The sequence below is a fragment of the Actinomycetospora straminea genome (assembly GCF_028737255.1).
Lineage (GTDB): Bacteria > Actinomycetota > Actinomycetes > Mycobacteriales > Pseudonocardiaceae > Actinomycetospora > Actinomycetospora straminea.
In genome coordinates this window covers 169,544-227,214 of record NZ_JAQZAN010000005.1, presented here as the reverse complement: position 1 = coordinate 227,214, position 57,671 = coordinate 169,544, and the positions used below count along the sequence as shown (strand labels likewise).

At 72.3% G+C, this 57,671-nt stretch carries 46 protein-coding genes (1 of these 46 cut by a window edge); 23 read left to right on the top strand and 23 right to left on the bottom strand.

All coding sequences use genetic code 11. The features are described from left to right. Positions 1–39 precede the first annotated feature (39 nt). The 4 genes from PH190_RS10030 to PH190_RS10015 all read right to left on the bottom strand — a co-directional run bounded on the left by PH190_RS10030 (position 40) and on the right by PH190_RS10015 (position 3,692). Entirely contained in the window at positions 40–912 is an 873-nt protein-coding gene (locus tag PH190_RS10030; protein WP_274231360.1) for an alpha/beta fold hydrolase, read from the bottom strand. Further along, the gene (locus tag PH190_RS10025) at positions 909–1,523 is read right to left on the bottom strand and encodes a cysteine hydrolase family protein (protein WP_274231359.1); all 615 of its coding nucleotides are present in this window, start codon (positions 1,521–1,523) and stop codon (positions 909–911) included. The genes PH190_RS10030 and PH190_RS10025 overlap by 4 nt, the downstream gene beginning before the upstream one ends. A 37-nt stretch (positions 1,524–1,560) precedes the next feature. Next, positions 1,561–2,634 carry an LLM class flavin-dependent oxidoreductase gene (locus PH190_RS10020; protein WP_274231358.1) on the bottom strand — a complete coding sequence of 358 codons (1,074 nt, stop codon included), beginning with the start codon at positions 2,632–2,634 and terminating at the stop codon, positions 1,561–1,563. Positions 2,635–2,696: 62 nt separating this feature from the next. Continuing rightward, the gene (locus tag PH190_RS10015) at positions 2,697–3,692 is read right to left on the bottom strand and encodes a 3-carboxyethylcatechol 2,3-dioxygenase (protein WP_274231357.1); all 996 of its coding nucleotides are present in this window, start codon (positions 3,690–3,692) and stop codon (positions 2,697–2,699) included. 278 nt (positions 3,693–3,970) lie between these two features. On the opposite strand from PH190_RS10015, the gene PH190_RS10010 reads away from it, so the two are divergent. Next, positions 3,971–4,615, top strand: coding sequence for a GntR family transcriptional regulator (locus tag PH190_RS10010; protein ID WP_274231356.1), 645 nt, complete (start codon positions 3,971–3,973; stop codon positions 4,613–4,615). 480 nt (positions 4,616–5,095) lie between these two features. On the opposite strand, the gene PH190_RS10005 is transcribed toward PH190_RS10010, so the two are convergent. The 3 genes from PH190_RS10005 to PH190_RS09995 are packed head-to-tail and all read right to left on the bottom strand — an operon-like array spanning position 5,096 to position 7,430. After that, positions 5,096–5,527, bottom strand: a complete 432-nt coding sequence (locus PH190_RS10005) for an MGMT family protein (protein WP_274231393.1) — start codon at positions 5,525–5,527, stop codon at positions 5,096–5,098. A 5-nt stretch (positions 5,528–5,532) separates the two neighbouring features. Then, positions 5,533–6,624 (bottom strand): DNA alkylation repair protein, encoded by a 1,092-nt coding sequence (locus PH190_RS10000; protein ID WP_274231355.1) that lies wholly within the window; start codon positions 6,622–6,624, stop codon positions 5,533–5,535. A gap of 14 nt (positions 6,625–6,638) precedes the next feature. After that, complete coding sequence (locus PH190_RS09995) at positions 6,639–7,430, bottom strand: MerR family transcriptional regulator (protein ID WP_274231354.1); 792 nt, start codon at positions 7,428–7,430, stop codon at positions 6,639–6,641. A gap of 78 nt (positions 7,431–7,508) precedes the next feature. Between PH190_RS09995 and PH190_RS09990 the strand changes: the two genes are divergently transcribed. Then, positions 7,509–7,871, top strand: a complete 363-nt coding sequence (locus PH190_RS09990) for a nuclear transport factor 2 family protein (protein ID WP_274231353.1) — start codon at positions 7,509–7,511, stop codon at positions 7,869–7,871. A gap of 6 nt (positions 7,872–7,877) precedes the next feature. Beyond that, positions 7,878–8,663: an SDR family oxidoreductase gene (locus PH190_RS09985; RefSeq protein WP_274231352.1), complete on the top strand. Its 786-nt coding sequence runs from the start codon at positions 7,878–7,880 to the stop codon at positions 8,661–8,663. 900 nt (positions 8,664–9,563) lie between these two features. On the opposite strand, the gene PH190_RS09980 is transcribed toward PH190_RS09985, so the two are convergent. The 11 genes from PH190_RS09980 to PH190_RS09930 are packed head-to-tail and all read right to left on the bottom strand — an operon-like array spanning position 9,564 to position 21,208. Beyond that, entirely contained in the window at positions 9,564–9,980 is a 417-nt protein-coding gene (locus tag PH190_RS09980; protein ID WP_274231351.1) for a PaaI family thioesterase, read from the bottom strand. Further along, on the bottom strand, positions 9,977–11,335 hold the full coding sequence (locus PH190_RS09975) for an NAD(P)/FAD-dependent oxidoreductase (protein WP_274231392.1): 1,359 nt from the start codon (positions 11,333–11,335) through the stop codon (positions 9,977–9,979). Before PH190_RS09975 ends, PH190_RS09980 begins: the two co-directional genes overlap by 4 nt. Positions 11,336–11,386: 51 nt before the next feature. Further along, the gene (locus PH190_RS09970; protein ID WP_274231350.1) at positions 11,387–12,598 is read right to left on the bottom strand and encodes an acetyl-CoA C-acetyltransferase; all 1,212 of its coding nucleotides are present in this window, start codon (positions 12,596–12,598) and stop codon (positions 11,387–11,389) included. Then, positions 12,595–13,416, bottom strand: a complete 822-nt coding sequence (locus PH190_RS09965; protein ID WP_274231349.1) for an enoyl-CoA hydratase/isomerase family protein — start codon at positions 13,414–13,416, stop codon at positions 12,595–12,597. The genes PH190_RS09970 and PH190_RS09965 overlap by 4 nt, the downstream gene beginning before the upstream one ends. Positions 13,417–13,446: 30 nt before the next feature. Further along, on the bottom strand, positions 13,447–15,081 hold the full coding sequence (locus PH190_RS09960) for a class I adenylate-forming enzyme family protein (RefSeq protein ID WP_274231348.1): 1,635 nt from the start codon (positions 15,079–15,081) through the stop codon (positions 13,447–13,449). A gap of 44 nt (positions 15,082–15,125) precedes the next feature. Then, on the bottom strand, positions 15,126–16,334 hold the full coding sequence (locus PH190_RS09955) for an acyl-CoA dehydrogenase family protein (RefSeq protein ID WP_274231347.1): 1,209 nt from the start codon (positions 16,332–16,334) through the stop codon (positions 15,126–15,128). Continuing rightward, positions 16,331–17,251: a 3-hydroxyacyl-CoA dehydrogenase family protein gene (locus tag PH190_RS09950; RefSeq protein ID WP_274231346.1), complete on the bottom strand. Its 921-nt coding sequence runs from the start codon at positions 17,249–17,251 to the stop codon at positions 16,331–16,333. Before PH190_RS09950 ends, PH190_RS09955 begins: the two co-directional genes overlap by 4 nt. A 5-nt stretch (positions 17,252–17,256) precedes the next feature. Next, the gene (locus PH190_RS09945) at positions 17,257–18,033 is read right to left on the bottom strand and encodes an enoyl-CoA hydratase-related protein (protein ID WP_274231345.1); all 777 of its coding nucleotides are present in this window, start codon (positions 18,031–18,033) and stop codon (positions 17,257–17,259) included. Continuing rightward, positions 18,030–19,235 carry an acyl-CoA dehydrogenase family protein gene (locus tag PH190_RS09940; protein ID WP_274231344.1) on the bottom strand — a complete coding sequence of 402 codons (1,206 nt, stop codon included), beginning with the start codon at positions 19,233–19,235 and terminating at the stop codon, positions 18,030–18,032. The genes PH190_RS09945 and PH190_RS09940 overlap by 4 nt, the downstream gene beginning before the upstream one ends. A gap of 30 nt (positions 19,236–19,265) precedes the next feature. Then, positions 19,266–20,012, bottom strand: a complete 747-nt coding sequence (locus PH190_RS09935; RefSeq protein ID WP_274231343.1) for an SDR family NAD(P)-dependent oxidoreductase — start codon at positions 20,010–20,012, stop codon at positions 19,266–19,268. A 35-nt stretch (positions 20,013–20,047) separates the two neighbouring features. Continuing rightward, on the bottom strand, positions 20,048–21,208 hold the full coding sequence (locus PH190_RS09930) for an acyl-CoA dehydrogenase family protein (RefSeq protein WP_274231342.1): 1,161 nt from the start codon (positions 21,206–21,208) through the stop codon (positions 20,048–20,050). A gap of 127 nt (positions 21,209–21,335) precedes the next feature. On the opposite strand from PH190_RS09930, the gene PH190_RS09925 reads away from it, so the two are divergent. Further along, the gene (locus PH190_RS09925; RefSeq protein ID WP_274231341.1) at positions 21,336–21,965 is read left to right on the top strand and encodes a TetR/AcrR family transcriptional regulator; all 630 of its coding nucleotides are present in this window, start codon (positions 21,336–21,338) and stop codon (positions 21,963–21,965) included. A 183-nt stretch (positions 21,966–22,148) separates the two neighbouring features. Here PH190_RS09925 and PH190_RS09920 read toward each other — a convergent pair whose 3' ends face one another. Together PH190_RS09920 and PH190_RS09915 are read right to left on the bottom strand one after the other, a co-directional pair. After that, the gene (locus PH190_RS09920) at positions 22,149–24,200 is read right to left on the bottom strand and encodes a SpoIIE family protein phosphatase (RefSeq protein ID WP_274231340.1); all 2,052 of its coding nucleotides are present in this window, start codon (positions 24,198–24,200) and stop codon (positions 22,149–22,151) included. A 583-nt stretch (positions 24,201–24,783) separates the two neighbouring features. After that, positions 24,784–25,134, bottom strand: a complete 351-nt coding sequence (locus PH190_RS09915) for a DUF6223 family protein (protein ID WP_274231339.1) — start codon at positions 25,132–25,134, stop codon at positions 24,784–24,786. A gap of 241 nt (positions 25,135–25,375) precedes the next feature. On the opposite strand from PH190_RS09915, the gene PH190_RS09910 reads away from it, so the two are divergent. The 5 genes from PH190_RS09910 to PH190_RS09890 all read left to right on the top strand — a co-directional run bounded on the left by PH190_RS09910 (position 25,376) and on the right by PH190_RS09890 (position 35,100). Further along, positions 25,376–26,551, top strand: coding sequence for a sensor histidine kinase (locus tag PH190_RS09910; RefSeq protein ID WP_274231338.1), 1,176 nt, complete (start codon positions 25,376–25,378; stop codon positions 26,549–26,551). Beyond that, the gene (locus tag PH190_RS09905) at positions 26,548–27,234 is read left to right on the top strand and encodes a response regulator (RefSeq protein WP_274231337.1); all 687 of its coding nucleotides are present in this window, start codon (positions 26,548–26,550) and stop codon (positions 27,232–27,234) included. Before PH190_RS09910 ends, PH190_RS09905 begins: the two co-directional genes overlap by 4 nt. A gap of 174 nt (positions 27,235–27,408) precedes the next feature. Then, positions 27,409–28,632 (top strand): PP2C family protein-serine/threonine phosphatase, encoded by a 1,224-nt coding sequence (locus PH190_RS09900; protein ID WP_274231336.1) that lies wholly within the window; start codon positions 27,409–27,411, stop codon positions 28,630–28,632. 192 nt (positions 28,633–28,824) lie between these two features. Continuing rightward, positions 28,825–32,238: a bifunctional lysylphosphatidylglycerol synthetase/lysine--tRNA ligase LysX gene (gene lysX / locus PH190_RS09895; RefSeq protein WP_274231335.1), complete on the top strand. Its 3,414-nt coding sequence runs from the start codon at positions 28,825–28,827 to the stop codon at positions 32,236–32,238. A gap of 144 nt (positions 32,239–32,382) precedes the next feature. Further along, positions 32,383–35,100 (top strand): winged helix-turn-helix domain-containing protein, encoded by a 2,718-nt coding sequence (locus tag PH190_RS09890; RefSeq protein WP_274231334.1) that lies wholly within the window; start codon positions 32,383–32,385, stop codon positions 35,098–35,100. Between the two features lie 49 nt (positions 35,101–35,149). Here PH190_RS09890 and PH190_RS09885 read toward each other — a convergent pair whose 3' ends face one another. Further along, positions 35,150–36,787 carry a flavin-containing monooxygenase gene (locus tag PH190_RS09885; protein WP_274231333.1) on the bottom strand — a complete coding sequence of 546 codons (1,638 nt, stop codon included), beginning with the start codon at positions 36,785–36,787 and terminating at the stop codon, positions 35,150–35,152. A 143-nt stretch (positions 36,788–36,930) separates the two neighbouring features. Between PH190_RS09885 and PH190_RS09880 the strand changes: the two genes are divergently transcribed. Together PH190_RS09880 and PH190_RS09875 are read left to right on the top strand one after the other, a co-directional pair. Next, a complete protein-coding gene (locus PH190_RS09880; RefSeq protein WP_274231332.1) occupies positions 36,931–38,103 on the top strand; it encodes a serine hydrolase domain-containing protein in 1,173 nt (390 codons plus the stop codon). Positions 38,104–38,113: 10 nt separating this feature from the next. Further along, positions 38,114–39,175 carry an alcohol dehydrogenase catalytic domain-containing protein gene (locus PH190_RS09875; protein WP_274231331.1) on the top strand — a complete coding sequence of 354 codons (1,062 nt, stop codon included), beginning with the start codon at positions 38,114–38,116 and terminating at the stop codon, positions 39,173–39,175. On the opposite strand, the gene PH190_RS09870 is transcribed toward PH190_RS09875, so the two are convergent. After that, positions 39,165–39,524, bottom strand: a complete 360-nt coding sequence (locus PH190_RS09870) for a GAP family protein (protein WP_274231330.1) — start codon at positions 39,522–39,524, stop codon at positions 39,165–39,167. The two genes, PH190_RS09875 and PH190_RS09870, sit on opposite strands and share 11 nt — an antisense overlap. 24 nt (positions 39,525–39,548) lie before the next feature. Next, positions 39,549–41,444, bottom strand: coding sequence for an alkyl/aryl-sulfatase (locus tag PH190_RS09865; RefSeq protein ID WP_274231329.1), 1,896 nt, complete (start codon positions 41,442–41,444; stop codon positions 39,549–39,551). Between the two features lie 810 nt (positions 41,445–42,254). Here PH190_RS09865 and PH190_RS09860 point away from each other — a divergent pair. The 12 genes from PH190_RS09860 to PH190_RS09805 form a co-directional block, all read left to right on the top strand. Further along, positions 42,255–43,715: a DUF2252 domain-containing protein gene (locus PH190_RS09860; RefSeq protein WP_274231328.1), complete on the top strand. Its 1,461-nt coding sequence runs from the start codon at positions 42,255–42,257 to the stop codon at positions 43,713–43,715. 20 nt (positions 43,716–43,735) lie between these two features. After that, a complete protein-coding gene (locus tag PH190_RS09855) occupies positions 43,736–45,094 on the top strand; it encodes a diacylglycerol/lipid kinase family protein (RefSeq protein ID WP_274231327.1) in 1,359 nt (452 codons plus the stop codon). Between the two features lie 328 nt (positions 45,095–45,422). Beyond that, a complete protein-coding gene (locus tag PH190_RS09850) occupies positions 45,423–46,136 on the top strand; it encodes a DUF998 domain-containing protein (RefSeq protein ID WP_274231326.1) in 714 nt (237 codons plus the stop codon). Between the two features lie 77 nt (positions 46,137–46,213). Beyond that, positions 46,214–47,956 carry a SulP family inorganic anion transporter gene (locus tag PH190_RS09845; protein ID WP_274231325.1) on the top strand — a complete coding sequence of 581 codons (1,743 nt, stop codon included), beginning with the start codon at positions 46,214–46,216 and terminating at the stop codon, positions 47,954–47,956. A 225-nt stretch (positions 47,957–48,181) separates the two neighbouring features. Continuing rightward, positions 48,182–49,720, top strand: a complete 1,539-nt coding sequence (locus tag PH190_RS09840; RefSeq protein WP_274231324.1) for an FAD-dependent monooxygenase — start codon at positions 48,182–48,184, stop codon at positions 49,718–49,720. A gap of 8 nt (positions 49,721–49,728) precedes the next feature. Next, on the top strand, positions 49,729–50,286 hold the full coding sequence (locus PH190_RS09835) for a TetR/AcrR family transcriptional regulator (protein ID WP_274231323.1): 558 nt from the start codon (positions 49,729–49,731) through the stop codon (positions 50,284–50,286). 74 nt (positions 50,287–50,360) lie between these two features. Beyond that, positions 50,361–51,920: a class I adenylate-forming enzyme family protein gene (locus PH190_RS09830; RefSeq protein WP_274231322.1), complete on the top strand. Its 1,560-nt coding sequence runs from the start codon at positions 50,361–50,363 to the stop codon at positions 51,918–51,920. Positions 51,921–51,930: 10 nt separating this feature from the next. Then, positions 51,931–52,362, top strand: coding sequence for a DUF805 domain-containing protein (locus PH190_RS09825; protein WP_274231321.1), 432 nt, complete (start codon positions 51,931–51,933; stop codon positions 52,360–52,362). Positions 52,363–52,468: 106 nt separating this feature from the next. Next, entirely contained in the window at positions 52,469–54,655 is a 2,187-nt protein-coding gene (locus tag PH190_RS09820) for a phosphatase domain-containing protein (protein ID WP_274231320.1), read from the top strand. Positions 54,656–54,800: 145 nt separating this feature from the next. After that, positions 54,801–55,079, top strand: a complete 279-nt coding sequence (locus tag PH190_RS09815; RefSeq protein WP_274231319.1) for a hypothetical protein — start codon at positions 54,801–54,803, stop codon at positions 55,077–55,079. An 84-nt stretch (positions 55,080–55,163) separates the two neighbouring features. Beyond that, positions 55,164–56,852 carry an alpha/beta hydrolase gene (locus PH190_RS09810; protein WP_274231318.1) on the top strand — a complete coding sequence of 563 codons (1,689 nt, stop codon included), beginning with the start codon at positions 55,164–55,166 and terminating at the stop codon, positions 56,850–56,852. 224 nt (positions 56,853–57,076) lie between these two features. Next, a protein-coding gene (locus PH190_RS09805) for an MFS transporter (protein WP_274231317.1) crosses the window boundary here: on the top strand, positions 57,077–57,671 show its beginning. The gene runs 1,022 nt beyond the window's last position; the window shows 595 of its 1,617 coding nt (coding positions 1–595); the start codon lies at positions 57,077–57,079; its stop codon lies off the right edge, out of view.

The window sequence follows — 57,671 nt, the reverse complement described above, 5'->3', positions numbered from 1 at the left end:
GTCCCCGGTGTGGAGCGACCGGGGACGGGCGGGTCCTGGTCAGTCCTCGAGGAACGCCAGGACGAGGTCGGTGAAGTGCTCGGACTGCTCCCACTGGGGCCAGTGGCCGGCCCCGGTGATGACCTCGAACCGTGCGTCAGGGATCTTCTCGGCCATGTCCATGCCGGTCTTGGCCGGTCCGGACGGGTCGTCGCTGGTCCAGACCACGAGGGTCGGTCCGGGCACGGCGGCGAGGTCCTCGTCGGTGACCATGTTGCGGCGGCGAATGTCGGGGTCCTGGAGGCACAGGATGTGCCGGGCGGACTCGGCGTAGCCGGGGCGGGCGTAGAGGGTGCGTCGGACGTCGACGAGCTCGTCGGTGACGGTGGCGTTGTCGGCCATCAGCCACTCGAGCCGGGCCCGCACCTGCTCAGGGGTCGGGTCGTCGGCCGCGGCCTGGGACAGGCTGCGGATGCGCTCCATGACCTCGGGGGTGGCCATGGTGCCGCCCGGGGTGTTGAGCACGCTCTTGGCCACCCGCTGCGGGTGGGCGGCGGCGAACTTGATCGCCACCCAGCCGCCGAGGGACTCCCCATTCAGGTGGGCCTTCTCGACACCCAGCTCGTCGAGTAGTCCGGCGAGGTGCTCGACGTAGGTGTCGAGCTCGAGGTCGACCTTGGCGTGAGTCGTGCCGCCGTGACCGGGGAAGTCGTAGGCGATGACGTGGTAGCGCTCGGCGAAGCGGGCGATGTTGTGGGTGTAGGCCTCGAGGTGCCCACCGGTGCCGTGCATGAGCACGAGCGCTTCCGGGTTGCCCTGACCGGCTTCGAGGACACGGGTGTCCCAGTCGCCGACCTGGACCCACCGCACCGTGTGCGGGACGAGCTTGAGGGTGTTCCAGATGGAGAGCTTCTCGGTGTCCGCTGCGGTCACGCCGGCACCGCCGCCCTCTCCAGCGCCGCCTCGACCTCGTTGACCGTGACGACCTCGCCCAGCAGGCCGAAGGTGTCGAGGGTGGCCTGGTGGGCCTCATCGGAGGCCGCGGAGCAGGCGTCGGAGACGACGATGGTGCGGTAGCCGAGGTTGACTGCCTCGCGGGCGGTGCCCTCGACCGAGACGTTGGTGGCGACACCGGCGAGCACGACGGTCGTGATGCCCTTGCCGCGCAGCAGGACGTCGAGCTCGGTGCCGTGGAAGCCGGTGAGGCGCTGGTGGTCGACGACGTGCTCGCCGGCCTGCGGAGTGAGCTCGGGGACGATCTCGGCTCCGGGCTTGCCGTCCTCGACCGCGCCGGTCTGGGCGACGACGCCGAGCAGCGGGCAGTTGACGACGAGGTCGGGGTGACCAGGCTTGAACACCACGCGGGTGTAGACCGGGGTGGCGCCGGCGCCGCGTGCGGCGTCGAGCAGCCGGCCGACCTGGCGGATGATCTGCCCGCGCTCCACGCCCTCGCCGAAGAACTGCCCGAAGGCGCCCTCGTGGGTGACGACGTCGTTGATCATGTGCACGGCCACCACGGCGGTCGTGCGGGGGTCGAGTTCCATCGTCGGACCTCTTTCTGCTGGTGGTGGGTCGGCCGGCTCAGAGGCGAGCGATGATCGAGTTGCCGATGTTGTCGATGTCGGTGGTGGCCCGGAACGGGTTGGAGATGAACACCGAGACGATGTCGACGCCGTTCTCGTACATCAGCTGAGTCTTCTCCAGCAGCTGGTCGGGGGTGCCGTAGAGGCACCAGTAGTCGACGAGCTCCTTGGTGATCAGCGGCCGGTGCGAGGGGTCGAGGCCGCGCAGGTACTTCGACCACACGTCGAGGTGGTGCGGCGGGTTCGGGTCGTTCGGGTCACCGAGGTAAGCCATCGCGGCCTTGGTGGAGGCATCGACGATGGGCTGGCCGAGCTCCTCGACGTGCTGGGCCATCAGCCCGGAGTTGGTGATGCAGGAGCTGATCGGGCCCGAGCCGAAGCCGTTGTCGACCGCGTCCTGCCAGTCCTCTCCGTTCTCGAGCTGGTAGAACCACGCCAGCCCGGCCAGCTTCACCGAGCCCGGGGGGCGGCCGGCGTCGGCGACGCCCTTGTCGATCTCGCGGCGGATCAGCTGGATCATCTCGGGCTGCGGACCCAGGCAGTAGCAGATGACGTCCGCGGTCTGGGCGGCCAGCCGCAGGCCGCGCGGCCCGCCGGCGGCGATCCAGGTCTTGATCGGGTCGGAGTCGTTGTACCAATAGCCGTTGTGGTCGAGGAACTCCACCTCGCGGGTCTCGCCGCGCCAGGTGAACTCGGTCCGCTCGCCGGCCATGAGCTTCTGACCGACCCGGATCGCCTGGTCGAGGTCCTTGATCGTCGCCGGCTTCGAGCCCATCGAGCGCAGCGCGTTGTTCGCGGTACCGATGCCCATGAACGTCCGGCCCGGGGCCAACGCGTTGAGGGTGGCGTGGGAGTTGGCGGTGACCGGGGCGATGCGGGTCAGCGGGTTGGTCACCCACGTCCCCAGGTTGATCGTCGAGGTCTGCTGGGAGGCCAGGGCCAGGTACTGGTAAGGGTCGGAGAACAGCAGCGGGCCGTCTCCGACGCCGAAGTGGGTGGCGCCGGCGTCTTCGGCCTGCTTCACGAGCCCGACCGAGTCGATCTTCGCGCAGGTTCCTACGCAGAACTCCATGACTGCTCCTTCGCCGGTCCGCTCGTGGTGAGTGGCCCGTCCTGAGATGGGAGATCGGCGCGTCAGGCGCCGGTGGTGGTGCTGTGGGCCCTGGCCATGGCTAGGTGGGCCTGGCCGGCGGTCGGGGTGGCGGTGGTGACCGCGAACCCGGCGATCCACTCGCGGATCGGTTCGTAGAAGCGGGTGCCGACCTCGTAGGGGCCGGCGGCGGCGAGCGCGGCGTAGGCCGCGATCCAGGTGCGGACCTCGTGCGAGGAGTTGCCGGCCTGCTCCTGGAACCAGGCGTTGGTCCAGCGGTCCACGTCGGCGAGGCGGCCCGAGACCAGGGTGTCGAGGACGAGCTGGTCCCACTCCGGGTTGAGGTCCTGCAGCGTCGTGGGGTCCTCGGCGAAGCGCTGACCCGCGACGATCACGCGCTCCTGCCGAGCGGCACGCGCTTCCGGGGTCGGGTTGCGGCCGTCGATCAGGCCCTCGGCCACCTCGGGGGTGGCCGAGGCGAGCTGGGGGACCGGCGGGTCGTGCGACAGGCCGCCGGAGGCGAGCAGCAGCACGCGGCGGTCCAGACCGGCGGCGAAACCGCCTATCGCGTCGCCCAACAGGCGGGCACGGCGCGCCGGTCCCAGCGGTACTGCCACCCCGTTGATGAACACCGGGATCACCGGCGGGCAGCGGTGGAAGCTACCGAAGAGGAACTCCAGGGGCTGGACCAGCCCGTGGTCGACCTTCATCCGCTCGGAGACCGCGACGTCGACCTCGGCGTCGAGCACCGCGCCGGCCATCGCCAGGGCGGTGTCGTGCTCGACCGGCAGCGGGCCGGCGACGGTGTCGTAGTCGCCGATCGAGGTCGCCGCGGTGCCGATGCAGAACGGCGGCATCAGGTCGTAGAAGAAGCCGTTGTAGTGGTCCGGGCCGATCACGACCACCAGGTCCGGCTCGTAGGCGGTGACGAACGCCCGGGCCTCTTCGCGGGCCACGTCCACCCGCGCCCGCACCTCGCTGCGAGGCTCGTTGAGGCTCAGCAACGGCGAGTGGGACATCGCGCACAGCGCCAATGCCATGGCGGCCACCTCCACAAACGGGAGCCGAACGCTCCCCGTCGAGCAGCTGAAATGCTAGCGTGCCAATGCAAGGTAGCGCGGGCCTCTCCAGGCCTACAACCCCCACGTTGCGAGGAGCCGCGATGCCTGCCGATGACACCGAACCGGCCTTCGGTCGTCGCTACGGTGGGCTCGTGAGCGTTCCTGATCCCTCGCCGTCACCGGGCTCGACCCGGCGCCCGAGGCTGGCCTCAGCAACGACGGGTGGTCGACGCCCCACGGGCTCCCGGCTTTCGTCGGTGGTCTACGACGGGATCAAGGAGAGCCTGCTCGAGGGCGACCACGAGGCCGGCGAGCGCCTCTCGGTAGAGCAGATCGCCCAGGCGCACGGAGTCAGCAAGCAACCGGTCATGGACGCGCTACGGCGTCTGTCGATCGACGGTCTCGTCGAGATCATTCCCCAGGTCGGGGTCGAGGTGGCCCGCTACGCCCCCGAGGAGATCGACGACTTCTTCGAGCTCTTCGCCAGCGTCGAGTCGACCGCCGCCGGCCTGGCGGCTACCCGCCGTACCGAGGCTCAGCTCCGTGAGCTCGACACGGTCGGCGCCCGCATCGAGGCCCTCACCCACGACGACGACCCCGCAGCGAGGTCCCACGGCTACCGCGTCGCCAACCGGGAGTACCACGGCGTCATCCACACCATGGCCCACTCGCGAATCATCGTCGACTACGCCGCGCGCCTCTGGGACCTCAGCGACTTCCTCATCAACACCGGCCCCTCGGACCTACCGCTCCACAGTGCCCTCGAACAGCGCCATGCTGACCACGAAGCCGTCCGCGCCGCGCTGCACGAGCAGGACCCGGACGCCGCCGCGTTGCACATGAAGCGGCACATCCTCGACACCGTCGGCATCATCCGGAGCGAGCGCGCCGGCACGGCCTGATCGGCCGGCTTCCACGCGGGCGAGAACCTGTTGAGACACACACGTGACACGCCTCGTGACACGAAACGAGGGTCAGTGGCGTGCTCTGTGAGCACGAAGTGACGTCTCGCGAGGACGTTGGTGCTGGTAGAGGCCCTGGTCGACGTGGTCGATTCCCTTCGTTTCCACCCACTGTGACCAGCGAGAACCTGCGCCGAAACGATCGTACGTATCCGGACGTGGTACGAGATGACGGCGGTGCTCGTCGCCGACTCCCGTCACATCCGTTGACGGAGTTCACGGTTCGGCCGCCATGGCCGGCATGTGCGCGGCCGACGACGACGAACACCAACAGGGCGGTAGGGGGAGCCGTGGATTCGGTTCCTCCTGCACTACCTCCCATACCCACACGTTGTCTGCGCCGCCGGCGGCCTCCAGAGGTCGGCCCCTCGATCGCCCCCATGACCACTCCACAGCGGCCGAATGCGGCACGGTGTGCGATCAACGTGTGCAGCGCCCGCCCAGCCGCGGTTCGATCATCTCTTGCCGCTCCCTGGTCTGCCGGGTGCGTGTACTCGTTGCGCCTCCGGTCTCGTCCTCAGCACGAACCGCCCCGCTCCGACCCGCAGAAAGGGATGGTGAACTCGGGATGTGCCATATCGCAGCCGCGACGTCGACCGAGTAGGTCCCGTCGTCGGCCGTGTCCACAGGGGTCTTCTCCTCGAGGAAACGCTCGTACGCGGCGTGCTCGGCACCAGGAGCGGGACGACCGCTCGCGGTGACAACACGCCACCACGGCACAGCATGACCATCAGTCCTGAGCGCGTGACCCACGCTGCGCGCGGTCGCGCCCTCGACGACGTCGGCGATCGACCCGTAGGTCGTCACCCGCCCCGCCGGTATCGACTCCACGATCGCGAGAATCTGCTCCATCGCAGTCACGACATCTCCTCCGGGTCCATGAGTCGAAAGGTGTCGCGGCCGTAGGGTCGCCCGTTGACCTGCAGCTCGATTGCGTGTTCGCCGAGGTGGAAGGCCCGGGTCGTCCGAGCCCGGAACGAGTACGACGTGTCGACGAGGACCGTTTCAGCCGGTGCGATCGACCGAGACATGATCTTGAACACCTTGGGTCGCAGCACCCCGCGCGCTTTCCGGAAGTACATGATGTAGTCGATCGCGGTCCGCGCCGCGACGGTTCCGGTGTTGGTGATCCGCGCGGTGAACCGGACCTCCGCGCCCACGGGGACGTCGTGCTCGATGACCGACGGTCCGTCCACCTGGAAATCGGAGCCCTCGAACCCCATCAGCTCGAGGGCTCTCGGATGGCCCTTCTTGATCAACGTGCGCATCGCGTGACGGGCAACACGAGGCGTGTTCTCGTCCGGGTGGTCCAGCCAGCCCGCCACGATGTCGGCCGCGAGGTCGGGATCGTCTCGCGCGAGGTCGTTGACGTGGTTGGCCACCGACCGGCGCACGTACTCCGACTCGTCGGTGTAGAGCGCGTCGACGACGGCGCGGGTGACCCCGGGCCGGCGGACCAGCTCGGGGACGCCCCGGGCCCACGGCAGGTGGGAGCGCGTCCCCTCGCTCGCGAGTCGGCGCACGTGCAAATCCGGGTTCCGCGTCCATGCCGCGGCCACCTCGAGCGTCCGCTCGAGCCGGGCGTCGAGCATCCTGCGGATGGCGAACTCGCCGGACAACCGGGTGGTGAGCAGGGCGAGGACGTTCAGCGCGTCGTCGAAGCTCCGCGCGGACCCCGACGCCAGGGTCCGGTCGACGACGGCCTCCGAGACCGGCCACAGCATCCAGCCGGTGAACGTCTCGTCCTCGAACGCCGCGCGCACCATCGCGGCCGCCTCGTCGTACCCCGGAGGGAGATCGACCAGGAGGGCATCCCGCACGACGTCGACCCGTCGACGGAGCTTCTGATCCGCGACGCGACACGCCTCGAGCGCCGTCGGCTCGACGCCGACCTGCCTCAGCAGCCGCGCGAGCTGTCCGACAACGGCCCCGTCGATCATCTCGTCCATGGCTCCCACGACGATCAGCCGACCCGGAAGACCGGCCAGCCGATCTCGGTGCGCCACGCGCCCGGGTCGGGGGTGTCGCGCGGCCCGACCAGGTAGCGCTCCCGGACTCCGGCCGCCGACATCGCGTTCTCCACCACCCAGGTCCCGAGCTGGCCGTAGGTGACCTCGATGCCGTCGTGCTCGCCGACGTGGGTGGTGACGGCCAGTTCCACGGGCGGCAGGTCCGCGGGGTGCACGCGTCCGGTCCGAGGTGGCGCAGCGGTCGGCAGGTAGAGGAGCGCGTGACCGCGTTCCTGTTCGACGAGGGCGTCGTCATAGCTGCCGCCCGGTGGCCCGGTCGCAGCGGCGCCGACGGCCGCCTCCAGTTCGGCCATCGCGCCCTCGTACCAGGCCGCCACGTCGTCAGGCCCGACGACGCCCTCTACCGCCGCGACCGTCCGGGCGGGCTCCGCCCGCAGCTCGACATCGATCGGGGCGGGGTCGGGCCGGAGCAGGCGGCGCAGCGAGACCACCGCAGCCCGGGTGCGGGCGAGCTCGTCCTCCAGGCGTTGCAGGTGGTCCGCGACCAGCGTTGCCCGAACGCCGGGGTCAGGAGTCCGCAGGATCCGCTGGACGTCGCTCAGGGGGACGTCCAGTTCGCGGAGCCGGTGGATGACCGGGGCGGTCGGGATCTGGTCCACGCCGTAGTAGCGGTATCCGGTGGCCTCGTCCACGACGGCGGGTTCCAGCAGGGTCGCCTCGTGATACCGACGCAGGGTGCGCACGCTCAGGTGCGTCAGCTGCGAGAACTCCCCGATGGTCAGCACCCCTGCAGCCTGGACCCTCTCCCCGGGGGAGGGTCCACGGCTTGACCTTCCCGCGCCGCGAACTCGCACGGTGGGCGCATGACACAGCACACCGACGTCCCGTCCGAGGCAATTCCGGCCACCGTGCGCGACTTCATGGCCGCCCACGTCGTCCACGACGACGACACCGCCTCGTCGTTCTTCACCGACGACGTGGTCCTCGTCGACGTGGGCGAGACCGTCCGCGGCCGCGAGCAGGTCCACGCGTTCCTGCGGGACGCCGGGTCACAGTTCGAGTTCACGACCGAGCAGATCGGGGCCCACCGCGTCGACGACACCCACGCCGTGGTCACCGTGCGGCTCGAGGGGACGTTCCCGGGCGGCGTCGCCGAGCTCGACTACCGGTTCACGCTGCGGGACGACCTCATCGCCGAGCTCGTCATCGCCAACCACGAGGACTGATCGTCAGTGGAGAGAACCGATCGCGATCGCCTCGACGGTCGCCGGGCCCTCGTCACGGGCGGCTCGAAGGGCACGGGGAAAGCCGTGGTCGAGAGGCTGCGCGAGATGGGGGCCGACGTGTACACGACGGCCCGGACGATGCCCGACGGCTACGACCGACCCGACCGCTTCATCGCGGCGGACACGTCCACGACGGCCGGCACCGACGCCGTGGCGGCTCGCATCGCCACCGGCGGCGCACTCGACATCCTGGTGCACGTCGTCGGAGGTGCGTCGACGCCGCCCGGTGGCTTCGCGGTCATCACCGACGACCAGTGGCTCGTCGAGCTGAACCTGAACCTCCTGGGTGCGGTGCGGCTCGACCGGGCGCTCCTGCCGGCCATGGTCGAGTCCGGGTCGGGCGTGGTGGTGCACACCACGTCGATCCAGCGCGAACTACCGCTCTACGACGCGTCGCTCGCGTACGCGGCGGCGAAGGCCGCCCTGCGCACGTACAGCAAGGGACTCGCCAACGAGCTCGCACCACGGGGGGTCCGCGTCAACGCCATCAGCCCGGGCGGGATCGAGACCGAGGCCTACGAGACCTTCGTGGACCGGATCGCCGAGGGCAACGGCCTCACCCGGGACGCCGCCAAGCAGACGATCTACGACTCCCTCGGGGGCGTGCCCCTGGGACGGTTCGCGCACCCCGAGGAGATCGCGGATCTGATCGGGTTCCTGGTCTCGGACCGCGCCTCGGCGATCGTCGGCGCCGAGTACGTGATCGACGGCGGAACCGTTCCGACAGTCTGAGCCCGGTGCGACTCACTTTGGGCGCACAACCGCTTGCACAGCGATAGAGGGTCGAACCTTGCCATGCGCGTTGATCGCTGACCTGCGACCTGGACAGTCGCGGTCGATCGCCATCAGGGAGCCCGAGAACGTAGGGCGAGATGCCGACCAGGTGGAGGATCTGCATGTGGTCACCGGGTCTCCTGGCGGCGAGTGGACGCGCCAACCCACCGCTTCGTGGCACGCCTCGTGGCACGAAACCAGAGCTACCGGCGATGCGGAGGAGCACCGAGTGACGGCCCGCGCGGACATCGTCGCTGGCAGAGGCCCTGGTCAACGTGGTCGTCCATCTTTGCGAGGCGGGGGTTGAGGGTTCGATTCCCTTCGTCTCCACCCACCGTGATCTACCAAGCGCTCTGACGGCGACGTCGCGGAGGGTCATGTCGGCTGTGGCGTGACGCGGAACGGGACGCCATTCGGTGGCACGGCCACCCCGTGCGAGCGAGTTCTGGTCGCCCGACCAGCACCTTCTCGATGCGCGACCGCCGTCGAGGGTGCGCTGACCGGGACGCACCCCGTGACGCGGGATCGAAACGGTGCCGGGAGCCGGGACAGGTGGATGGAGCGCGGACACGAGGTCGGGCGGCCGTGGCCGTCCCGCGCTGCTGCTGTCCGGACTGCCGACGCGAGAGGCCGGCGGCGAGCTCCACGCCGGAGCGGAGTCCGAGCTTGCTCTGCCCGCCCACGTCGCCGCCCGACCAGCGCAGCACCTGATGACGCTGCGGCCAACACTCCGCCACCATGCGCTCGCCGTCGCGCCGGTGGGGGCTTGCCGCGATGTTGTTCACCACGGTCCTCAACAAGAGCTCGGGTCGGAGGGAGCTGAGGTGCGGGCCCCGACAGGTGGGTGGCGCAGGGTTGCTACGCGTCCTCGGGCAGGGGCAGGTTCTGCAGCCTCAGCTGTCCCCGGGCTACCAGCTTGCCGTCCCTGAGGCGGGTGATGGAGACCTGCCACAGCTGCTGGGTTCGGCCTTGGAAGACGGGCTCGGCGAGCACCTCGACCTCGTCGGCGGTGACGGGGCGGAGGAAGTCGGTGGTGTTGCTGGTCCCGACCGCGTACATGCCGCGTTCGGCCACCGCGGCACACGCACCCTCGCTGGCTACCCCCTCCACGGCGATGGCGTAGATCCCTCCGTGGACACGCCCGAACGGTTGGTGGTGCGCCTCGCCGAGGCTCAGCGTCGCCCGGACGCGCGAGCCGGAGCGTTCGTGGAGCCGGTAGCCCATCGACGTGCGGATCTGCTCGACGATCGGTCCCGACGGCAGCGGTTCGATCATGGCCTGACCGTGCCCCTCTCCCGGCGCTCGGGACCGACCCCCGCGCGCTCGCGGCGGCGCCGAATCCCCGTCCGGGCCAACTGGTCGCGGGCGGTCTCCTCGGGGACCAGGCTCACGACGCTGATCAGCCGTTCCCGGCGGTTGCGGGCGATCATCGTCCACAGCCAGCGGGCGACCGCTTCGAACCGGTTGCCCCAGCCCACCAGGTAGGCCAGGTGCACCACGCCCCACACGAGGAAGGCCGGGAATCCCGTGAGCCGGATCTTGCCGATCTGGGCGACGGCATGGGTCCGGCCGACGATCGCCATCGCCCCCTTGTCCCGGTACCGGAACGGCCGCGGAGTGGGGGCGCCGGCCAGGCGAGCGCCGATGACCTCGGCGACATAGCGGCCCTCCTGGATCGCGGGTTGTGCCACTCCGGGTACTCCGGGGAGGGAGACCATGTCACCGATGGCGAAGATCTCGGGGTGGCCGGGGACCGTGCAGTTCGGCGAGACGAGGAGGCGTCCGGCTCGGTCGGTCTCGGCTCCCGCGGCTTCGGCGAGTCGTTCGGCCAGGGGCGAGGCCTTCACACCCGCCGCCCAGATGACCGTCTTTGCGGTGATCCGGTGGTGGCTCCCGGTGTCGTCGGCGATCTCGATGCCCTCGGGATCGATGGTCGTGACCGGGGCGGACGTCTGCACCTCGACGCCGAGCTCGTGCAGGTCTTCCCGGGCACGCTGTTGCAGCGGCCGGGCGAACGGACCGAGAACGGTGGGCGCCGCGTCGAGCAGCAGGACCCTCGCGCTGGTGGTGTCGATGCTGCGGAACTCGGCCGGCAGGAGCCGGTGGGCGAGGATTCCGACCTGCCCGGCGAGCTCCACCCCGGTGGGGCCGGCGCCGACGATGGCGAAGGTGAGCCACGCCTCCCGCTCGGCCGGTGTGTCGGCCTGCTCGGCCATCTCGAAGGCACCCAGCACCCGGCTGCGCAGGCGGTTCGCGTCGTCGAGGCTCTTCATGGCGAGCGTGTGTGCTTCCCACTCGTCACGACCGAAGTAGGAGTGGGTCGCTCCCGCCGCGACGATCAGGGTGTCGTAGGGCACCTCGATGCCGTGGTCCGCGACACCGTGCACGACCCGTCGGTCGAGGTCGAAGCCGTCGACCTGTGCCAGCTGGACGCGCACGTTGGGCCTGTTCCGGAAGATGCTGCGCAGGGCCGGGGCGATCTGACCGGGGGAGAGGACACCGGTCCCCACCTGGTAGAGCAGCGGTTGGAAGAGATGATGGTTGGTGCGGTCGATGAGGGTGATGTCGACGGGGAGGTGGCTGAGGGCGTGCGCGGCGCGCACGCCCCCGAACCCGCCACCGACGATCACGACCCGGTGTCGGTCTCCGGAGGGCGGCTGGGACACGATGTTCCTGCCTCCTCAGGTGACGCGCTCGAAGACGGCCGCGAGACCCTGCCCACCGCCGATGCACATCGTCTCCAGGCCGTAGCGGGCGCTGCGGCGGTCCATCTCCCGGGCCAGGGTGGCGAGGATGCGCACACCGGTGGCCCCGACGGGGTGACCTAGCGAGATGCCCGAGCCGTTGGGGTTGACCCGCTCGTCGGCGACCGGGTCGATGCCCCACTGCTGGGCCACGGCCAGCACCTGGGAGGCGAAGGCCTCGTTGAGCTCGATGACGTCGAGGTCCTCGAGCCCGAGACCGGCGCGGTCGAGGGCGGCCGCGGTGGCGGGGACCGGCCCGATCCCCATGGACTGGGGGCGGACGCCGGCCAGGCCCCACGAGACCAGCCGCACGAGGGGGCGCAGCCCCAGCTGCTCGGCGCGCTCGGGGGTGGTCACCAGACAGGCGGCGGCGCCGTCGTTCTGGCCGCTGGCGTTGCCGGCGGTGACGGTGGCCCCCTCGTCGCTCCGCCCGAGGATCGGGCGCAGCGCGGCCAGCTTGTCCAGCGAGGTGTCGGGCCGGATGTGCTCATCGGCGTCGACCACGGTGTCCGACTTCCGCCCCCGCACCGTGACCGGCACCAGCTCGTCGGCGAAGCGCCCCTCCTTCTGGGCGGCCGCCGCGTTCTCGTGCGAGCGCACGGCGAGCCGGTCCTGGTCCTCCCGCGAGATGGCGAATTCGCGACGGACGTTCTCGGCGGTCTCGAGCATGCCGCCGGGCACCTCGTGGTGGCGCCCGCCCGCGGTCACCCGGCCCACGGACAGCGCGTCCTTGAGCTCGATGGTGCCCGCCTTGACACCCCATCGCGGCTGGTGCGAGTAGTGCGCGGCACCGGACATGCTCTCGGCGCCGCCGGCGAGCACCAGCGACGCACCGCCGGTCTGCACCGCCATCGCCGCGTAGAGCACGGCCTGCAGGCCGGATCCGCAGCGCCGGTCGACCTGGATGCCGGGGACGTCGATGTCGAGTCCCGCGTCCAGCGCCGCCACCCGGCCGATGGCCGGGGCGTCCATGGTGGGGTAGCAGTGGCCGAAGACGACGTCGTCGACGTCCGTCGACGCGATCCCGGTGCGCGCGACGAGCTCGCGCACGACCGTCGAGGCCAGGTCCTGGACCGGGACGTCGCGCAGGCCGCCGGCGAAGGCGCCGACCGGGGTGCGGACGGGTTCGCAGATCACCGCGTCGGTCATGAGGGAACCCCTGAGGACTGCGCTGCAGCGGAGGGGAAGCGGGGTTCGCGCTTCTCGCGCAGTGCGGCGGCACCCTCGACGACGTCGGGGCCCATGAAGCAGAGCATCTCGTAGGCCGCGGACGCGTCGAAGGTCGGTCCGGCGGTGCGCAACCAGCTGTTGAGCGAGCGCTTGGTCAGCCGGATGGCCTGCTGGGCGCCGGTGGCCAGGGTCTGCGCGACCCGCAGTGACTCGTCGAGCACCTGGTCGCGCGGCAGCGCCTTGGCGACCATGCCGATCCGCTCGGCCTCGGCGCCGGTGAGCATCTCGCCGGTGAGCAGGTAGTAGCGGGCCTTGGCCATCCCGGCCAGCAGCGGCCAGATGATCGCGGCGTGGTCGCCGGCGGAGACGCCCAGCTTGACGTGGCCGTCGCCGAGCTTGGCGTCCTCGGCACAGATGGCGATGTCCGCGAGCAACGCGATCACGACGCCGGCGCCGACGGCGACCCCGTTGATCGCCGACACGATCGGCTTCTCGCAATTGATGATGTTGTAGACGAGGTCGCTCATCTCGGTGAGCATGTGGGAGACCCGCTCGTGGTCGCCGGCCAGCCGCTCGACCATGGCCAGGTCCCCGCCGGCGGAGAACGCCTTGCCCGCGCCGGTGATGACCGCGACGCGTGTCTCGGGGTCGGTGGAGACGTCGTTCCAGACCCGGGCGAGCTCGCCGTGGAGCTGCTCGTCGGTGGCGTTGTACTTGTCGGGACGGTTGATGGTGATGAGCAGGACGCCGTTGTCCTGGCGCTCGAAGTCGAGCTGCTGGTAGTCGGAGAAGGTCATGGCAGTGCTCCTCTGCGGTCGTCGGGTCGGTCAGGGGGTCTCGAACAGGCCCTGGGCGTCGTCCTCGACGGCCTGGGCCCGGGCGCGGTAGTGGACCTTCTTGCCGGTGGCGGTGAGCGGGAGCTCGTCGACGAACCGGTAGGCACGAGGCCGCTTGTAGGGGGCCAGCATCGGGTGCGCCCGGCAGTGGGCCTCGCAGTCGGCGGCGGTGAGGGACGGGTCGGCGCGGATGACATAGGCGACGACGCGCTGTCCCCAGGACTGGTCGGGAACGCCGATCACGAGGGAGTCGGTGATGCCCGGGTGCTCGTTGAGCGCTTCCTCGACCTGCACCGGGTGCACGTTCTCGCCCCCGGAGATGAGCATGTCGTCCTTGCGGCCGACGATCGTCACGTACTCCTCGGCGTCCCAGACGGCGAGGTCGCCGAGGTGGACCCAGCCGTCGTGGAACTTCTCCGCCTCCTGGGCCGGCGAGTTGACGTAGGCGTAGCCGGCCTTCGGGGACCGGACGATCACCTCGCCGACCTCCGTGCTGTCCTGGGCGACCCGCTCGTCGGGCCGACCCGGGCGGTCGTCGTGGACCTGGACGACGCGGACGTCGTCGTCGGTGGACGCGCGGCCCGCGGCACCGGCGTGGTCGGGCAGGTCGACCGGGCGCAGGAAGGTGTTCCAGAACGTCTCGGTGGTGCCGTATCCGTTGAAGATGCGGGGCGTGAGCAGCTCCTGGTAGCGCAGGCACGCCTCGCGCTCGAGCGGGGCGCCCATGGTGACGATGCCGCGCAGCGCGGAGAGGTCGCGGGGCCGGTCGGACTGGGCCCGGGCGAGCATCGCCAGGTTGGTCGGGGCACCGATGAGGTAGGTCAGCCCGTGCTCGGCGACCAGATCGAGGCAGCGCTCCGGATCGAACGCGCGCATCGGCACGACCTCGGCGCCCAGGTAGAACACAGGGTTGGGCCCGCCGGAGTACAGCCCGCCGCGGTGGAACCAGGGCGTCATGTTCAGCGTGCGGTCCTCGGGGGACAGCGGGAAGTGCATGATCACGTCATGGGCGCTGAAGATCTCGACCATGCTGTTGAGCGGGACGCCCTTGGGCATGCCGGTGGTGCCGGAGGTGTAGAGCCGGGTGGTCTCGTCGTAGACCGTGCGCGTTGCTGCCGGCACGGGCTTGCCGGGCGTGACCAGCTCCTCGAACGGGATCGCTCCCGGCAGGGGCGCGCCGGGACCGACCGCGGCGATCACCGCGGGACGGTGCCGGGCGCGCTCCAGTGCGGCCGCGACCATGTCCGAGAGCTCGGTGTCGTACACGAAGACGGTGGGTTGGCTGTCGTCGAGGACGTGCGCGGTCTCGCCGGCGGCGAGTCGGAAGTTGACCGGCGAGCCCACCGCGCCGCAGGCCTGGGTGGCCAGGTAGAGCTGGGCGAACTCGGGACCGTTGAAGAGCTGGTGGACGACGACGTCGCCGGGGCGCACGCCGGTCGCGGCCAGCCCGGCGGCCAGGGCGTCCACCCGGTGGCCCAGCTCGGCGTAGGTCCAGCGGTCGCCGGTCGCGGGGTCGGTCATCGCGACCCGGCCGGCGTAGCGGCGGGTGTTGCGGCGGAAGCCGGCGAGGTAGGTGAACTCGCGTTCGAAGTAGTTCCGGTAGGCGGTCGGGTCGTAGGTGAACATGGCAGCGTCTCTTCGTCGAGGGTGGTCCGGGTGGAGCGGGCGGGTCAGGTGAAGGCGGAGATGCCGGTGAGGTCGCGACCGACGATCAGGGACTGGATCGAGTCGGTGCCCTCGTAGGTGTGCACGACTTCCATGTCGGTCAGGTGCCGGGCGACGTGGTGCTCGATGAGCAGCCCGTTGCCGCCGAGGATGTCGCGGGCGTCGAGGCAGACCTGCCGGGCCTTGCGGGCGTGGTGCATCTTCGCCAGCGAGGCCATCGGGCCGGTGAGACGGCCCTGTTCCTGCAGGTCGGCCATGCGGAAGCAGTAGAGCTGCATCGCGGTGATCTCGGCGAGCATCTCGGCGAGCTTGTGCTGGACGAGCTGGAAGCTCGCGATCGGCTTGCCGAACTGCTGGCGTTCCCCCGCGTACGCCAGCGCGATCTCGTAGGCGGCGATCGCGTGACCCAGCGATTCCCAGGCGGCCCCGCCACGGGTGGAGGTCAGGACCCGGGTGGCGTCGCGGAACGACCGGGCCTCGTCGAGCTTGTTCTCCACCGGGACCCGCACGCCGCGCAACGTGATGTCGGGCTGCCACACGGCACGCTTGCCGATCTTGCCGGTGATGAGGTCGGCGGAGTAGCCGTCGGGGTAGCGGCCGTCGGTGTCCTTCTCCACCACGATGGCCTTGACCCGGCCGTCCTCGACGTCCCGGGCCCACACGACGACGACGTCGGCGAAGCTGGCGTTGCCGATCCAGCGCTTGGCGCCGTCGAGCACCCAGTGGTCACCGTCGCGGCGGGCGGTGGTCTCGAGACGGACGGCGTCCGAGCCGTGCCCGGGCTCGGTCAGGGCGAACGCCCCGATCACGTCCAGGGCTGCCATGCCGGGCAGCCACCGCTGCTTCTGCTCCTCGCTGCCCAGCAGCGCGATCGAGCCCATCGCGAGCCCGGTCTGCACACCGAAGAAGGTGTTGACACTCCCGTCGCCGCGCGCCAGCTCCCGGGTCAGGACGCCGGCCGCGAGGCGGCTGAGCCCCGGGCAGCCGTAGCCGGAGATCGTCGACCCGACGAGCCCCAGCTGCGCGATCTTCGGCACCAGCTCGAACGGGAACTCGGCCCGGTCCCAGTAGTCGTTGATGACCGGCAGCAGGTCGCGGTCGACGAACCCCCGCACGCGGTCGCGGACGTCGCGCGCCTCGTCGGTGAGCAGCTCGTCGAGCAGGTAGTAGTCGCTGGAGGAGATCTCCGGAGAGCCGGAGGTGATGGTCGTCATCGTGGGGTCCCGTCGTCCTCGCGGGGGTACTGGGTGCCGTCGTCGGCGTAGCGGTAGAAGCCCAGCCCGGTCTTGCGGCCCAGCTCGCCGCGCTCGACGAGCTCGGTGACCGTGCGGCTGGGCCGGTCGGCCGGGTCCTCGGTCTCGGCGTAGCGGGCGAGCTTGGCCCGGTACCCGATGTCGATCCCGGTGAGATCCATGAGTTCGAACGGGCCCATCGGGTGGCCCAGCGCGGTGCGGCAGGCCGTGTCGATGTCCTGGACCGATGCGACGCCCTGCTCGAGCAGGGAGACCGCCTCGTCGCGGGCCGCACCGAGGATGCGGTTGGCGACGAAGCCGGGGACCTCCTTGCGCAGCACCACCGGGTCCTTGCCGAGCCGGCGGGCGAGCGCGGTGGTCGTGGCCACGGTCGCGGCGGACGTCTCGGGCCCGCCGACGACCTCGACGCAGCGCATCACCAGCGCCGGGTTGAAGAAGTGCATGTTGGCGACGCGGTCGGGCCGGGCGGTGGCGTCGGCGATCCGCGACGAGGCGATGGCCGAGGAGTTGGTGGTCAGGATCGTGTGCGCCGGCGCAAGGGCGTCGAGCCGGGCGAACACCTCGCGCTTGACCTCGAGGTCCTCCGCGGCGGCCTCGATGACGAAGTCGGCGCGCCGCGCCGCCGCGTCGAGATCGGTGGTGAAGCTCAGGCGCTCGAACGCCTCGGTCACGGCATCCGCGTCGCGCCGGCCCTTGGCGACGTCGCGGTCGAGCCGACGGCGCAGCTCGGCCGCGGCGCGGTCGAACGCCCCCGCGTCGAGGTCGAAGGCGGTCGCCCGGTAGCCCGCGAGCGCGCAGGCCATGGCGATCTGCGAGCCCATCGCGCCGCAGCCGACGACGAGGACGTCGTGCACCCCCGGTGTGTCCTGGCTGCTCATCGTCGTCACCTCCCCCGGAAGTCAGGTGTGCGCTTCTCGAGGAACGCCGCGGCGCCCTCGCGCTTGTCGTCGGTCGTGTAGAGCAGCGACTGGGCGAGGCGTTCCACGACCTGCCCCGTGCGCTGGTCGGCGTCCATCCCGGTCCGGATGACGAGCTTGGCCAGCCGGACCGCCAGCGGGCCCTTGGCGAGGATGCGGTCGGTGACGGTGCGGGTCTCGGCGAGCAGGTTCTCCGGTGCGACCACGGAGGTGACGAGCCCGGCCGACCTGGCCTCGTCGGCCTCGAGGAAACGGCCCGTCAGGATCAGCTCCATCGCCCGTCCGGTGCCGACGAGCCGGGCCAGCCGCTGCGTGCCGCCCGCTCCGGGCAGCACCGAGAGGTTGGTCTCGGGCAGGCCGAAGCGTGCGGTGTCCACCGCGATCCGGATGTCGCAGGACATCGCGAGCTCGCAGCCGCCGCCGAGGGCGAAGCCGTTGACCGCGGCGATGGTCGGCTTCTCGAACGCCTCGACGTCGTCGAAGAGCCGCTGCATCTCGGCGTCGAGTCCGGTCTGCGCCGTGTAGTGCTGCAGCTGGGTGATGTCGGCGCCGGCCACGAAGGCCCGCTCACCCGCGCCCGTGACGGCGACGACGCCCACCTGGTCGTCGTCGGCGAGTGCGGCGAGCGCTACCCGTAGGTCGGCCAGGACCTGGCGGTTGAGCGCGTTGCGCGCCTCGGGCCGGTCGACCGTGATCACGGCGAGTCGGTCGGCGACGTCGACGGTGATCGTCTCGTAGCTCATGGCTGGTGTCCCGCGCTGAAGGCGGGGATGCCGGTGATGGCTGCGCCCATGATCAGGGTGTGCACCTCGTCGGTGCCCTCGTACGTCCGCACGCTCTCCAGGTTGTTGGCGTGGCGCAGCGGGGAGTGGTCGAGGGTGATGCCGTTGCCGCCGAGCACCGTGCGTGCCTCCCGGCAGATGGCGATCGCCTCGCGCACGTTGTTCAGCTTGCCCAGCGAGATCTGCTGGGGACGCAGGGTGCCCGCGTCCTTGAGCCGCCCGGTCTGCAGGGCGACCAGGACGCCCTTCTGGATCTCCAGCACCATGTCGACGAGCTTCTGCTGGGTGAGCTGGAAGGCGGCGATCGGGACGCCGAACTGGCGACGCTCGAGGGCGTAGGCCAGCGCGTCCTCGTAGGCGTCGCGCGCCGCGCCCATGGCGCCCCACATGATCCCGAAGCGCGCCTCGTTGAGGCAGGAGAACGGCCCGCGCAGTCCTCGGGCGTCGGGGAGCACGGCGTCGGCGGGGAGCCGGACGTCGGTCAGCGTGATCCCGGCCTGGATCGAGGCGCGCATCCCGAGCTTGGGCTCGATCGCGGTGGCGGAGAACCCGGGCGTGTCGGTCGGGACCAGGAACCCCCTGATCGATGCTGCCCCCTCGCCGGCACCGTCGCCCTCGTTCGTCTTCGCCCAGATGACGGCGACGTCGGCGATCGTGGCGAGGCCGATCCAGCGCTTGGCTCCGTGGAGCACCCACCCGTCCTCGACGCGCTCGGCGTGCGTGGTCATGCTGCTCGGGTCGCTGCCTGCACCCGGCTCGGTGAGCCCGAAGCACCCGATGAGTTCCCCGGCGGCCATGCCGGGCAGCCAGCGCTGCTTGTGGTCCTCGGAGCCGAACTTGTGGATCGCGCTCATGGCCAGCGATCCCTGCACGCTGACGAAGGTGCGCAGCCCGGAGTCGCCGGCCTCGAGCTCCATGGCCGCGAGGCCGTACTCGACGGCGCTGCGGCCGGGGCAGCCGTACCCGCTCAGGTGCATGCCGAGCAGGCCGGCCTTGCCCATCTCCCGGGCGATCTCGCGGGAGAACTGGGCGTTCTCGTACCACTCGGCGATGTGGGGCTTGATGCGCTCCTGCACGAACGCGCGCACGCGGTCGCGGAGCTCGAGCTCGTCGGCCGAGAACAGGCCGTCGAGGTCGAGGTAGTCGTGGGCCAGCTCCGTCATGGTCGGTCTTCCTCCTCGCTGCCGGGACGGTCAGCTCATGGACAGGCCGCCGCTGACCGACAGCGTCTGACCTGTGATGTAGGCGGCCTCGTCGGAGGCGAGGAACGCGACGGCGTTGGCGAGATCGGCCGGCTGCGCGAGCCGGCGCAGCGGGATCGCCTTGATCAGGGCGTCGCGCAGCTTCGGGTTGCCCTCGACGACAGAGGCGAACAGGGCCGTGTCGGTCGGACCGGGGCACACGCAGTTGGCGTTGACCTGGTGGCGGGCCATCTCCCGCGCGGTGGTCTTGGTGAACGAGATGACCCCGCCCTTGGCCGCGGAGTACACCGCCTCACCCGCAGACCCGACCCGACCCGCGTCGGAGGCGAGGTTGACCACCGAACCCGAGCCCTGCTCCGCCATGATCGGGAGTACGGCCTTGGAGGTGTTCAGGACGCCGTAGAGGTTGATCTGGATGGCCCGGTCCCAGTCGGCGGGGTCGGAGTCGACGAACGGCCCCGCCTTGTCCCAGCCCGCGTTGTTGACCAGGACGTCGATCCGCCCGAACCGCTGGTGGGCCTGGGCGACCATCGCGTCCACCGACTCGCGGGAGGTGACGTCGGTGTGCAGCCCGACCGCGACTCCGCCCAGGGCGTCGGCGGTCTCCTTGGCCGTCGCTTCGTTGATGTCGGTGACGACGACCGTGGCGCCCTCGGAGGCGAGCTTCTCGGCGATACCTCGCCCGATGCCCTGTCCCGCCCCGGTGACGATCGTGATCTTGTCCTGCAGCTTGCCCATGGCTGTTCCTGGTCCTTCCTCGAGAGTTGGTGTCGTCACGGTGCGAGCTCGCGGCCCAGGTACTGCCGGGCGATGACGAGCTTCATGATCTGTGCGGTGCCGTCGCCGATCTGCAGCCCGAGCACGTCGCGCAGTCGCTGCTCGATGGGGAGCTCGGTGCGGTAGCCGTACTGGCCGTGCAGCAACAGGCACTGGTTGATGACGTCGTAGGCGGTCTTCGGGGCCCACCACTTGCTCATCGCGGCGTCCGCGGTGTGGGGCCGGCCGACGTCCTTGAGCCAGAGCGTCCGCAGGCACAGCAGCCGCGCCGCCGACAGCAGCGTCTCGGCCTCGGCCAGCGGGAACGCCACGCCCTGGTTCTTGCTCAGCGGACGGTCGAACGCGGTGCGCTCGCCCACGTAGCGCCACGTCTCGTCGACGGTCTGCTGCGCGCACCCGAGGCACTGCAGCCCGATGAGGGCGCGGCTGAAATCGAACCCCTGCATCACCTGGGTGAAGCCCCGGCCCTCCGCGCCCAGGAGGTGGTCGGCGGGGATGCGCACCCCGTCGAGGTGGGCCGCTCCCCGGCCGACCGCCGTGGTGCCCATGTCGGAGTACGGCTCGCGAGAGACTCCGGGTGCGTCGAGCGGTACCAGGAAGGCGCTGATGTCCTTGCCCCGGGACGGTGATGGTCCGGTCCGGGCGAACACGACGACCGCCGCCGCCTCCCCGGCGAACGACAGGGACTTCACGCCGTCGAGCACCCAGTCGGCGTCCTCCCCGGAGCCGTCGCGGCGGGCCGTGAGCGCAGGCATGCCCGCGTCCGACCCCGCCTGCGGCTCGGTCAGCCCGATCCCGACGATCTCCTCTCCGGCGCAGATCCGCGGTACCCACGCCTGAGCGATCTCCGGCGTCGCGTTGCCGGCGAGGATCTGGCCGACCAGCGACCCGACGACCTGCAGGTAGGCGACGTTGATGTCGCCCCGGCCGATCTCCTCGGTGACCACGCCGGCGGTGAGCCGGTCCAGACCTCGGCCACCGAGCTCTGTCGGCAGCTCCGGCGCGATGAGGCCGAGCCGGCCGATCTCACGGCGGAGCTCGGGGTCGATGCGCCCGCTGCGCTCCCGCGCCCGGTAGCCGGGCAGCAGCTCCTTCTCGGCGATGCCGCGAGCACGGTCGCGGTACTCGCGCTGCGTCTCGGTGAGCTCGAAGTCCATGGGGTGCCCCTTCGGTGTGTCTGATTGACGACCGTGGCAAACTTTGACCCGAGAGTCAATATAGTAGTCAAGATTTGACTTGGAAGTTAATGATCGCGATACTGTGGGGCATGGACGAGGAGGGCCGATGAGCAGTCAGCCGGTGGAGGACGCTGCGCCGGTCGGCCGTGTGCAGCGCAAGCGGGGACGCCGGGTCCAGGAAATCCTCTCCACGGCCGCCGAGCTGTTCGGCGAGCGCGGGTACGACGCGGTGAGCCTCGACGACGTCGCCGAACGGCTCGACGTCACCAAGGGGTCGCTCTACTACTACTTCCCCGGCAAGGACGAGCTGGCCGTGGCGGCGATCGAGACGCTCGGCGCCGACTGGACCGGGCGGCTCGAGCGGCTGGCCGCGACCGCCGAGGGCCCGCCCCACGAACGGCTGCGGGCCCTCATCCGTGAGCACGTCGCCATCGCCGTCGGCGAGTACCCGGCCGCGCTACGGCTCTTCCTCGTGCCGAGCACCTGGCCCGATGACCCGCGCGAGCGCATCAAGGAACTTCGCCGGCGCCACGACCAGGTGTTCCGCGGCGTCCTCGAGGAGGGCCTCGCTTCCGGGGAGTTCGCGGTCACCGGGTTGGAGACGACGCTGCAGTGCATGCACGCCGCGATGGCCCAGGCACCGCTGTGGTGCGGCGGGCTGGAGAGCGATGCGCGGGAGCGTGCTCTCGACGAACTCGCCGACACACTCGTGAAGCTCGTCGCCGCGGCGCAGTGAACGAGACGCGAGCCGAGGTGGGTATGACTCCTGGTCGTAGAACTCCCGGAACGCGGGCACGTCCCGAGCGACCACCCGTCGCAGGTGGAGAACGACGGTTTGACGACAGTGCTCATCAGCGGTGTTGTTGCGCGCCGGTGTCCTGACGATCCGCGGGCCAACCAGTCCGGAACGCCAGGTCCTCTAGCTCGGACCGGTCGCCGCCCCGCCGCCGTCGGAGGCTTCGATCCGGTCCGGGTCGCTGGTGGTGTGCTCGAACCCGACCAGGGTCAGGACCTGGTCGGCCTCGCTGCCCGCCGGCGCGTACAGCTGCAGCGTGTCGGCAGGGGCTGCCGCGCGGGCGGCGGCCAGCGCGGCGACGCCGGCACTGGCGAGCAGGGTCACCTCGCTCAGGTCCACGGTGAGGGTATGGGTGTGGCTGGCGGTGCGGCGGGCGAGCTCGGTGCGCAGCTTGGTGGCGGTCTCGGCATCGACGGGTCCGGCGAGGCGGATGCGCGGGCCCCGCGGCGAGGGCTCGTCGAGGATCAACAGGAACTCAGCTGGTGCGCCCGGTGCCGGGACGGGCGACGGGGCGCCGCGTACGTCGTCGGCGATCAGCAGCCGCGCCGGGCGGGAGAGCCGGTGGGCGATGCGCGCGGTCATGCCGGGTTCGGCCTGCTCGAGTTCGAGGACGTCGACCAGCCGCTGGCTCATCGCCAACCCCCGGCCACGCTCGAGATGCGACGGTATCGCGGCGAGGTCGTCGACGCTGATCAGGTCGGCCGTGCCGGGCGTCCGGCCCAGGTCGGTGACCGAGGCGTGCAGCGTCCCGGTGGTGTCCACGCTGGCCCGCATCCACATGGGGCCGCGGCGGGGATAGGCGTGGTCGACGGCGTTGGTGACCAGCTCGTTCACCGCGTGCGTCACGCGGAAGAGATCGTCCGGGCTCACCCCCAGTTCGGCGATCCAGGTGCGCAACCGTGTGCGCAGGACTCCGATGGCGCCGTACTCCGCGGTCAGCCTCACCTCCAGCGGCGGAAGGGGCTCGCGGCGCTGGACGGCCAGCAGGGTGATGTCGTCGCTGTGTCCGGTCGCGCGCACCAACAGCTCCAGGGTGTGGGTGCACACCCGTTCGACCGCGGAGAACTCGCCGGTGCGCAGGCCACGCCCAGCGGCCGCGTCCGCGGCGACCCGGGAGAGCTCCGCGCCGCTGGCCGCACGCGCTCGGCCGGGCCGCTCGATGATCCCGTCGGTGTAGCACAGCAGCACGTCCCCGACCTCGAGGGTGGCCTGGGCCAGCGGGAACCCCGACCCGGTGCCCAGCGGGCCCGCCCCGGAGGTGGGCAGGTACCGGGGTTCGTTCGACACGGGGACGACCAGCGGCGGCGGGTGCCCGGCGGTGCAGTAGGACACGGCGCCGGAGGCCGGATACAGCACGACGACGCACACGGTCGCTGCTCGCGCGCCCGGGATCCGGCCGGCGGCGGCGTCGAGCGCGGCCAGCGCATCGGGGAGGTTCGCGCCGCTGTGGAGCCGCTCGGCCGCGATCGCGCGGAGCTGTCCCATCACCGCCGACGCCGCGACCCCGTGCCCGACGACGTCACCGACGACCAGCCCCACGCGGCCGTCGGAGAGTGGCAGTGCGTCGAACCAGTCGCCGCCCGCGGCGGTGTCGGCGTCGGCGAGCAGGTAGCTGGCAGCGACCCGTAGCCCCGGGAGCACCGGCAGTCCAGGCGAGAGCAGCTCCCGCTGCAGCAACGCGATCACGTCGCGCGCCTGCTCGTAACGGCGCTCGACCTCGGCAGCCTTGCTCTGTGCGGCGAGCCGCGCCATGACCAGCGCCGTGACGTCGGTGATGTAGCCGACCACCCCGCGCTTCTCTCCCCCGGCCGTGAAGCGCGGCACCAGGTGGACGTCGAGGTACAGCTCTTTGGGCTGCCCACTGTCGTCGATCCCGAACTGCATCCGCCACTCGTGCATCGAGTAGGGCTCGGCGGTGGCGTAGACGCGCTCGACCGCTTCGAAGACCTGTTGCCCGCCGACCTCGGGGAAGACCCCGCGCAGCGGCTCACCGATGAATGCGGACCCTCCGGCCAGAGCCCGATAGGCCGCGTTCGCCGCCACGAACCTCAGCTCCGGGCCGTCCATCGCTGCCATCATCAGCGGCAGGTCCTCGAACGCCGCGCGCACCTCCTCGGCGTCCCCCACGCTGCGCCGCAGCTCGTCCTCGCGGTCCGACATCTCGCTCCAGTTCATCGCCGCACGGCTGCGAAGTCCGCTCCGCGCGAGCCCGCGAGCGGCGCCGGCGAGAGCGCCGCTGCCCCAGAGCGTAGATCGAGCCGCCGTTCACACCGACACCGTTGACCTCCGGGTCTTCCGCGGCGTCTCGGTGGCGCGAGGAGATGACCCGCTCAGGGACCGGGGAACGTCGACGAGTGGAGCGTGGTTCGGGACGGCATCGGCGCCGACGTCACCGAAGCGGTCCCCTCGCGGGCCCGGTGCCACCCGGCGCTGATCGCCACCCCTTGCGAGGAGGACCCGTCGGCTCGCCAGCCGGGCCGCGGCCGTCGTGACACGGCTCGTGGCACGAGACGGGGTGCACATCGTTGCTGGGGAGCCCGGAGTGACGGCCGTCGTGCACGGTGTTGCTGGTGGAGGCCCTGGACAGCGTGATCGTCCATCTCTGCAAGGCGGGGGTCGAGGGTTCGATCCCCTTCGTCTCCACCATGTGTGACCTGCGATGACGATCCACTGACGTGATCTTCCGTCGACAGGGTCCTGATCGCCGACCCCGACGGCGACCTGGTCGAACCGTTCCGCCCGGCGAGCCCGCGCGAGGTCACACCGACGACCGGGACCGCGTGCGGGCGAGCCCCCCGAGAGCGGCGCCGATCAGCCCCAGGACCACGGCGACGAGGGCCCCGGCCAGACCGTTGCCGGTGCCGAGGCCGCCCGCGGCGTTCATCGCGTGCAGCCCGCCCACGAGCGCGGCGACCAGCCCGAGCACCAGGGCCGCGACGGGCCTGCCACGCGCGCCCGGGCGAGCCAGGGCCAGCACACCCACGACCACGGCGGCCAGTCCCACCACCGCCGCGATGGTCGGCACGGTCCGCCCCACGCCGAGCTCGTAGCCGGCGCCGGCGATCGGGGAGTCCGTGCCCCGGAGGGCGGTGATCACATCGTGGAGCATCAGGGGTCCTTCCAGGTCGGGAGCAGGACGCCGAGAGTGCGCGCCCGGGGACCCCGCCGGCATCGGCTCGCGATCGTCTGTCCGGTCTGCCGTGCCCGCCGTACGGTCGGCTCCTGGACGTAGGACCTACGGCGGGAGCGCTGGGGCCGGAGCACGTCCCCGGGTGGACGCGTGCTCCCCCGGTGACGCGCAGGATGAGGGAGGGGACGCGTGCCCCGAGCTCGAGCGGGGAGGCGGACCGATGGGCGACACCGCGCTCGGGGCCGCGCGTCGGTGCCCGGCACGGGCGGTGGTCGACGTGGGTCTCGGCGTCACGGTGGCCGCGGTGGTCCTCGTCGCCGCGCTCGCGGGGATCGGCCCGGTGTCGACGACGGATGCCCGCGCGCTCGACGTCGGAGCGTTCGCTCTCGCGGCGGCGCTGGCCGCCGCGGTCGGCATCCGGCACCGATACCCGGTCGCGGCGCTCGCCGGGCTCGACGCGGTCGTCGTCCTCTGGTTCGTCGGGCCCTATCCCGGGCGGCTCGTCGCGTTGGCTCCGTTGCTCGGCTGCTACGCCCTCGCCGCGGACCGTGGCTGGCGCTGGGGCCTGGCGGGCGCGGCGCTCACGGCCGGGGTCCAGATCCTGGCGATCCGCGTCGTCCTCGGGGATGTCGCGACCGTCGGCGTGGTGCCGATGGCGGTCCTGCTCGCCGCCACCGCGGGGAGCGCGGGCGCGGCCGTCGGCTACTACCGGGCCCTGCTGGCCAGCACGCGTGCCGAGCTCGCGAGGGAGACCTCGTTCCGCGAGGAGCGGACCCGCCGCCTGATCGCCGAGGAGCGGCTGCGCATCGCGCGGGAGCTGCACGACGTGGTCGGACACTCGATGGCGACGATCAGCGTGCAGGCCGGCGTCGGTCTTCACGTCCTCGAGCAGCGCCCCGGCCAGGCCGGGGAGGCCCTCGCGGCGATCAAGCGCATCTGCGACACCGGCCTGACCGACGTGAAGGCGGTTCTCGGGGCCCTGCGCACCGAGAGCGGAGAGGTCGAGCAGTCCTCGGGGCTCGACCGGCTGCCCTCGCTCGTCGAGACCGCCGAGGACGCCGGGCTCCGCGTCGATCTCGACATGAGTGGCGACCGACGACCGCTGCCGGTCCCCGTCGACCTGGCCGCCTACCGGATCGTCCAGGAGGCGCTCACCAACGTGATCCGCCACGCCGGGGCCCACACCGTGTGGCTGGCGGTGGAGCACCGGCCTCCCCGGCTGACCCTCCGCATCCGGGACGACGGCACCGCGCATCCGCCGACCGACGGCTGGGGACAGGGCATCGACGGCATGCGTGAGCGCGCCCGCGCGCTCGCCGGTTCGCTGACGGCCGGCCCGCACCCCGACGGCGGCTTCGAGGTCTGCGCGGAGCTCCCGGTCCCGGAGGTCCGGTGACGTCCACCGACGACGTTCTTCGGGTGCTGATCGCCGACGACGAGGCGCTGGTCCGGGGCGGCTTCCGTGTGTTGATCGACGCCGAGCCCGGGATGACCGTCGTCGGCGAGGCGGGGGACGGCGAGGCCGCGGTCGCGCTCGCACGCCGGACCCGTCCCCACGTCGTGCTCATGGACATCCGGATGCCCGGGGTCGACGGGCTCGCGGCCACCCGCGAGATCACCGCCGATCCCGCGCTGGCCGGTGTCCACGTCCTCGTCCTCACCACGTTCGACCACGACGAGTACGTCATCGAGGCCCTCGGCGTCGGAGCCGCCGGCTTCCTGGTCAAGAACACCGAACCCCGCCAGCTCCTCCACGGGATCCGGGTCGTCGCCGGAGGTGAGGCCCTGCTGTCCCCGGGGCTGACGCGCCGCCTCGTGGCACGCCTCGTCGATCGTCCGGGAACCCCCCGTGTCGACCACGCGGTCCTGGACCAGCTCACGGCACGCGAGCGGGAGATCGTCGGACTCGTCGCCCACGGACTGAGCAACGAGGACATCGCGGAGGCGCTCACGATCAGTCGGGCCACCGTGCGGACCCACGTCGGGCGGGCGATGGTCAAGGTGGGCGCCCACGACCGGGCCCAGCTCGTCGTCATCGCCTACCAGAACCACCTCGTCGATCCGCCCGACCCCTCGTGATGTCCTGCGAGGACGTCGTTGCGGGTAGAGGCCCTGGTCGACGCGGTCCGGCCGCCGACGGCGGATCCCCTGCCCTCCCGCGGTCGGGTGCCGGGTCGGCTGTCACGCCGCACACCGGGCTCCCGTGGTGCCCGGCCGGGTCGCCGGTCCGGGTGATGTCCCTAGGCTCATCCCATGTCGTCCCCCGACCTCCGCGCGCTGCTGGAGCGCGTCGAGGCAGCATCACCGGTCGACGCGATCGACGTCGCCGCCGAGGAGCTCGCGACGAGGCTCGGGGCGCGTGAGGTCACGCTCCTGGTGGCGGACTACAGCGGCCGGGACCTCGTTCGACTCGGACGGACGCCGGCTGCGGTGCAGGGGCGGACGTGGGGCAGCGAGCACGCCGAGTCGGTGCCCGTCGCGGGGACCGTGTACGAGGAGGTGCTGCGCTCCCAGCAGGTCGCGGTCCGCGAGGTCGAGGACGGCGTCCGGATCACCGCCCCCGTGACCGTGCGTGGAGACGTCATCGGGGCGATGGACCTCCTGCTCACCGGCCGACCGAGCACCGAGCAGACGGCGGACATCGCAGCGATCGGGCACCTGCTCGGCCACATCGTGGTCGTCAACCGGCGCTACACGGACCTGTTCGAGTGGGGCCAGCGCACGACCGCCCTGTCGCTGTCCGCCGAGATCCAACGTCGGCTCCTGCCGCCCGCGTTCACGTGCGAGGCGGATCAATTGACCATCGCCGGCTGGCTCGAGCCCGCCAGCACCGTCGGCGGCGACACCTTCGACTACGCGCTCGACCGCGGAACCCTGCACGTGTCGATCACGGACGCCGCGGGTCACGACGTGCAGGCGGCGATGCTGGCGACGGTCCTCGTCGGCGCGCTGCGCAACGCCCGACGTGCGGGGGCCGACCTGCGTGCCCAGGTCGCCAGCGCCAACGACGAGCTCGCGGCGCACTCTCCGACGGGCTGGTTCGTCACGGGGCAGGTCGTACGGGTCGACCTGGAGCGGGAGACCGCGTTGATCGTCAACGCCGGTCATCCGCCTCCTCTCCGGCTGAGGGAGGGTCGGGTCGAGGCGATCGAGCTGGCTGTCGACCTGCCGTTCGGGATCGAGCCGGGCCGGTCCTTCGAGGTGCAGTCCCTCGCACTCGAACCCGGCGACCGCATCGTGTTCGTCACCGACGGGATGCTCGAACGGCATGCGGCGGACCTGGACTTCTACGCGACGCTGCGGGACACCGCCCATCTGCATCCGCGGGAGGTCGTGCACGCGCTCGGCGATGCCGTCCTGCGGATCACCGATGGCAACCTGCGCGACGACGCCACGGTGCTCTGCCTGGACTGGTCCGGCAGATCGGCGGACCGGGCGTCCCGCCACGGGGCCAACCAGGAGCCGTCCTCGTCGTGAGGAGGTGACCTCCTCCGCCTCGTCGCCCGGATCGTCCGACGCCGATCCACCGTCGGGACCGACGGACGACGAGGTGTGTGCCAACGCCACGCGAATCGCTGTATCCGGTCACCGAATTGATCGTCATGCTGACGGCACAAGCCCGGGCCGGGACGCGCGCCGGGGCCGGCGACACCCTCTCGGAGAGACGACATGGTCGAGCTGACGGCCGACGAGCCGCCCCAGGCCTCCCGGACCGGGTCCCGCGCGCAGCCGCCGTCGCCGCCCGCGGCCCGCCGTGACGCACCGGCACCGGCGGGCGGGTCGGCGACGGCGCGCTTCGCCGACCGGGTGCCGGATCTCCTCGCCGGCTACCTCGCGTTCGTCGCGGTCTTCTGCGCCGTCACCGCCGTCGTGCCGCCCCTGCGCGCACCCCTGGAGTGGCTGCGGACCGCGATCGAGGTCGTGTCGGTCGGGGCGCCGCCGAGCCTGGCCACCGCGACGTTCCTGGGCATCCTCGCCGCCGCCGTGCGCCGGCGGATGCGCGCGGCGTGGTGGTTCGTCGTGGCCTACGTCGTGCTGAGCCACGTGCTCGGCGGCGTCGAGCTCACGATCGACACCGACGCGCCCGACCCGGTCACCCTCCTCGTCGGGGGCACGGGGACGTGGCTGCGGCTGGTGTTCGGCGTCGCGGCGCTCGCGATCCTGCTCGTCGCCCGTCCGCGGTTCACCGCGCGGACGCAGCGGCACAGCGGGTGGCGTGCGCTCGGGACGTACCTCGCCGTCGTCCTCGCCGGCACGCTGCTCGGCTGGGGCCTGCTGGCACTGTTCCCGGGCACGCTGACCAGCGCCGCGGACCGGCTGGGGTGGGCGGTCACCTACGTGCTCGGCGGCCTCGGCGACCCCGGCGCGGTGGGCATCGACGGCGCCGCACCGCGCGCGGTGACGTTCCTGTGCGGGCTCTTCGGCGCCCTCGCCGTGCTGGCGGCCGCGTACGTGCTGTTCCGGCCGCGGCCCGACCGCCGCCGGCTCGACCCCGCCGACGAGCAGCGGCTGCGGGTCCTGCTCGACCAGTACGGCGAGGACGACTCCCTGGGCTACTTCGCCACCCGCCGCGACAAGGCCGCCGTGTTCTCGAGGACGGGCAAGTCCGCGGTGACCTTCCGGGTCGTCTCCGGCGTCAGCCTCGCCAGCGGGGACCCGATCGGCGATCCGGAGGCGTGGCCGGGCGCGATCGAGGCGTGGCTCGACGAGGCGCGCCGGTACGGCTGGCTGCCGGCGGCGATGGGCGCGAGCGAGCGCGGTGCCCGCGCCTACGCGGGCGCGGGGCTGAGCGTCGTCGAGCTGGGGGACGAGGCGGTCCTCGACGTCCGGGAGTTCTCGGTCGAGGGCCGGTCGATGCGGGTGGTCCGCCAGGCCGTGAGCCGGGTGGAGCGGGCGGGCCACACCGTCCGCGTCCGACGGCACGCCGACCTCTCCCCGGACGAGATGAAGGAGGTCGTCGAGCGCGCCGACGCGTGGCGCGACACCGACGCCGAGCGCGGCTTCTCGATGGCGCTCTCCCGCCTGGGCGACCCGGCCGACGGGCAGTGCGTGCTGGTCGAGTGCTTCGACGGCGCCGGGGAGCTGCGCGCGCTCCTGTCGTTCGTGCCGTGGGGCCGCCACGGCCTGTCCCTGGACCTCATGCGCCGCGACCGCAGCGCCGAGAACGGCCTGACCGAGTTCATGGTCGCCTCACTCGTCGAGCAGGCGCGCACCCTCGGGGTGGACCGCCTGTCGCTCAACTTCGCGATGTTCCGCGCCGCGTTCGAGCAGGGCGAGCGGATCGGGGCCGGCCCGGTGGTCCGGCTGTGGCGGCGCCTGCTCGTGCTGGGGTCGCGCTGGTGGCAGCTCGAGTCGCTCTACCGCGCGAACGCCAAGTACCAGCCGATCTGGACGCCGCGCTACCTGTGCTTCCGCGCCGCCCGCGACCTCCCGCGGCTCGGTCTGGCCGCCGCGGCCGCGGAGGGGTTCCTCACCACCCCGAGCCTGCGGACCCTGCAACGCCGCGGCCTCGCCGCCGAGGGTGGTCCGGCCGTCGTCCTCCCCGCGCCGTCCCCGGCCGAAGCGGAGGATCCCGTGGCGGCGACGCTCGCGGCCCGCCGCTCCCGGCTGCCCGAGCAGGTCCGCGTGCGGCACGCGAAGTACGACCGGATGCTGGCCGACGGCGTCGACCCCTACCCCGTCGGGCACCCGCGCACTGCGAGCCTCGCGGAGGTCCGGGCCCGTTCCGGGGACCTCGAGGCGGACGCCGCGACCGGCGAGCGCGTGTCCGTGACCGGCCGGGTCGTGCGCGTCCGCGACTTCGGCGGGCTGTGCTTCGCCGTGCTGCAGGAGGGCGACACGCAGCTGCAGGTGATGCTCGCGGCGGACCGGCTCGGCCGCGACGGCGTGCGCGACTGGGCGCGGCAGGTCGACCTCGGCGACCACGTGGGCGTCACCGGCGAGGTCGGGACGTCGCGCCGCGGGGAGCTGTCCGTGCTGGCCACCGAGTGGGCGATCACCGCGAAGTGCCTGCGCCCCCTGCCCGACAAGCGTCGCGGCCTGGCCGACCCCGAGGCCCGGGTCCGGCAGCGCTACCTCGACCTGGTGGTCAACAGCGGGGCCCGCCGCATGCTGCGGCAACGGTCGGACGCCGTGCACGCGGTGCGCGAGTGCCTCACCGGGCGGGGCTACCTCGAGGTCGAGACCCCGATGCTGCAGCCGGTGCACGGCGGCGCCAACGCCCGGCCGTTCACCACCCACATCAACGCCTACGACATGCGCCTCTACCTGCGCATCGCCCCCGAGCTGTACCTCAAGCGGCTCATGGTCGGGGGCGCGGAGAAGGTGTTCGAGCTCAACCGCAACTTCCGCAACGAGGGCGCGGACGCCACCCACAACCCCGAGTTCACGATGCTCGAGGCGTACGAGGCGTACGAGGCCTACGGCGACTACAACACCATGCAGACGATGGTGCAGGACATGATCCAGCAGGCCGCCCGCGCCGCGCTGGGCGGCACCGTCGTCGTCCACCAGGGCCGCGAGTACGACCTCGGCGGGACCTGGCGCGCGACGACCGTCAACGCGGCCATCTCGCACGCCCTGGGCGAGGAGGTCACCGCCGACACCACCATCGAGGAGCTGCGCCGCCACTGCGATCGCGTCGACGTCCCGTACGACCCGCACTGGGGCCGCGGCGCCGTCGTCCTGGAGCTCTACGAGCACCTCGTCGAGGACCACACCCTCGAACCGACCTTCTACCGCGACTTCCCGACCGACGTGTCCCCCCTCACCCGCCAGCACCGCGACGACCCGCGGCTGGCCGAGCGCTGGGACCTGGTCTGCTTCGGCGCCGAGATCGGGACGGCCTACTCCGAGCTGGTCGACCCGGTCGAGCAGCGCAAGCGGCTCACCGAGCAGTCGCTGCTGGCGGCCGGTGGGGACGCCGAGGCGATGGAGCTCGACGAGGACTTCCTGCTCGCCCTCGAGTACGCCATGCCGCCGTCGGGCGGGCTGGGGATGGGCGTCGACCGCATGGTCATGATGCTGACCGGCAGCACCATCCGCGAGAGCCTGCTGTTCCCGATCGTCCGACCCGGGCGCTGACGCCGGGCGGCGACGTCGCGAGCACGCGCTCCATCTGCCCCCCTTCAGGGGCCTCGCTGTGGTCGACCCACCCGAAGGGGTGGGTCGAGGCACCTCGAGGTGAGAACGTGGTGTCCGTCACTCGGTCGAGGACGGGGGCTGCGGATGACGGTCGCGCAACGGCGTGCGGTGCCGCAGGACGCCTCGGTCCGGTTCCGCGCACCGACCCACGTCCACAACGTCATCGAGCGGAGTCGGCTGCTGGGGGTGTTGCAGGACAGCGGGGTACGCCGCCTGACGGTGATCCACGCGCCGGCGGGGTACGGGAAGACGACGTTGGCCGTGCAGTGGCTCGAGCGGCTGCGGGCTGGTGGTGCGGTCGTCGCCTGGCTCGGCCTGCACCGGGACGACAACGCGTCGCACTGGTTCCTGTCCCACCTGCTCGAGGCGGTCCGGCGCGCCGTGCCGGCCGAGGAGGACGTGATCGGCGATCTCGTCGAGCTGATCGAGCAGAACGCCGAGGACATGCAGGGCTACACGCTCTCGGTGCTGCTGGAGCGGATCGCCGCCCAGGACCGGTCGGTCGTGCTGGCGTTCGACGACTGGCACCTCGTCGAGGACGCGGATGTTCATCGGGCTCTGGTGCACGTGCTCGACTTCGCGCCGCCGAACCTGTCGGTCGTGCTGACCAGTCGACGTCGCCCGGAGTTGCCGATGAGCCGGCTACGGGTCCGGGGGCAGCTCATCGAGCTCGACGCGCAGGTGTTGCGGTTCGATCTCCCCGAGACCCGCGAGTTCCTCGTCGAGCTCAACGGGTTGCGGCTCGACGGTGACGACGTCGCGCGACTCTCGGAGGGCACCGACGGCTGGGTCGCCGCGCTCCAGCTCGTGTCGTTGTCGTTGCGCGCGGCCGCCGACCCGGCGGAGCTGATCCGCGGGTTCTCGGGCCGTCACCACTCGGTGGGGGAGTACCTCGCCGAGAACGTCCTGGACGCGCTCCCTTCCGAGATTCTCGACTTCCTCCTGGCCACGTCGGTCGCGGACCGGCTCTGCGGCGAGCTCGCCGGTGCACTCGCCGGCCGTGCCGACGGTCAGGCGATGCTCGAGGAGCTCGAGCGCCGTGACCTGTTCCTGCGTCCTCTCGACGATGATCGTGAGTGGTTCCGCTACCACCACTTGTTCGCCGACCACCTGCGGCGGCGGCTGGCGCGCGACCAGCACCCCCGGGTCGCGGCTCTGCACGTCACCGCCTCGGCGTGGTTCGCCGAGCACGGACTCGTGACCGAAGCGGTGACCCACGCGCTCGCCGCCGGCGACGTGGTGCGGGCGACGGATCTCGTCGAAGCGCACGCCATGCCGTTGGTCGAGCACAGCCGCATGGTCAGCCTGCTCGGGTTGATCGGGCGGCTGCCGGCCACGGCCGCGGACGACCGCCCTGCGCTCCTGATGGCCGTCGCGTGGGCGAACTGCCTGCTCCAGCGCACGCGTGAGGCGCAGGCGGCTCTCGACCTGTTGCGCCCCGTCCTGCCGACCCCCGACCGGGACGACGACCTGCACAACGAGGCCGACGTCGTCCAGGCCTGCATCGACATCTACGGAGACCGGACCGAGCGCGCCGAGTCGCTCGTCCGGCGCAGCCTGGACCACCCCCGCAGGTTCCGGCCCTGGGTGGTCGCCGTCGCGGCGAACATCCAGTCCTTCTGCGACATCTACGCCCGGCGCCACCACGCCGCGCAGGAGCGCCAGCGGTGGGCGCGCCCGTTCCACGACCGCACGACGGGACCTTTCGCCGGCGTGTACGGGCGCTGCTTCGCCGGGATCGCGGCCCTCGAGCAGCTGGACGTGCGCGGCGCCCAGGAGCACTTCCGGGACGCGGTCGAGCTGGCCCGGGCCTCCGCCGGACGCCGCTCGCACGCCGCGCAGCTCGCCGGGGCGTTGCTCGGAGAGCTGCACTACGCGCGCGGCGAGATCGACGCGGCGGAGAACCTGCTCGTCGAGAGCGGCGAGCTCGGCGCCGAGAGCGGCGTCGTGGACTTCATGGTCGCGAGCTACGCACTGCTCGCGCGCATCAAGGCCCACCGCGGCGCGCCGACCGAGGCCGCGGAACTGCTCGCGGAGGGCCACCGCGTCGCCGAGCGCCTGGACCTGCCGCGGTTGCGTGCGGCGGTCGGGGTGGAACGGATCGACCAACTGGTCGCGGCGGGCCGCGTGCGGGAGGCGCGCAGGGTCGTCCGCGACCTCCCGGAGGGCTCGAACCAGCGGGGCGGTATCGGCGTCGTCATCGAACAGCTGCGGACGACGGGGTTGGCTGCCGTCCACGCCGCCGAGGGCGAGTACGACCGGGCCGCGGGGCTGCTCGAGGGCGTCGTCGCCGACGCCGCGACACGCGGCCAGCGCCGTACCGAGGCAGCGATGAGGGTGCGCCTGGCGGCGATCCAGGAGCTGGCCGCACGCCGGCTCGCCGCGGAGCGCACGCTGGCCGCGGTGGTCGGACCCGTCCTCGAGGCCGGCGCTCCGCAACTCGTCCTCGATGGCGGGCCCCCGGTCGCGGCGGTGGTGGATCGCCTGCTCGCACGGAGCCGCACCGGCGCGTGGCCCGTGCCCACCGAGGACCCGTGCTCGCCGGAGGCGCTCTCCGGGCTGGCCGCGCTGGCTGCGCTCGACGACCCTCCCACGACCGGTGGGCTCGACCTCAGCGGCCGCGAGGTCGAGATCCTCGGGATGCTCGCGGTCGGCCGGACCAATCAGCAGGTCGCGCGGTCGTTGGCCGTCACCGTCAACACGGTCAAGTGGTACCTGAAGACCATCTACACCAAGCTCGGGGCAGCGAACCGCACGGAGGCCGTCGCGGTCGCACGGCGCGCCGGCGTCCTCGCGGACTGACGGCGGACGGGGCGGCCCGATCCGATCGGTGCCGCCCCCGTCGCCGTCCTCAGCGGCGGGTGAAGGCCGGGTAGCCCGCGGCCGCCTCGTCGTCGCACTTGCGGCGGTAGGTGCCGACCCCGCCGATGTAGGACAGCAGGCGCCGTGGCTTGCCCGGGACGTTCGAGCCGAGGTACCAGGAGGTGGTCCGCGGCACGATCGTGGCGCTCGCGACCTCCTCGTGGTGCTCGACCCACGCGTCCTCGCCCTCGGCGGTGGGCTCGATGGTCGTCTTGCCCTCCGCCCGCAGGTCCTTGACGGCGTTGGTGATCCACTCGGTCTGCTGCTGCAGGCAGGTGGTCATGTTGCACAGCGCCGCCGAGGGCGCGAGGGGCACGGCGGTGGTGAGGAGATTCGGGTAGCCGTACTTGGCCAGACCCATGGTGGTGCGGATGTCGCGCCCCCACTCGTCGGCCAGGGACCGGCCGTCGCGTCCGCGGATGTCGATGCGGGTCAGGGCTCCGGTGCCGGCATCGAAGCCGGTCGCGAGGATGATGACGTCGAGCTCGTGGTGCGTGCCGTCCTCCAGCTCGACACCGGTCGGGGTGATCTGCGCGATCGGGTTGTTCCGCACGTTGACCAGGTCGACGTCGTCGCGGTGGTAGACCTCGAGGTAGCCGTTCTCCAGCGGGACGCGATGGGTGCCGAAGCCGTAGTCGGTCGGCACCAGGGTGTCGACGAGGTGCGGGTCGTGGCGAAGCCGCTCGCGCATCTTCCCGCGCACGAACTCCGAGACGACCTCGGAGACCTCCTCGGAGAAGAACATCTCGCCGAAGCCCGCGAGCCAGAGCTTCAGCGAGCCGTCCTGGTAGATCTCCTCCAGGATCGCCTCGCGCTGTTCCGGGGTGCAGTCGGCCCAGGCGTGCTCGAAGTCGTACTCGAACCCGGTGAAGGTGTGCGGGATGGTCTCCCGCAGCTCCTCGAAGCGCGCCTTGTAGGCCTGCTGGTCCTCCTCGCTGTAGGTCGGGTTCTTCATCGGCAGCACGTACTGCGGGGTGCGCGCGAACACCGTGAGGTGCCCGGCCTCGCCGGCGATGGACTGGATGATCTGGATGCCGGTCGCGCCGATCCCGACCACGCCGACGCGCTTGCCGGCCAGCTCGAGGCCCTCGGCGGGGTAGGAGGAGCTGAAGACGAGCTCTCCCCGGAAGTCGTCGGTGCCCTGGATGTTCTTCAACGGTGCCGACAGCATCCCCGCGCACGAGATGAAGAACTGGGTGTCGACGACGTCGCCCTGGTCGGTGTGCACCAGCCACCGTCCGCGGTCCTCGTCGTAGTTCGCGACCGTGATCCTGGTGTTGAACTGGATGTCCTCCCGCAGGCCGAGTCGATCGGTGACGTAGTGCATCCACCGCTCGATCTCGGGCTGACCGGGGAACTTCTGGCTCCACGACCAGTCCTTGTAGAGGCTCTCGTCGAACAGGTACTGGTAGATGTAGCCCTCCGAGTCGAACCGGGCCCCGGGGTAGCGGTTCCACCACCACGTCCCGCCGACGTCTCCGGCGGCGTCGAACGCCCGCACGCGCAAGCCCTGCTCGCGCAGCTGATGGAGCTGGTAGAGCCCGGCGACCCCGGCGCCGAGGACGACAGCGTCGACCTCCGATGTCGCGGTGGGTTCCCTCGTGTTCCCAGGAGCTGATGTCGTCACCGTGAGGTCCTCTCGTCAGGTGGTCCCGATCGCCCTGCACGGAGGCTGCGGGCGTCCGGGCCCGAGACGACCACCCGAAGGGGTGGGAGACCTGGGTCACTCCGGGGTTGTCATGGGGAGCGACACCGACCGAGGAGGCCGAGGTGCCCAGATCGATCGACGGAGCCGGGATCGACAGAGTGCTGTCGTCCGCGGTGGAGCGCGGCGGCGTGCCGCACGTGGCCGCCATCGCGGCCGACGCCGACGGAGTGATCTACGAGGGCGCGGCCGGCGTCCGTCTGACCGACGCCGGCCCGCAGCCGGTCTCCACCTCGACCCACTTCCGGATCATGTCCATGACGAAGATGGTCGCGACCGCGGCGGCGCTGCAGCAGGTGGAGCGCGGCGAGCTGGACATCTCCCAGCCGGTCGCGGACTACGTCCCCGAGTTCGCCGACCTCCCGGTGCTCGACGGCTTCGACGGCGACACCCCGAGGCTGCGCGCGCCGACGTCGCAGGCCACCGTCAAGCATCTGATCACCCACACCTCGGGGCTGTCGTACTGGTTCTGGAACGCCGATCTCAAGAAGTACGAGGACGTCACCGGTCTGCCCAACGTCGTGCCGGGCGATCTGGCGGCGTTCGGGGCGCCCCTGGTGGCCGACCCGGGCACGAAGTTCGAGTACGGCATCAACACCGACTGGCTGGGCAAGGTCGTGGAGAAGGTCGCCGGCACGACCTTGGACGTCGTGATCAAGGAGGGGATCACCGGACCGCTCGGGATGGACGACACGATGTTCGCCCTCGACGACGGGCGCCAGGCCAACAAGACCGCCGTGCACGTGCGGGGTGAGGACGGCACCTGGGGCTCTGCCGGGAACGTGCTGCCGGACGATCCCCAGTGGTGGGCCGGCGGCCACGGGCTGCACTCGACCCCCCGCGACTACATCCGCTTCGAGCGCGCGCTGCTGCGCGGCGGCGAGCTCGACGGGGTCCGCATCCTCGACGAAGCCACGGTCGACGCGGCCTTCACCGACCAGCTCGACGGCGCCCCCATGCCGACCGTGATCGAGAGCGCCGACGCCTCGATCACCGGCACCCTGACCCTCGGTGAGGGCTGGACGTGGGGCTACGGCCTGCTGCTCAACACCGTCGACCTGCCGGGCGCCCGCCGGGCCTGGACCGGCGCCTGGGCGGGGCTGTTCAACACGCACTTCTTCGTCGACCGCTCGACCGGTGTCTGCGCGTCGATCTACACCAACTCGCTGCCGTTCATCACCGACGAAGCCTGGCAGCTCTACGGCGACGTCGAAGCCGCCCTCTACTCGAGCCTCTGAAGGAGGACCCATGTCCGACACCATGAAGGCGCTCGCGATCCTCGGCACCGGCAAGTTCGGTCTGGTCGAGCGGGACATCCCGAGGGCCGGGCCGGGCGACGCGGTCGTGAAGACCACGCGGGCGCTGATCTGCACCTCCGACGTGCACACCGTCGCCGGGCTGCTGCCGGTGCCGGAGGGGCGGCTGCTCGGGCACGAGAGCGTGGGGATCGTGCACGAGGTCGGCGAGGGCGTCACCTCGATGAAGGTCGGCGACCGGGTCGCGGTCAACGCCGTGACGCCCGACGGCACGTGCGACAACTGCCAGGCCGGCTACACCTCGCAGTGCGGTGGGCCGCTGGGCGGCTACCGGTTCACCGTCCAGAAGGACGGCAACATGGCCGAGTACTTCCACGTCAACGACGCCGACTACAACCTCGCGCCGATCCCCGAGGGGCTCTCCGACGAGGCGGCGGTCTACGCCTGCGACATGCTCTCCACCGGCATCATCGGCTCGGAGAACGCCAACATCCCCGTCGGGGGCACGGTGGCGATCTTCGCGCAGGGCGCGGTGGGCCTGTCGGCGACGATCGGGGCCAAGCTGCGCGGCGCCGGGCTCGTCATCACCGTCGAGGGCATCCCCAACCGCCAGGAGATGTCGCGGCGCTTCGGCGCGGACGTGGTCATCGACCCGGCGTCGGGCAACGTCGCCGAGCAGATCGTCGAGCTGACCGACGGCGGGGCGGACTCCACGGTGGAGGCGCTGGGCAACCAGGTCACCTTCGAGGCGGCGCTCTACGCCACCCGGCCCGGCGGGACGTTGTCCAACGTCGGGTACCACGGGGAGTCCGGGCCGACGGTGACCATGCCGCTGGACGCGTGGGGGCTGGGCATGGCGTCCAAGAAGATCGTCACCGACCTGTGCCCGGGCGGGCGGCTGCGCATGGAGCGCCTGATGCGCCTGATGGTGAACGGCAAGATCGATCCGACCCCGATGACCACCCACCGGATGGCCATCGACCAGGTCGAGGAGGCCTTCGACATGATGACGCACAAGCGCGACGGGATCATCAAGCCGCTCATCACCTTCTGACCGAGCGCGCCCCGTGTGTGCGTTCCTGGTGCCCCGGGGGAGCGCACGCACGGGGTCGGTCGCGCCACTGCCGGACCGCGAGCACCAGCATCACCGCCCCGAGAAGAATCTTCACGATCGAGACCCAGGCGGCCGGTCGTTCGTCGCCCTCGGCGGCGCCGGCTCCGGCGGAGAGCGCCAGGACGACGGCCCCGACGACGGCGAGTCCGAGGACCCAGCCGGTGATGAACGCTGGCCCGTTGACCCGTCCACGAGGTGTGGCGAGCATCAGCACCACGGCGATGATCGGTACCGGGCTCAGTGCCACGCCGATGCCGAGGGGCAGGACCGCTCCGATGGCAGCACCCACGTCGCGCTCCTCGGTTGATCGGGGTCAGGGCGTGACGATGGCGAAGCCGGGGTCCGGGGGGTCGAGGACGCCGAGAACGGTGGTCAGGACGTCGCCGGCTCCGTCGATGGTCAGGTCGCCGGACGTGGTGAGGGCCTCGGGTGTGGTGGCGCCGCTGAGCAGGGCGAGCAGCCCGGTCCGGGCGACGGCGACGCGCGCGTCCGCGCCGCCGCGGACGGTGCCCTCGCCGTGGGTGAGCACGCCGTTGGCGAGCCGGGTCCAGTAGGCGGTGTCGTCGATGGTCCAGTCGACGGCGGAGGTGAGGTGCCAGGCTTTCGGTCCGTCGACCTGGATGGCGATGCTGTCGAAGAGCTGGTCGAGGGTGAGCTGGGCGATCATGTCGGGCGAGGCGGCGACGATGGGGGTGCCGACGGAGGTGCCGCGGAGCTCGAGGGCGCCGGTGAGGTAGAAGTTGCGCCAGGTGCCGTTCTCGGCGCCGTAGGCCAGCTGTTCGAGCGCGGCGGCCTCGAGCTCGCGGGCAGCGGTGTTGGCGGGGTCGGTGAACACGAGGTGGCTGACGAGCTCCGCGGTCCAGCGGAAGTCGCCCGCGTCGAAGGCGCGCCGTCCCGCGACGAGCACGGCGTCGGGGCCGCCCATCACCTCGACGTAGCGGCGGCCCGCCTCCTGCGGTGGGTGCTGCCAGAGGTGGGCGGGGTTGCCGTCGAACCACCCCATGTAGCGCTGGTAGACCGCCTTGACGTTGTGGCTGATCGACCCGTAGTAGCCGTGGGTGTTCCAGGCGGCCTCGAGGGCGGGCGGGACCTCGAGCATCTCGGCGATCTCGGCGCCGACGTAGCCCTTGTTGAGCAGCCGCAGGGTCTGGTCGTGCTGGTAGGCGTAGAGGTCGCGCTGCTCGGACAGCAGCGCCACGATGCGGTCGCGGCCCCAGGTGGGCCAGTGGTGCGAGGCGAACTCGACGTCGGTGTCGTCGGCGAACAGATCGATGGCCTCGGTCAGGTAGCGAGCCCAGGCGCGGGGGTCACGGACCAGAGCCCCGCGCAGGGTGAGCAGGTTGTGCAGGGTGTGGGTGGCGTTCTCGGCCATGCACAGGGCGCGCCGGTCGGGGAAAAGGAAGTTCATCTCCGCCGGCGCCTCGGTGCCCGGGGTGACCTGGAAGACGATCCGGACCCCGTCGAGGGTCTCCTCCTGGCCGGTGTGGGTGATGTCGGTGGTCGGCGGGATCAGGGTGACGGTGCCGGTGGAGGTGGTCATGCCCAGCCCGGCACCCATCTGGCCCGCCGGGCCGACGGGCAGCGCGGCCCCGTACATGTACGCCGCGCGGCGGCTCATCGCGGCGCCGGCGTAGACGTTCTCGGCGACGGCATGCTCGAGGAACCCCTCCGGAGCGAGGATCGGCACCCGCCCGGCGGCGACGTCGTCGCCCGAGACGATGCCGCGCACGCCGCCGAAGTGATCGACGTGGCTGTGGGTGTAGATCACCGCGCTGACCGGGCGGTCGCCGCGGTGCTCGCGGTAGAGCGCGAGGCCGGCGGCGGCGGTCTCGGTGGAGATGAGGGGGTCGATGACGATCACGCCGCGGTCGCCCTCGACGATCGTCATGTTGGACAGGTCGAGCCCGCGGACCTGGTAGATGCCGTCGGTGACCTCGAACAGCCCATGCATGGCCACGAGCTGGGCCTGGCGCCACAGGCTGGGGTTCACGGTGTCCGGGCGCGGTCCCGCGAGGGTCGGGGTCCAGGTCTCGGCGTTCCACACCACGCGGCCGTCGTCGGCGTGCACCAGCCCGTCGCGGATGGTGCCGAGGTAGCCGTGCCGGGCGTCGGCGAACGCCGCGTCGTCGGCGAACGGGAAGCGGGACTCCAGCGCGGAGGCCGCGTCGACGATCTCGGGGCGGGCGCGGGGAGCGGTGTCGTCGGCCACGGGGTCCTCGTTCTGTCGCTGGTGACGCCTCGCGTGCCTTCCACGCCAAGGCATGACGTGTGTCCACGGTGACGAGCAGGAGGGTTCCGCGCGTCACCCGGAGTGGGTGGATCGACGCCGAGCCGTCCTGCGGCCCGGCCGCGACGCACCGCCGACGGTGCCATTGCACGGCCGGCGGGTGGGACCGGTGGGCGGGCATGCCTCGTCCGGTGTGGGTGGCGCCGCGCCCGGTGCCGACGCCCACGCCGCGGAGGTGGCGGTGGTGGCCGCCGTCGCAGCGACGACCACAGGAAGCGACCCGGGGAGGTCACCATGTTCGCCACCCGCAGGATGGCGCGCCGCACCGCACGCCGCACCACGCGCCGCATGACGCGCCGTACCTGAGACCCCTGCCGAACCGTCCGACGGCCCCACGGCGCGAGGGGGCCGCCACGGCGGCTCGCGACGGTGGCCGAGGCGTTGCCGGGCCAGGTCGGGCACGAACCGAGGAGCAGCAATGCCGGACCATCACGACCGCACCAGGTTGCCGATCCGATGCCGTCCCTTCGGCGGCACGACGGCCCGCACCCTCGAGGGGTCGGTCCCGGACGGGCGGGCCGAGGGCGTGCCATCACCCACCGCGGACGAGGTTGGGGAGTCACGCGCGGAGAAAGAATCGGCGCCGAGTAGCTCACCACCCGGGAACCGGCCGGGGTGAGTCGAAGCGCCCAGCGATGTCACTCAGGTCGCGGACGGTTCCCGGCGCCATCGTGAGCGGGGGCGACGCCGACCAGCGCCGTCGCGACATCGTCGGAACCGGAGGTGGATCGGATGGTGGTGACAGCGGTCGCGCATCCCAGCACGGACGAACGAACCGCCATGGGCCGGGAGGCACGGGAGCGGACGCCGCCGTCGTGTCACTCCGGGTGGGAACCTGCGGGAGACCGCCCCGATCCGGTCGATCTGATCGAACGGCAGAACCGCACTCGCGAGCCCGACCTGGTGCCGGTGCGTCACGGGCGGATGATGGTCTCGCCGTTCACGTTCTACCGCGGCGGCGCGAAGATCATGGCCGCCGACCTCGCCGGCACACCGACCGCCGGATTGATCACACAGCTGTGCGGCGACGCCCACCTGTCGAACTTCGGGGTCTTCGCCTCTCCGGAGCGGAAGCTGATGTTCGATGTGAACGACTTCGACGAGACGCTGCCCGGACCGTTCGAGTACGACGTGGAGCGGCTGGCGGCGAGCGTCACGATCGCCGCGCGCAACAACGGGTTCTCGAGGTCGAACGCGCGGGAGGCCACGTTCGCCTCGGTGCGGTCCTATCGGGAGTCCATGGCCGAGTTCGCCCGGATGCGGACCATGGACGTCTGGTACTCCCACCTCTCCGACGACGAGCTGATGACGGCCGTCCGGACCTTCACCGGCGAGCTCGAGAAGGAGCAGAAGAAGGACAAGAAGGCGAAGAAGGCCGTGAAGGAGGCCAGGAAGGCGGAGAAGACGGCGGAACGGACCCGCGCGAAGGCCTACACACGGGACAGCCTGCAGGCGCTGTCGACGCTGGGCGAGGTGGTCGACGGGCGGTACCGGATCGTCAGCCAGCCACCGATCGTCGTCCCGGCGCGCGATCTGGCCTCCACGTTCGGCCTCTCCCGTGACCAGGTCGGACATGCGCTGCGCGAGCAGCTGCGCTCCTATCGCAGCACCCTTCCCGAGGACCGACGCCAGCTGCTGGACCGTTTCGAGGTCGTGGACTGCGCCCGCAAGGTGGTCGGCGTCGGCAGCGTCGGCACCCGGGCGTTCATCGTCCTGCTCGAGGGGCGCGACGCGCAGGATCCGTTGTTCCTCCAGGTCAAGGAGGCGACCGCATCGGTACTGGAGGACCACCTGCCGAGGAGCCGGTACCGGCAGCACGCCGAGCGGGTCGTGCGCGGACAGCTGATGATGCAGGCGGCCAGCGACATCTTCCTCGGCTGGACCACCGGGCTCGACGCGAACCGGCACTTCTACTGGCGCCAGCTTCGCGACATGAAGGGCTCGGTCGACGTCGAGACGATGGCCCCGGTCGGGCTCACCTTCTACGCCCGCACCTGCGGATGGACCCTGGCCCGGGCGCACGCCCGAGCAGGAGATCCGGTCGCCATCTCCGCGTACCTGGGCGACGACGACGCCTTCGACCGGGCCGTCACCGACTTCGCGGAGCGCTATGCCGACCAGAACGAACGGGACTTCCAGGAGTTCGTGACGGCGATCCGGTCCGGACGCCTCGAAGCGCACACGGGCACATGACCGTCGACCACGGAGGGACCATGACGCGGCGGCGCTGGCTGGCCCGGGCGGCCTTCGCGCTGATGCTCGCCGCCGCGGCGCTGATGATCGGTTTCGCGGGCCTGGCCAGCCTGGCGATGGTCGGTGTGGGAGCGGCCGGTGCGTGCCTGCTGGTGGCGGGCGCGTACTGGTTCCTGGCCCACCGAGGGCTGGTGCGATGGCTGGCGTTCTGTCTGATGATCCTCGCCCCGATCGCGGTGCTGGTGACCTTCGCCCTGAACCACCTCCTGTGGGTGGGCATCGTGGCGCCGGTGCTCGTCGTTGTCGCCATCGCGACCGCCCGGCTGGCGCTGACCCCAGTTGTCGCGGATCCGGGCATGCCGGTCCGCGAGGTCCCGCCGCCACGGCGCGCATTCCTGATCATGAACCCGAAGTCGGGCGGCGGGAAGGTCGCCGAGTTCGGCCTGAAGGAGAAGGCCGAGGCGCTCGGCGCCCAAGTCGCACTGCTGGAGGGCCCGGGCCAGGTCGACGCGGCGGAGCTGGCCGAAGAGGGGGTCGCCGCGGGCGCCGATCTGCTCGGGGTAGCCGGGGGCGACGGGACACAGGCGCTGGTGGCCGGGATCGCCGCCGAGCACGATCTCCCGTTCCTGGTCGTCAGCGCGGGGACCCGCAACCACTTCGCGATGGACCTGGGGCTGGACCGGGACAACCCGGCCGCCTGCCTCGACGCGCTCACCAGCGACGGGGTGGAGCAGCAGATCGACCTGGGCATCATCGGTGGGCGCACGTTCGTGAACAACGCCTCGTTCGGCGCCTACGCCGAAGTGGTGGAGAGCCCCGCCTACCGCGACGACAAAGCGGGCACGACGCTGCAGATGCTGCCCGAGATCCTGAGCGGCCACCGCGGCGCCAGGCTTGCGGCCTGCGCGGGTGAAAGCACGATCACCGGTCCGCAGGCGCTGCTGGTGAGCAACAACCCGTACCAGGACGGCGACATCGCCGGGCTCAGCCGCCGGGCGCGGCTCGACACCGGGACGCTCGGGGTCGTCGCCGTGACGGTGGACAGCGCACGGCAGAGCGTCGAGCTGCTGCGCGGCGGAAAGGGCCGGGGCTTGACCCGGCTGACCGTCGGCGAAGTGGTCGTCGACGCCGACACGGCCGAGATCCCGGTGGGGATCGACGGCGAGACCGTCCTGATGACCTCGCCTGTCCGCTGCGCCATCCGGCCGAAGGCGCTGCGTGTCCGGGTGCCTCGAGACCGGCCCGGAATCCGCCCGGCCAAGCCGGCCATCGACTGGCCGACCCTGCGGCAGCTGGCCTCATTCAGGGCCCGGCCAGCTCGTCGACGAACCGCACCTGCCCCGCGGCGCCCGCGGGGAGGCATATCCCGACCGTCGTGAGCAACTCGTCGCGCCCCAGCCACGTCCACGGATCGGGCAGCTCGCACGAGTGAGCCCAGCCGATCCTCAGGATCGCTGAGCGGCGGTGCGGCGGCGACCAAGTCCCGCGGGGCCCCAACTCGGGTGGCCCGACCCGTCGTCAGCGCCGCTCGAGAATGCTGCGAGCTCGGACGAGCGGCAGTCGGCGGGCGTGACCGTTGCCGGTCGTGGTGATCCCGTGCGGTCGGCGGCGGGGGCACTTCGCTGCCGCGCAGGTGTCGTTCGGCCCTCCCTCCGCGCTGGAGAGCACGGAACGGTGCACGGCGCGAGTCGCACCCGAGGAGCGTCGATGTCCACGAGGATCAGACCACCGACCAACACTTCGCTCACGCCGATCCTGCTCGCCTGCGGGGTCGCCTATGCCGTGGCGTACGTCGTCGTCAACGACGTCGTCGCGGCCGGCCTGTACGAGGGCTACGACCCGGTGTCGCAGGCCGTCAGCGAGCTCTCCGCAACGGGTTCGCCCGCGACGTCCTTCCTCACCGCCGTCTTTCCGATCTGGCCGCTGCTGTTGACCGCGTTCGGGGTCGGCGTGCGGCGGGCGGCCGGCGGACGACGGGCGCTGCGAGTGACCGGTGACCTGCTCATCGCGCACGCGATCGTCGGGCTGCTGTGGCTGGCGTTCCCGATGACGTCCCGGGCGGACATGGCGCCGGGCGCCCCAGCGACCGTCAACGACGTCGGGCACATCGTGATGACCGTCGTGACGCTGGTCTTCATCGTGTCGCAGATCGGGTTCTCGGCCGCGGCGTTCGGGTGGCGCTTTCGGCTCTACGCGACCGTCAGCGCCGTGGCGTTCGTGGTGTTCGGTGCCCTGACGGGCGTGCAGGCACGCACCGTCTCGACCGGAGGGCCCACACCCTGGATGGGCCTCTTCGAGCGGCTGAGCATCGCATCGTGGCTGCTGTGGATGGTCGTTCTCGCTGTCATGCTGATGACGCACGGAGACGCGGAGCGTGTCGGCTCCGGTGACACGGTTCGGTCCAGGGCGGTCGATGGCTGAGTGACGCCGTGGCCGCACGGCAGACGGGCCGTCCTCGGGACCGTCGGTCTCGGAGCCAGGCGGGGGGAGCCTTCAGTGTGAGCGAGCGCGGGCAGGCCGGCAGCAGCCGCATCGTCTCGCGGATACCCGGGCTCACGATGCTGCGGACGTACGAGGCGGCCTGGCTGTCGAAGGACGTGGTGGCCGGCCTGGTCCTGACCGCGCTGCTCGTGCCGCAGGGCATGGCCTACGCCCAGCTGGCCGGGCTGCCGGCGATCACGGGCCTGTACACCTCGATCCTCTCCCTGCTCGCGTACGCGGTGTTCGGTCCGTCGCGGGTCCTCGTGCTCGGCCCGGACTCCTCGCTCGGGCCGATGATCGCGGCCACGATCCTCCCCCTGGTCGTCGCCGGGGGAGACGCCCAGCGCGCGGTCGCGCTGGCCTCGGCGCTCGCGCTCTTGACCGGTGCGATCATGGCGATCGCCGGGCTCGGCCGCCTCGGATTCGTCGCGGACCTGATCTCGAAGCCGACGATGATCGGCTACATGAACGGGCTCGCCCTGACGATCCTCGTCGGACAGCTCCCGAAGCTCTGCGGGTTCTCGGTCGACGCCGGCGGGATCGGCGGCGAGGTCGTGGGTTTCGTCGGGGGTGTGCTGGACGGCGCCCTGGTACCGGCTGCGCTCGGGGTCGGTGGGGCGGGTCTGGTCCTGATCCTCGTGCTGCACCGGGCCATGCCTCGAGCCCCGGCGGTCCTGGTGGTCGTGGTGCTCTCGATCGCCGCTTCGGTGGGGTTCGGGCTGGGTGAGCGCGGGGTCGAGCTGATCGGGGTGCTCCCGCAGGGGTTCCCGCCGCTGACGCTGCCGCAGGTGTCGGTGTCGGACCTGCTGGCCCTGGCGGGAGGAGCGGCCGGCATCGCGGTGGTGTCGCTGGCCGACACGATCGCCACGGCCTCGGCCTTCGCGGCCCGCGCCGGCCGGACCGTCGACGGCAATCGCGAGATGGTCGGGGTCGGCGTGGCCAACATCGCCGCAGGCTTCTTCCAGGGGTTCCCGGTGAGCACGAGCGGCTCGCGGACCGCCGTGGCGCAACAGGCCGGCGCGCGGACACAGGTCACTGGCCTGGTCGGCGCCCTGGCGATCACCCTGATACTGCTCGTGGGCCCCGCCCTGCTGCGCAACCTGCCGCAGCCGACCTTGGCCGCAGTGGTGATCGCCGCGTCGATCTCGCTGGCGGACCTGCCGGCCACGGTGCGGCTGTTCCGGGTCCGCCGCACGGAGTTCGCCCTGTCGATGACCGCGTTCTTCGGCGTCGTCGTCCTCGGTGTGCTCGCCGGGATCGCGGTGGCCGTCGGTCTGTCGGTCATGAACGTCTTCCGCCGAGCCTGGTGGCCCTACCAGGCCGTGCTGGGGCGGGTCCCCGATCTTCCGGGGTACCACGATGTGCGCTTCCACCCCGAGGCCGAGCTGCTGCCGGGCTGCGTCGTGGTGCGCTTCGACGCGCCGTTGTTCTTCGCGAACGCACGGACCTTCCGTGACCGGCTGGAACAATGCGCCGCCACGGCTCCGGTGCCACGGTGGATCGTGGTCGCTGCCGAGCCGATCACCGATGTCGACACCACCGCGGCGGACATGCTGCTCGAGCTCGACCTGGCCCTGAACGCACGTCACGTGCACCTCATCTTCGCCGAGATGAAAGACCCCGTCCGGCGCAAGATCGACCGCTACGGCCTCACGCGCACCATCGACCCGACGCACCTCTTCCCGACCGTGGACGCAGCGATCGACGCGTTCCGACGGGAGACCGGGGCCGAATGGGGTCCTTCACCGGAGCCGCCGTGACGGCCGGGCGTCGTCGCGCCTGCCCGGGCCTCATCGAGCCAGGGCGGGAGCCCGTGGGGCGAGCACGACGCGCGCACCTCCGCGTCCGTCCCCGGCCGCGCGTCGAGCCGAGCGGTCCGTCGGCTCCGGACGGTGTCCACCCGCTGACACCCCGAAGTAGTCCTTGACCTCGGCGCCACCGGGCACTGTGCTTGGTTGGTCTACCAGTCAGAGGGGCGTGGGGTCATGGACGGTGTGCTCGTGGTCGGGGCCGGCCCGGTCGGGCTGACGGCGGCGTGCCAGCTGGCGCGTCTCGGCATCACGGTGCGGGTGGTCGACGCGCTGGCGACCCCGACGACCGAGTCCCGCGCGGTCGGCGTGCACGCGCGGAGCCTGGAGATGCTCGCGGCGCTCGGCGTCCTGCCCGCGCTCGAGGCCCGGGGCCGCCGGATCGGCGTCCTCGCCATGACCGACGGCCGCAGCGGCGACACCCGCGCGCGGATCCCCGTGGGCGACATCGCGAGCCGGCACCCGTACGTGCTGGACATTCCGCAGCCCGACACCGAGGCGGTCCTGGCCGACCGGGCGGCCGAGCTCGGCGTGGCCGTCGAGCGCGGCACCCGGCTCACGGCGCTCGCGCAGGACGGCGAGGGCGTCACGGTCACCCTGGCGGGACCCGAGGGGGAGCGCACCGAGCAGGTCGGCTGGGTGGTCGGCGCCGACGGTGGCCACAGCACGACGCGGCACCTGCTCGGCACGCACCTGGAGGGCGCCTTCCACGGCCAGCACTTCGCCATGGCCGACGTCGACGTCGACACGTCGCTGACCCGCGACACCATCTGGATGTTCACCCACCCCGAGGGGATGGGGATCCACTTCCCGCTCGCCGGGGACCGGGCGCGCGTCATGTTCCTCGTCGAGGAGCCCACCGCCGACGCCCCGACCCTCGCGGAGATCCAGTCCCTCGCCGACGCGCGGATGGGCGGGCGGCTCCGCGTCCGCGACCCCCGGTGGCTGGCGTACTTCGAGGTCCACCACGCCCAGGTCCCGCAGTACCGCCACGGGCGGGTCCTGCTGGCCGGCGACGCGGCACACATCCACAGCCCGGCCGGCGCCCAGGGCATGAACACCGGCATGCAGGACGCCGCCAACCTCGCGTGGAAGCTCGCCCTGGTCGTCCACGGCCGGGCCGACGCCCGGCTGCTCGACAGCTACCACGACGAGCGGCACCCGGTCGGGGCCGCGGTCGTCCGGAAGACCACGCTGCTCACCGACGTCGGCACCGCCTCCGGTCCGGCCGGCACCATCCGGGACGTCGCCCTGTTCCTCGTCGGCCACGTCCGGCGCGTGAGCGACGCCGCCGCCACGCAGATGGCCGAACTGACCATCGGCTATCGGGACAGCGCCCTGTCGGTGCGGCACGGGCGCCACCACGGCGACGTGCGCGCCGGTGACCACGCCCCGGACCCCGACGGCCTGCAGCGGCCCGACGGCACGCCCGTGACGATCGAGGAGCTGCAGGCCACCCCCGGCTTTCTGCTGCTCGTCCACGGTGGGCCGGGCGCCCTGGCCACGACCCTCGGGGACCTCGGCACGGTCGTGGCGATCGGCCGCGACGTCCTCGATCCCGAGGGCGCGCTCGCACGCGCGTACGGCAACCGGGACGGGATGGTGCTCGTCCGCCCCGACGGCTATGTCGGCCTGGTGGCCGACACCACCGACCCCCACGTCCTGCGCCGCTACCTCGCCGACACCCTCGGGGTCGCCGTCCCCGCCGTCGCGTAGGACCGGCGATGCCCGACAGGCCCGACAGACGGCGCGCCATCGTCGAGGCCGCCCTCGCGGTGATCGGGGAGACGGGGCCGGCGGGCTTCACCCAGCCGCGGGTCGCGGCGCAGGCGGGGCTGCGCCAGAGCCACCTCACCTACTACTACCCGACCCGCGACGACCTCCTCGTGGCCGTGGCCGAGGAGGCGGTGCGCCGTCGCGTCGCGCTGCTGCGCGAGGCGGTCGAGGGTGCCGACGGACCCGAGGAGCAGATCGCCGCCCTCGCCCGGGTGCTCGCGGCGCCCGAGCACACCCGGGTCCTGCTCGCCCTCACCCAGGCCGCCGACCAGAACGCGGCGGTCCGCGAGGCGTTCGGCGCCCTCGCCGCCGGCATCGGTCCGGTCGGCGCCGCGCTGCTCACCGCCGCCGGCGTCCGGGCCGACCCCGCGGCGGTCGCCCTCCTGCAGGCCACCTCCACCGGCATCGCGGTGCTCGCCCTCGCCCGCGGCGAGGACGTCACCGGCCGCGCCGAGCAGCTGCTCCACACCTTCGTCGACCGACTCTCCGGGAAGGACCCGTCGTGACCCATCACATCCCGCCCCAGCGGTCGACCGCCGGGCCGCCGTACGCCGATTGGGATCCCCGGGGGTGGCGACGGATGCGTCGGACCCCTCCCCGGGTGCACCCGTCGGTCGAGCAGATCGTGGCCGCGCTGGCGGGGGCGGGGGAGCGGGTGGTGCTGCGTCACCCCGACGGGGAGACCACGGGCGCGGAGCTGCTGGCCGCGATCCACCGGTGTGCGCGGGCTCTCGACGGGCTGGGGATTCGGCCGGGCGACCTCGTGGCCCAGTACGCACCGAACCGTTCCGCGGCGCTCGAGGTGCGCTACGCGACGCACCTGATCGACGCGGGTGCGGTGTACCTGTCGGCGCCGCCCGGGGCCGACCGGCGGGCGCGCCAGCTCGAGCAGATCGACCCGGCCCTGGTCGTGGTGTTCCCGCAGACCGCGCACTGGCTGCCGGAGACGACGGTGCCGGTCGCCGCGGTCGGCCCCGTCGAGGGCGTGCCGCTGCGCCTCGACGAGCTCGCCGCCGCGCAGTCCTCCGAGCCGGTCGTGTCGCGCGCGCGGCCGGGGGATCTGGGCACGGTGCTGTCGTCGGGCGGCACCACCGGCATCCCGAAGGCCAGCGTGCGCGACGTCGCGGCGTGGGCCGCCGCGGTCGCCACCCCGCCGCGCCCGGAGCGGCGCCAGCTCGCGTCGGGCGCGGAGGCGTACCTGACGCAGATCCTCGTCGCGCAGACGATCATCGGCGGGGGCGTGGTGGTGCTGCGCGACGACTCCGAGCCGGCCGCGCTGCTGGAGCAGATCGAGGCCGAGCGGATCACCGACCTGTTCCTCGTCGAGCCCCAGCTGGTCGCGCTCATGGACCACCCCGACGTCGCGCGCCGCGACCTGTCGAGCCTGCGGACGCTGACCCACATCGGGGCGTCGGCGCCGCCGGCCCTGCGCCGCCGCGCCCGCGAGCGGCTCGGACCGGTCATCCAGCACACCTACGGCGCCAGCGAGATGGGCATCGTCAGCGCGCTGCGCCCGGCCGAGCACGACCCCGACGACCCCGAGCGCGCCACCAGCGCCGGGCGAATCCTGCCCGGCGTCGAGGTCCGGTTCCGCCGCGACGACGGCACCCTCGACCCGACGTCCGGGCAGATCGAGGTGCGGTCGCCGGCGATGACCCGCGGCTACCGCAACCGCCCCGTCGAGCAGGCCGAGCACTTCGTCGACGGCTGGTACCGCACCGGGGACCTCGGCCGCCTCGGCGCCGACGGCCACCTGCACATCCTGGGGCGCGCCGCGGACTGCGCGGTCGTCGACGGTCGGCTGGTCACCCCGACCGGCATCGAGGACACGCTGATGGGGCTGCCGGCGGTGCGCTACGCCGTCGTCGTCGCCGACCTCCCGCGCGACCGGCGGGTGGCCGCGGTGCAGCCGTGGTCCGGCACCGACGTCGACGCGACGGCGTGCCGCGACGCGGTGGCCGCCGAGCACGGCAGCGACGTCGCCGCGACGCTGGTCGTCGTGCCGTGGCCGACGTCCCGCTCACCGAGCAGGGCAAGCCCGACCGCGCCGCGATCCTGGGTTCTCACGAAGTGTGATCAAGGATACTCTGATCGGGCTACCAGACCGATGATCGACCTCGTTCCTCGCAACACTCCGTGAGAGGTGTCCCATGCAGTGGTACCTGAAGGCGCTCAAGCAGTACGCCGACTTCGGTGGGCGCGCCCGGCGCACCGAGTTCTGGATGTTCGTGCTCTTCAACGTCCTCGCGAGCGCGGTGCTCGGCCTCGTCGACCGGCTGATCGGGACGGCGTCCGTCGTCGACGCCGGGGGGACGCTCGTGGTCACGCCCGGCCTGCTGCAGGGGCTCTACGGCCTGGCGGTGCTGATCCCGGCCATCGCCGTGGCCGTCCGCCGCCTGCACGACACCGACCGTTCCGGCTGGTGGGCACTCCTCTACGTCGTCCCGATCGTCGGGCAGATCGTCCTGATCGTCTTCTGGGCGATCGAGGGCACCCGCGGCGCGAACCGCTTCGGCCCGGACCCCAAGCAGGACGTCGCCGTCGGTCGCGCGCAGCCGAGCCCGCAGCAGCCGGCGTCCTGACCGGCTCCGCCGGCGATCTCATCCGCGACGGATGAGGTCGCCGGATCGGGCCGGGGCCAGCGTGGTCCCGTCCGGCGATCCGGTCGAGGACCGGGGAGGGGGTCCCGTGGAGGCAGCGCGGCTCGGCGTGGTCTACGACGTCGACGGCGTCCTGCGGCTCGCGCCCCTCTACCGGCAGTGGGGCCGCCTGCGGGTGCTGATGAGCCGGGGCCCGCGCGACCGCCGGTCACTGCTGGGCATGCAGCGGCTGCTGCGCACCGTGGCCGACGAGGGGGCGGCCGACGTCTTCTTCCTGACCACCCTGCCCCCGGCGCTGTCCCGGCCACTGCTGGCGGCACTGCGCCACGACCACTACCCGCCGGGCACGCTCCTGACGGCCGGCCGGGCCCTGTTCTCGGGGTGGCTGGTCGGCGCGGGGCTGGTGCGCAAGCGCGCCGCGCTCGACCGGCTGGCCGCGGAGCGCCCGGACACGTCGTGGGTCCTCGTCGGCGACGACGCCGGCCACGACCCGGAGCTGTTCGCCGGCTTCGCGCGGGACCACCCCGGCCGGGTGGCGGCGATCGCGATGCGCCGGCTGGTCGACGTCGACCGGGTCGTCCGGCACCTGCGCCCCGACGACCTCGGCGGCGGCGCGCCGCCGCTGGTGGAGGCCCCGAACGGGGAGGAGCTGCTGCCGCGGCTGCGCGCGGTGCTGGGCCTGGGCCGGGTGACCGGCCCGCCGAGGATCGAGGACTGGTTCCTCACCCCCGAGGAGCGCGGCAACCCGGCGACCCGCCTGCGGGCCTGGACCGAGGGCAACGCGGTCCGGCTGCGGGTGCACGGCGGCGCCTACTACGCCGCCCTCGCCGCCCGCCTGGCCGGCACCGGCGCCGGCGACCTGGTCCTGGTCGCGGGCTGGCGCGGCGACGGCGACCAGGAGCTCGGCGACGACGGGCCGACGGTGTCCGCCGCGCTCGCCGGCACGGCACGACGCGGCGCGCGGCTCGCCGTGCTCCTGTGGCGCTCGCACCTGGAGGCCTTCGGCTACCACGTCGCCCAGAACCGTCGTCTCGCCGCGGACCTCCTCGCGACCGGTGCGGAGGTGCTGCTCGACCAGCGGATCCGGCCGCTGGGCAGCCACCACCAGAAGCTCGTCGTCGTCCGCCGCGACACCGGCGCCGACGAGGACGTCGCCTACGTCGGCGGGATCGACCTCGTCCTCGGCGCCCGCGACGACATCGTCCACCGGGGGGACCCGCAGTCGGCCGCGAACGCCGACGAGTACACCCGCAGCCCTCGCCACGACGCCATGGTCGAGCTGCAGGGCCCGGTGGTCCGGGACCTCGAGGAGGTCTTCCGCGAACGGTGGGAGGAGCCGACCCCGCTCGCGCGCCTGCCCTGGCACGTCGTGCCCGACCTGGTTCACCGCCTGCCCCGGCGGGGGTCGCCGCTCCCCGCGCCGGTGCCCGATCCGGCGCCGGCCGGACGGTGCGCCGTCCAGGTCCTGCGCACCTATCCCCGCCGCCGCCCGCCGCACCCGTTCGCGCCCCGCGGCGAGCGCAGCATCGCCCGGGGTCTGATCAAGGCGCTCGGCCGGGCGGAGCGGCTGGTCTACATCGAGGACCAGTACCTGTGGTCCGCCGATGTCGCCCGGGTGTTCGCCGCCGCCCTGCGCCGCGCCCCGCGGCTGCACCTCATCGCGGTCGTGCCCCGGCCCGAGCACGACGACCGGCCCGGACCGGCCGTGCTCGGGCAGGGCGAGGCGCTGGCGATGGTGCACGAGGCCGGCGGCCCGCGGGTGCAGGTCCTCGACGTCGAGAACGACGAGCAGCGCCCGGTCTACGTGCACGCCAAGGTCTGCGTCGTCGACGACGTCTGGGCGGCCGTGGGCAGCAACAACTTCAACAGCCGCTCCTGGACCCACGACTCGGAGCTGGTCGCCGCGGTCCTCGACGAGGAGCGCGACGGACGCGCGCCGGCGGACCCCGCGGGTCTGGGCGACGGTGCCCGCGGCCTCGCCCGGCGCCTGCGCCTCGAGCTGATGCGCGAGCACCTCGAGCTCCCCGACGACACCGACCTGCTCGACCCCGACCGGGCCGCGCGCACCGTGCGGGCACGCGCGGCCGCGCTCGACGCCTGGCACGCGGACGGCGCGCAGGGCCCGCGCCCGCCCGGTCGCCTGCGCCGCCACGTCCCCGGCCACGAGCAGGTCCGGCTGACCCTGCAGCGCCGGTGGCTGATCGACCCCGCCTACCGGATGGTGCTCGACCCCGACGGTCGGCCGTGGGGCGCCCGGCTCCGCCGCATCTACTGACCCGGGGCGGGGCGGCCGGCACTCCCGGGGCCCGCGCCGGCCTCGTGCGGGCCGCGATCACCCGGGATGGATGAGGCCGGTCCGGCGTCGACGGCGCACGGTGCCATCACCGAGTCCCGACCGAGTCCCGACCGTGGGAGTGACCATGACGTCCGACGCCGCCACCCCTCCGCCGGCCCCGACGGGCGACCCGGAGGAGACCCCACCCCGATGGGAGTGGCACGTCGAGATCCCGTACATCGGTCCCGTGGGCTGGCCGCTGACGGGCAGCCTCAGCTACCTCATCACGGTCGGCGCGCTCGCCGCCTTCGAGATCATCCCCTGGCCGGTCGCCGGACTGCTCGGGCTCGGCCACGTCATGGCCCGCAACCGCGACAACCAGGTGGTCAGCGAGATCGGGAGTGGTCTGAAGGTGGTCGGCTGACCGTCGGCGCGGACGGGGCAGGCGAGCGGTCGGCGGGGATGCCATGGCCGGGACGTGGGTGGCGGGCGAGGAGGACCGCGGATCATGACCGTCGCGCTCACCGACCAGCCCGACCGCCACGACACCGGCGGGAGCGGCTCGCCGCCCCCGGGGCGACTCCGGCGTCCACGGCTGACCCTGCCGGGCTGCTGGGGCGCGACGCTGCTCGGCTGCCTCTCGTTCACCCCGTCCCTGCTCCCGCGGGGCGGGGTCGTCCAGGGACTGGTCTGGGGCATCACCGCGGCCATCGGGTACGGGCTGGGTGTCCTCGTGGCCGCGATCTGGCGCGGGTTCGCCGACCGGGAGGCCCGCGAGCCCCGCCGGAGGTCGTGGCGGGTGTTCGCGGCGATCGCCCTCCCGGTGACCGTCGTGGCCGTCGTGCTCGGCCAGGTGTGGCAGGCGGAGATCCGGCGCCTCGTCGGCGCGGAGCCGGCCGACCTCGGACTGCTGGTGGCGATGCCGTTCGTCGCGGTCGTCGGGTTCGGGGTGCTCCTCGCGCTCGGCCGCGGGGTGCGCTGGGTCTTCCGTCGGCTGGCGCGGCTGCTCGACCGCTGGGTCGGGCGGCGCGCGGCGACCACCCTGGGGTGGCTGGGGGCCGCGGCCCTGGCCTACCTGATCGTGACCGGCCTCCTGCTCGACGGGCTGGTCGACGCGGCCGACCGCGCCTTCTCCGTGCACGACACGACCACGGCGGAGGGCGTGGTGGCGCCCTCGAGCTCCCTGCGCTCCGGTGGCCCGGGGTCGTCGGTGCCCTGGGAGACCCTGGGCCGGGAGGGACGGAACTTCGCGGCGCTCGGTCCGACGCCGGCGGAGATCGAGGGCCTCGGCCGGCTCCCGGCCGTCGCCCCGATCCGGGCCTACGCCGGCCTCGACTCGGCGCCGGACGCCGAGGCGCGCGCCGCCCTCGCGGTCCGGGACCTGGAGCGGGCCGGCGGCTTCACACGGCGCGCCCTGCTCGTCGTGGTCACGACGGGCAGCGGGTGGGTCGATCCCGCCCTGGTCGACTCCTTCGAGTACCTCACCCACGGCGACGCGGCCACGGTCGCCCTGCAGTACTCCTACCTGCCGTCCTGGTTGTCCTACCTGGTCGACCAGTCCCGGGCGCGCGAGGCCGGTCGGGCCCTGGTCGACGCGGTCTACGGCGTGTGGACGACACTGCCGCCCGACGCGCGACCGCTGCTGTTCTTCGCCGGCGAGAGCCTCGGATCGTTCGGGGCCGAGGCCGGGTTCAGCGGCGAGTTCGACCTCGCCAACCGCGCCGACGGCGTGCTGTTCGCGGGGCCGCCGAACTTCAACCCGTTGTTCCGCGAGTTCACCGACCACCGCGATCCGGGGAGCCCCGAGGTCCAGCCGGTCTACCGCCAGGGGCGGATCGTGCGCTTCGCCCACGACCCGGCGGCCGCGATCCCGCCCGTCGGCGCACCGTGGTCCGGCGGCCGGGTGCTCTACATGGTGAACCCGTCGGACCCGATCGTCTGGTGGAGCCCGCGACTCGCCCTGCACGAGCCGGACTGGATCGCCGAACCACCCGGCGAGGACGTCCTCGGTGGCATCGTCTGGATCCCGTTCGTGACCTTCTGGCAGGTGACGGCCGACCTCCCCTTCGCCGTGGACGTCCCCGGCGGTCACGGGCACAACTACGTCTCCCGGTACGTCGACGGGTGGACCGCGGTCCTGCCGCCGACCGGCTACGCGCCCGACCAGCTCGCCGCCCTCCGCGGGGTGATCGGGTAGGTCGTGGGCCCGCGAAGGCGCGGTCCGGTCATGCCCGCGGGGTGAGGCCCGGGGCGCCCCTTCCCCCGACGCTGGGACTCCTCCCGGTCCTCGAGTCGAGGGGAAGTCGCGGCGATGGCCACCCTGACCGTGCGGACGTTCCCGCCCGCCGACGGCGCCGTGCGGCCGGCCCTCCCGGTGCCCGGCGGGCCGGCCGCCGGGTCGATCGCGGGACACCGACGGCGATGACCGGGAGCGGGACGCGCTGGCTGCCGCTGCTGACCCTCGGCGCGGCGCAGTTCCTCGTGGTGCTCGACACGTCGGTCATGAACGTGTCGATCAGCCAGCTGGTCGCCGACTTCGACACCGACGTCACCACGATCCAGCGGGTCATCACCGTCTACACGATGGTCATGGCGGCCTTCCTGCTCACGGGCGGGAAGATCGGCGACGCGGTGGGCCGTCGGCGGACGTTCGCGATCGGCCTGGTCGTGTACGGGGTCGGGTCGCTGATGACCGCCCTCGCCCCGACCGTCGCGGTGCTGACCCTCGGGTGGTCGGTCATCGAGGGCCTCGGCGGTGCCCTCGTGCTGCCCGCCCTCGCGGCCCTGGTGGGAGGGAACTACGCGGCGGGCCGCGAGCGCGCCCTCGCCTACGGCGTGGTCGGCGCGCTCGCCGGGGCCGGCATCGCGGTGGGGCCCCTGCTGGGCGGCTGGGTGACCACCTACCTCACCTGGCGGCTGGTCTTCGCCGGCGAGGTCGTGCTGGTGCTCCTCATCCTGGCCGGGCTGCGATCGGTGCACGACGCCCCGCTCGACGGACCCCGGCCCCGCCTCGACC

Excerpts from the sequence above, each read along its gene's own strand:
- PH190_RS10025 (WP_274231359.1), bottom strand. The coding sequence starts at position 1,523 with ATGGAACTCGACCCCCGCACGACCGCCGTGGTGGCCGTGCACATGATC.
- PH190_RS10020 (WP_274231358.1), bottom strand. The coding sequence starts at position 2,634 with ATGGAGTTCTGCGTAGGAACCTGCGCGAAGATCGACTCGGTCGGGCTC.
- PH190_RS10015 (WP_274231357.1), bottom strand. The coding sequence starts at position 3,692 with ATGGCATTGGCGCTGTGCGCGATGTCCCACTCGCCGTTGCTGAGCCTC.
- PH190_RS10005 (WP_274231393.1), bottom strand. The coding sequence starts at position 5,527 with ATGGAGCAGATTCTCGCGATCGTGGAGTCGATACCGGCGGGGCGGGTG.
- PH190_RS10000 (WP_274231355.1), bottom strand. The coding sequence starts at position 6,624 with ATGGACGAGATGATCGACGGGGCCGTTGTCGGACAGCTCGCGCGGCTG.
- PH190_RS09990 (WP_274231353.1), top strand. The coding sequence starts at position 7,509 with ATGACACAGCACACCGACGTCCCGTCCGAGGCAATTCCGGCCACCGTG.
- PH190_RS09980 (WP_274231351.1), bottom strand. The coding sequence starts at position 9,980 with ATGATCGAACCGCTGCCGTCGGGACCGATCGTCGAGCAGATCCGCACG.
- PH190_RS09970 (WP_274231350.1), bottom strand. The coding sequence starts at position 12,598 with ATGACCGACGCGGTGATCTGCGAACCCGTCCGCACCCCGGTCGGCGCC.
- PH190_RS09965 (WP_274231349.1), bottom strand. The coding sequence starts at position 13,416 with ATGACCTTCTCCGACTACCAGCAGCTCGACTTCGAGCGCCAGGACAAC.
- PH190_RS09960 (WP_274231348.1), bottom strand. The coding sequence starts at position 15,081 with ATGTTCACCTACGACCCGACCGCCTACCGGAACTACTTCGAACGCGAG.
- PH190_RS09955 (WP_274231347.1), bottom strand. The coding sequence starts at position 16,334 with ATGACGACCATCACCTCCGGCTCTCCGGAGATCTCCTCCAGCGACTAC.
- PH190_RS09950 (WP_274231346.1), bottom strand. The coding sequence starts at position 17,251 with ATGAGCAGCCAGGACACACCGGGGGTGCACGACGTCCTCGTCGTCGGC.
- PH190_RS09945 (WP_274231345.1), bottom strand. The coding sequence starts at position 18,033 with ATGAGCTACGAGACGATCACCGTCGACGTCGCCGACCGACTCGCCGTG.
- PH190_RS09940 (WP_274231344.1), bottom strand. The coding sequence starts at position 19,235 with ATGACGGAGCTGGCCCACGACTACCTCGACCTCGACGGCCTGTTCTCG.
- PH190_RS09935 (WP_274231343.1), bottom strand. The coding sequence starts at position 20,012 with ATGGGCAAGCTGCAGGACAAGATCACGATCGTCACCGGGGCGGGACAG.
- PH190_RS09930 (WP_274231342.1), bottom strand. The coding sequence starts at position 21,208 with ATGGACTTCGAGCTCACCGAGACGCAGCGCGAGTACCGCGACCGTGCT.
- PH190_RS09925 (WP_274231341.1), top strand. The coding sequence starts at position 21,336 with ATGAGCAGTCAGCCGGTGGAGGACGCTGCGCCGGTCGGCCGTGTGCAG.
- PH190_RS09920 (WP_274231340.1), bottom strand. The coding sequence starts at position 24,200 with ATGAACTGGAGCGAGATGTCGGACCGCGAGGACGAGCTGCGGCGCAGC.
- PH190_RS09915 (WP_274231339.1), bottom strand. The coding sequence starts at position 25,134 with ATGCTCCACGATGTGATCACCGCCCTCCGGGGCACGGACTCCCCGATC.
- PH190_RS09910 (WP_274231338.1), top strand. The coding sequence starts at position 25,376 with ATGGGCGACACCGCGCTCGGGGCCGCGCGTCGGTGCCCGGCACGGGCG.
- PH190_RS09900 (WP_274231336.1), top strand. The coding sequence starts at position 27,409 with ATGTCGTCCCCCGACCTCCGCGCGCTGCTGGAGCGCGTCGAGGCAGCA.
- lysX (WP_274231335.1), top strand. The coding sequence starts at position 28,825 with ATGGTCGAGCTGACGGCCGACGAGCCGCCCCAGGCCTCCCGGACCGGG.
- PH190_RS09890 (WP_274231334.1), top strand. The coding sequence starts at position 32,383 with ATGACGGTCGCGCAACGGCGTGCGGTGCCGCAGGACGCCTCGGTCCGG.
- PH190_RS09875 (WP_274231331.1), top strand. The coding sequence starts at position 38,114 with ATGTCCGACACCATGAAGGCGCTCGCGATCCTCGGCACCGGCAAGTTC.
- PH190_RS09860 (WP_274231328.1), top strand. The coding sequence starts at position 42,255 with ATGGTGGTGACAGCGGTCGCGCATCCCAGCACGGACGAACGAACCGCC.
- PH190_RS09855 (WP_274231327.1), top strand. The coding sequence starts at position 43,736 with ATGACGCGGCGGCGCTGGCTGGCCCGGGCGGCCTTCGCGCTGATGCTC.
- PH190_RS09850 (WP_274231326.1), top strand. The coding sequence starts at position 45,423 with ATGTCCACGAGGATCAGACCACCGACCAACACTTCGCTCACGCCGATC.
- PH190_RS09840 (WP_274231324.1), top strand. The coding sequence starts at position 48,182 with ATGGACGGTGTGCTCGTGGTCGGGGCCGGCCCGGTCGGGCTGACGGCG.
- PH190_RS09835 (WP_274231323.1), top strand. The coding sequence starts at position 49,729 with ATGCCCGACAGGCCCGACAGACGGCGCGCCATCGTCGAGGCCGCCCTC.
- PH190_RS09830 (WP_274231322.1), top strand. The coding sequence starts at position 50,361 with ATGCGTCGGACCCCTCCCCGGGTGCACCCGTCGGTCGAGCAGATCGTG.
- PH190_RS09825 (WP_274231321.1), top strand. The coding sequence starts at position 51,931 with ATGCAGTGGTACCTGAAGGCGCTCAAGCAGTACGCCGACTTCGGTGGG.
- PH190_RS09815 (WP_274231319.1), top strand. The coding sequence starts at position 54,801 with ATGACGTCCGACGCCGCCACCCCTCCGCCGGCCCCGACGGGCGACCCG.
- PH190_RS09810 (WP_274231318.1), top strand. The coding sequence starts at position 55,164 with ATGACCGTCGCGCTCACCGACCAGCCCGACCGCCACGACACCGGCGGG.